55 protein-coding genes, 1 tRNA gene and 1 pseudogene (2 of these 57 cut by a window edge) are annotated in these 57,671 nt (G+C 54.2%); 30 read left to right on the top strand and 27 right to left on the bottom strand.

The genetic code is table 11. From position 1 onward, the window contains the following. From apbE to mgtE, 5 genes are all read left to right on the top strand, one after another. A protein-coding gene (gene apbE / locus QQZ17_RS23080; protein ID WP_152403456.1) for an FAD:protein FMN transferase ApbE crosses the window boundary here: on the top strand, nt 1-171 show its end. The gene continues 885 nt to the left of window position 1, outside the view; 171 of the gene's 1,056 nt are visible here — the last part of the coding sequence; its start codon lies off the left edge, out of view; the stop codon is at nt 169-171. A gap of 83 nt (nt 172-254) precedes the next feature. Continuing rightward, entirely contained in the window at nt 255-1,319 is a 1,065-nt protein-coding gene (gene ada / locus QQZ17_RS23075; protein WP_152403458.1) for a bifunctional DNA-binding transcriptional regulator/O6-methylguanine-DNA methyltransferase Ada, read from the top strand. Continuing rightward, nucleotides 1,319-1,969: a DNA oxidative demethylase AlkB gene (gene alkB, locus QQZ17_RS23070; protein ID WP_152403460.1), complete on the top strand. Its 651-nt coding sequence runs from the start codon at nt 1,319-1,321 to the stop codon at nt 1,967-1,969. The genes ada and alkB overlap by 1 nt, the downstream gene beginning before the upstream one ends. Nucleotides 1,970-2,044: 75 nt before the next feature. Beyond that, nucleotides 2,045-3,688, top strand: coding sequence for a multidrug ABC transporter permease/ATP-binding protein (locus tag QQZ17_RS23065; RefSeq protein WP_152403462.1), 1,644 nt, complete (start codon nt 2,045-2,047; stop codon nt 3,686-3,688). Between the two features lie 140 nt (nt 3,689-3,828). Next, on the top strand, nt 3,829-5,265 hold the full coding sequence (gene mgtE / locus QQZ17_RS23060) for a magnesium transporter (protein ID WP_152403464.1): 1,437 nt from the start codon (nt 3,829-3,831) through the stop codon (nt 5,263-5,265). Here mgtE and QQZ17_RS23055 read toward each other — a convergent pair. Beyond that, nucleotides 5,228-6,475, bottom strand: a complete 1,248-nt coding sequence (locus QQZ17_RS23055; RefSeq protein ID WP_152403466.1) for a SulP family inorganic anion transporter — start codon at nt 6,473-6,475, stop codon at nt 5,228-5,230. The genes mgtE and QQZ17_RS23055 overlap by 38 nt on opposite strands. Nucleotides 6,476-6,752: 277 nt before the next feature. Here QQZ17_RS23055 and mqo point away from each other — a divergent pair, with 277 nt between their 5' ends. Next, nucleotides 6,753-8,408, top strand: a complete 1,656-nt coding sequence (mqo, locus tag QQZ17_RS23050; protein WP_152403467.1) for a malate dehydrogenase (quinone) — start codon at nt 6,753-6,755, stop codon at nt 8,406-8,408. A 94-nt stretch (nt 8,409-8,502) separates the two neighbouring features. Here the strand turns inward: mqo and eco are convergent, their stop codons facing one another. Then, the gene (gene eco, locus QQZ17_RS23045) at nt 8,503-9,000 is read right to left on the bottom strand and encodes a serine protease inhibitor ecotin (protein ID WP_152406288.1); all 498 of its coding nucleotides are present in this window, start codon (nt 8,998-9,000) and stop codon (nt 8,503-8,505) included. Nucleotides 9,001-9,410: 410 nt separating this feature from the next. Here eco and napF point away from each other — a divergent pair, with 410 nt between their 5' ends. The 15 genes from napF to QQZ17_RS22970 all read left to right on the top strand — a co-directional run bounded on the left by napF (nt 9,411) and on the right by QQZ17_RS22970 (nt 21,991). Beyond that, nucleotides 9,411-9,902, top strand: coding sequence for a ferredoxin-type protein NapF (napF, locus tag QQZ17_RS23040; RefSeq protein WP_152403469.1), 492 nt, complete (start codon nt 9,411-9,413; stop codon nt 9,900-9,902). Further along, a complete protein-coding gene (gene napD, locus QQZ17_RS23035; RefSeq protein ID WP_042317904.1) occupies nt 9,892-10,155 on the top strand; it encodes a chaperone NapD in 264 nt (87 codons plus the stop codon). Before napF ends, napD begins: the two co-directional genes overlap by 11 nt. Beyond that, a complete protein-coding gene (napA, locus tag QQZ17_RS23030; RefSeq protein WP_152403471.1) occupies nt 10,152-12,638 on the top strand; it encodes a nitrate reductase catalytic subunit NapA in 2,487 nt (828 codons plus the stop codon). The genes napD and napA overlap by 4 nt, the downstream gene beginning before the upstream one ends. A 6-nt stretch (nt 12,639-12,644) precedes the next feature. Continuing rightward, nucleotides 12,645-13,340 carry a ferredoxin-type protein NapG gene (napG, locus tag QQZ17_RS23025; protein ID WP_152403473.1) on the top strand — a complete coding sequence of 232 codons (696 nt, stop codon included), beginning with the start codon at nt 12,645-12,647 and terminating at the stop codon, nt 13,338-13,340. Then, complete coding sequence (gene napH / locus QQZ17_RS23020) at nt 13,327-14,190, top strand: quinol dehydrogenase ferredoxin subunit NapH (protein WP_152403476.1); 864 nt, start codon at nt 13,327-13,329, stop codon at nt 14,188-14,190. Before napG ends, napH begins: the two co-directional genes overlap by 14 nt. Beyond that, complete coding sequence (gene napB / locus QQZ17_RS23015) at nt 14,187-14,636, top strand: nitrate reductase cytochrome c-type subunit (protein WP_094465596.1); 450 nt, start codon at nt 14,187-14,189, stop codon at nt 14,634-14,636. The genes napH and napB overlap by 4 nt, the downstream gene beginning before the upstream one ends. Nucleotides 14,637-14,645: 9 nt before the next feature. Further along, entirely contained in the window at nt 14,646-15,248 is a 603-nt protein-coding gene (gene napC / locus QQZ17_RS23010; protein ID WP_046481706.1) for a cytochrome c-type protein NapC, read from the top strand. A gap of 23 nt (nt 15,249-15,271) precedes the next feature. Then, on the top strand, nt 15,272-15,892 hold the full coding sequence (gene ccmA, locus QQZ17_RS23005; RefSeq protein ID WP_152403478.1) for a cytochrome c biogenesis heme-transporting ATPase CcmA: 621 nt from the start codon (nt 15,272-15,274) through the stop codon (nt 15,890-15,892). Then, nucleotides 15,889-16,548, top strand: a complete 660-nt coding sequence (ccmB, locus tag QQZ17_RS23000) for a heme exporter protein CcmB (protein WP_042317911.1) — start codon at nt 15,889-15,891, stop codon at nt 16,546-16,548. Before ccmA ends, ccmB begins: the two co-directional genes overlap by 4 nt. A gap of 477 nt (nt 16,549-17,025) precedes the next feature. Continuing rightward, nucleotides 17,026-17,763, top strand: a complete 738-nt coding sequence (locus QQZ17_RS22995) for a heme ABC transporter permease (RefSeq protein ID WP_152403481.1) — start codon at nt 17,026-17,028, stop codon at nt 17,761-17,763. Then, complete coding sequence (gene ccmD, locus QQZ17_RS22990; RefSeq protein ID WP_152403483.1) at nt 17,760-17,972, top strand: heme exporter protein CcmD; 213 nt, start codon at nt 17,760-17,762, stop codon at nt 17,970-17,972. The genes QQZ17_RS22995 and ccmD overlap by 4 nt, the downstream gene beginning before the upstream one ends. Then, entirely contained in the window at nt 17,969-18,448 is a 480-nt protein-coding gene (gene ccmE, locus QQZ17_RS22985; RefSeq protein WP_152403485.1) for a cytochrome c maturation protein CcmE, read from the top strand. The genes ccmD and ccmE overlap by 4 nt, the downstream gene beginning before the upstream one ends. Continuing rightward, nucleotides 18,445-20,388 (top strand): heme lyase CcmF/NrfE family subunit, encoded by a 1,944-nt coding sequence (locus tag QQZ17_RS22980; protein WP_152403487.1) that lies wholly within the window; start codon nt 18,445-18,447, stop codon nt 20,386-20,388. Before ccmE ends, QQZ17_RS22980 begins: the two co-directional genes overlap by 4 nt. Next, nucleotides 20,385-20,942 carry a thiol:disulfide interchange protein DsbE gene (gene dsbE, locus QQZ17_RS22975; protein WP_152403490.1) on the top strand — a complete coding sequence of 186 codons (558 nt, stop codon included), beginning with the start codon at nt 20,385-20,387 and terminating at the stop codon, nt 20,940-20,942. The genes QQZ17_RS22980 and dsbE overlap by 4 nt, the downstream gene beginning before the upstream one ends. Continuing rightward, nucleotides 20,939-21,991, top strand: a complete 1,053-nt coding sequence (locus QQZ17_RS22970) for a cytochrome c-type biogenesis protein CcmH (RefSeq protein WP_152403492.1) — start codon at nt 20,939-20,941, stop codon at nt 21,989-21,991. The genes dsbE and QQZ17_RS22970 overlap by 4 nt, the downstream gene beginning before the upstream one ends. A gap of 41 nt (nt 21,992-22,032) precedes the next feature. Here the strand turns inward: QQZ17_RS22970 and narP are convergent, their stop codons facing one another. The 5 genes from narP to QQZ17_RS22945 all read right to left on the bottom strand — a co-directional run bounded on the left by narP (nt 22,033) and on the right by QQZ17_RS22945 (nt 26,245). Next, nucleotides 22,033-22,680: a nitrate/nitrite response regulator protein NarP gene (gene narP / locus QQZ17_RS22965; protein WP_152403494.1), complete on the bottom strand. Its 648-nt coding sequence runs from the start codon at nt 22,678-22,680 to the stop codon at nt 22,033-22,035. Nucleotides 22,681-22,855: 175 nt separating this feature from the next. Then, nucleotides 22,856-24,400, bottom strand: coding sequence for a DUF6056 family protein (locus tag QQZ17_RS22960; RefSeq protein WP_152403496.1), 1,545 nt, complete (start codon nt 24,398-24,400; stop codon nt 22,856-22,858). Further along, nucleotides 24,400-25,347: a glycosyltransferase family 2 protein gene (locus tag QQZ17_RS22955; protein ID WP_152403498.1), complete on the bottom strand. Its 948-nt coding sequence runs from the start codon at nt 25,345-25,347 to the stop codon at nt 24,400-24,402. Before QQZ17_RS22955 ends, QQZ17_RS22960 begins: the two co-directional genes overlap by 1 nt. Continuing rightward, a complete protein-coding gene (locus QQZ17_RS22950) occupies nt 25,344-25,706 on the bottom strand; it encodes a GtrA family protein (RefSeq protein ID WP_044326632.1) in 363 nt (120 codons plus the stop codon). Before QQZ17_RS22950 ends, QQZ17_RS22955 begins: the two co-directional genes overlap by 4 nt. A 296-nt stretch (nt 25,707-26,002) precedes the next feature. Continuing rightward, nucleotides 26,003-26,245, bottom strand: coding sequence for a hypothetical protein (locus tag QQZ17_RS22945; RefSeq protein ID WP_152403500.1), 243 nt, complete (start codon nt 26,243-26,245; stop codon nt 26,003-26,005). A 356-nt stretch (nt 26,246-26,601) separates the two neighbouring features. Between QQZ17_RS22945 and QQZ17_RS22940 the strand changes: the two genes are divergently transcribed. Beyond that, nucleotides 26,602-27,063, top strand: a complete 462-nt coding sequence (locus QQZ17_RS22940) for an SAM-dependent methyltransferase (RefSeq protein WP_152403502.1) — start codon at nt 26,602-26,604, stop codon at nt 27,061-27,063. Nucleotides 27,064-27,442: 379 nt separating this feature from the next. Here the strand turns inward: QQZ17_RS22940 and fdnI are convergent, their stop codons facing one another. The 7 genes and pseudogenes from fdnI to QQZ17_RS22910 form a co-directional block, all read right to left on the bottom strand. After that, nucleotides 27,443-28,093 carry a formate dehydrogenase-N subunit gamma gene (gene fdnI / locus QQZ17_RS22935; protein WP_152403504.1) on the bottom strand — a complete coding sequence of 217 codons (651 nt, stop codon included), beginning with the start codon at nt 28,091-28,093 and terminating at the stop codon, nt 27,443-27,445. Continuing rightward, the gene (gene fdxH / locus QQZ17_RS22930) at nt 28,086-28,970 is read right to left on the bottom strand and encodes a formate dehydrogenase subunit beta (protein ID WP_152403506.1); all 885 of its coding nucleotides are present in this window, start codon (nt 28,968-28,970) and stop codon (nt 28,086-28,088) included. Before fdxH ends, fdnI begins: the two co-directional genes overlap by 8 nt. An 11-nt stretch (nt 28,971-28,981) precedes the next feature. Continuing rightward, on the bottom strand, nt 28,982-32,032 hold the full coding sequence (gene fdnG, locus QQZ17_RS22925; protein WP_152403508.1) for a formate dehydrogenase-N subunit alpha: 3,051 nt from the start codon (nt 32,030-32,032) through the stop codon (nt 28,982-28,984). A 295-nt stretch (nt 32,033-32,327) separates the two neighbouring features. Next, a pseudogene (locus tag QQZ17_RS26510) lies at nt 32,328-32,434 on the bottom strand (hypothetical protein); the annotation flags it as partial. After that, nucleotides 32,390-32,466, bottom strand: a tRNA-Pro gene (locus QQZ17_RS22920). The pseudogene QQZ17_RS26510 and the gene QQZ17_RS22920, both read right to left, overlap by 45 nt. 73 nt (nt 32,467-32,539) lie before the next feature. Next, on the bottom strand, nt 32,540-34,300 hold the full coding sequence (gene yejM / locus QQZ17_RS22915) for an LPS biosynthesis-modulating metalloenzyme YejM (protein ID WP_152403509.1): 1,761 nt from the start codon (nt 34,298-34,300) through the stop codon (nt 32,540-32,542). A gap of 31 nt (nt 34,301-34,331) precedes the next feature. After that, the gene (locus tag QQZ17_RS22910) at nt 34,332-34,559 is read right to left on the bottom strand and encodes a YejL family protein (RefSeq protein WP_042317936.1); all 228 of its coding nucleotides are present in this window, start codon (nt 34,557-34,559) and stop codon (nt 34,332-34,334) included. Between the two features lie 180 nt (nt 34,560-34,739). Here QQZ17_RS22910 and yejK point away from each other — a divergent pair, with 180 nt between their 5' ends. After that, on the top strand, nt 34,740-35,747 hold the full coding sequence (gene yejK, locus QQZ17_RS22905) for a nucleoid-associated protein YejK (protein ID WP_152403511.1): 1,008 nt from the start codon (nt 34,740-34,742) through the stop codon (nt 35,745-35,747). 52 nt (nt 35,748-35,799) lie between these two features. Here yejK and rplY read toward each other — a convergent pair whose 3' ends face one another. Together rplY and QQZ17_RS22895 are read right to left on the bottom strand one after the other, a co-directional pair. Next, nucleotides 35,800-36,084, bottom strand: a complete 285-nt coding sequence (rplY, locus tag QQZ17_RS22900) for a 50S ribosomal protein L25 (RefSeq protein ID WP_043000095.1) — start codon at nt 36,082-36,084, stop codon at nt 35,800-35,802. Between the two features lie 124 nt (nt 36,085-36,208). Next, on the bottom strand, nt 36,209-37,969 hold the full coding sequence (locus QQZ17_RS22895) for a DEAD/DEAH box helicase (RefSeq protein WP_152403513.1): 1,761 nt from the start codon (nt 37,967-37,969) through the stop codon (nt 36,209-36,211). A 151-nt stretch (nt 37,970-38,120) separates the two neighbouring features. Here QQZ17_RS22895 and rsuA point away from each other — a divergent pair, with 151 nt between their 5' ends. The 3 genes from rsuA (at nt 38,121) to QQZ17_RS22880 (ending at nt 40,745) form a co-directional block, all read left to right on the top strand. Further along, entirely contained in the window at nt 38,121-38,816 is a 696-nt protein-coding gene (rsuA, locus tag QQZ17_RS22890; protein WP_152403515.1) for a 16S rRNA pseudouridine(516) synthase RsuA, read from the top strand. 51 nt (nt 38,817-38,867) lie between these two features. Next, nucleotides 38,868-40,058 (top strand): Bcr/CflA family multidrug efflux MFS transporter, encoded by a 1,191-nt coding sequence (locus QQZ17_RS22885; RefSeq protein ID WP_152403517.1) that lies wholly within the window; start codon nt 38,868-38,870, stop codon nt 40,056-40,058. Nucleotides 40,059-40,400: 342 nt separating this feature from the next. Continuing rightward, nucleotides 40,401-40,745 carry a YejG family protein gene (locus QQZ17_RS22880; RefSeq protein ID WP_043000099.1) on the top strand — a complete coding sequence of 115 codons (345 nt, stop codon included), beginning with the start codon at nt 40,401-40,403 and terminating at the stop codon, nt 40,743-40,745. A gap of 3 nt (nt 40,746-40,748) precedes the next feature. Here QQZ17_RS22880 and yejF read toward each other — a convergent pair whose 3' ends face one another. The 9 genes from yejF to QQZ17_RS22835 all read right to left on the bottom strand — a co-directional run bounded on the left by yejF (nt 40,749) and on the right by QQZ17_RS22835 (nt 52,428). Then, a complete protein-coding gene (gene yejF / locus QQZ17_RS22875; RefSeq protein ID WP_152403519.1) occupies nt 40,749-42,338 on the bottom strand; it encodes a microcin C ABC transporter ATP-binding protein YejF in 1,590 nt (529 codons plus the stop codon). Between the two features lies 1 nt (nt 42,339). Continuing rightward, the gene (locus tag QQZ17_RS22870) at nt 42,340-43,365 is read right to left on the bottom strand and encodes an ABC transporter permease (RefSeq protein ID WP_152403521.1); all 1,026 of its coding nucleotides are present in this window, start codon (nt 43,363-43,365) and stop codon (nt 42,340-42,342) included. After that, nucleotides 43,365-44,459 (bottom strand): microcin C ABC transporter permease YejB, encoded by a 1,095-nt coding sequence (locus QQZ17_RS22865; protein ID WP_152403523.1) that lies wholly within the window; start codon nt 44,457-44,459, stop codon nt 43,365-43,367. Before QQZ17_RS22865 ends, QQZ17_RS22870 begins: the two co-directional genes overlap by 1 nt. Continuing rightward, entirely contained in the window at nt 44,460-46,274 is a 1,815-nt protein-coding gene (locus tag QQZ17_RS22860) for an extracellular solute-binding protein (RefSeq protein ID WP_152406289.1), read from the bottom strand. It lies immediately after the preceding gene. 102 nt (nt 46,275-46,376) lie between these two features. Further along, nucleotides 46,377-47,933, bottom strand: a complete 1,557-nt coding sequence (locus QQZ17_RS22855; RefSeq protein WP_152403525.1) for a cyclic di-GMP phosphodiesterase — start codon at nt 47,931-47,933, stop codon at nt 46,377-46,379. Between the two features lie 189 nt (nt 47,934-48,122). Next, a complete protein-coding gene (gene mepS, locus QQZ17_RS22850; protein ID WP_046481674.1) occupies nt 48,123-48,692 on the bottom strand; it encodes a bifunctional murein DD-endopeptidase/murein LD-carboxypeptidase in 570 nt (189 codons plus the stop codon). 413 nt (nt 48,693-49,105) lie between these two features. Continuing rightward, on the bottom strand, nt 49,106-49,825 hold the full coding sequence (locus tag QQZ17_RS22845; RefSeq protein WP_152403527.1) for a phosphatase PAP2 family protein: 720 nt from the start codon (nt 49,823-49,825) through the stop codon (nt 49,106-49,108). 32 nt (nt 49,826-49,857) lie between these two features. Next, nucleotides 49,858-50,844 (bottom strand): CobW family GTP-binding protein, encoded by a 987-nt coding sequence (locus QQZ17_RS22840; RefSeq protein ID WP_152403529.1) that lies wholly within the window; start codon nt 50,842-50,844, stop codon nt 49,858-49,860. A gap of 117 nt (nt 50,845-50,961) precedes the next feature. Next, nucleotides 50,962-52,428 (bottom strand): mannitol dehydrogenase family protein, encoded by a 1,467-nt coding sequence (locus QQZ17_RS22835; RefSeq protein WP_152403531.1) that lies wholly within the window; start codon nt 52,426-52,428, stop codon nt 50,962-50,964. Between the two features lie 205 nt (nt 52,429-52,633). Here QQZ17_RS22835 and uxuA point away from each other — a divergent pair, with 205 nt between their 5' ends. Beyond that, nucleotides 52,634-53,824, top strand: coding sequence for a mannonate dehydratase (gene uxuA / locus QQZ17_RS22830; RefSeq protein WP_152403533.1), 1,191 nt, complete (start codon nt 52,634-52,636; stop codon nt 53,822-53,824). A 57-nt stretch (nt 53,825-53,881) separates the two neighbouring features. Here uxuA and yeiP read toward each other — a convergent pair whose 3' ends face one another. Next, nucleotides 53,882-54,454 (bottom strand): elongation factor P-like protein YeiP, encoded by a 573-nt coding sequence (gene yeiP / locus QQZ17_RS22825; protein WP_045445067.1) that lies wholly within the window; start codon nt 54,452-54,454, stop codon nt 53,882-53,884. Between the two features lie 150 nt (nt 54,455-54,604). Between yeiP and QQZ17_RS22820 the strand changes: the two genes are divergently transcribed. Continuing rightward, nucleotides 54,605-54,859, top strand: coding sequence for a YkgJ family cysteine cluster protein (locus QQZ17_RS22820; RefSeq protein ID WP_152403535.1), 255 nt, complete (start codon nt 54,605-54,607; stop codon nt 54,857-54,859). Here QQZ17_RS22820 and setB read toward each other — a convergent pair. Beyond that, entirely contained in the window at nt 54,856-56,037 is a 1,182-nt protein-coding gene (setB, locus tag QQZ17_RS22815; RefSeq protein ID WP_152403537.1) for a sugar efflux transporter SetB, read from the bottom strand. The two genes, QQZ17_RS22820 and setB, sit on opposite strands and share 4 nt — an antisense overlap. Before the next feature lie 369 nt (nt 56,038-56,406). On the opposite strand from setB, the gene fruB reads away from it, so the two are divergent. Both fruB and fruK read left to right on the top strand, forming a co-directional pair. Next, a complete protein-coding gene (gene fruB / locus QQZ17_RS22810) occupies nt 56,407-57,537 on the top strand; it encodes a fused PTS fructose transporter subunit IIA/HPr protein (protein ID WP_152403539.1) in 1,131 nt (376 codons plus the stop codon). Then, nucleotides 57,537-57,671 carry the start of a 1-phosphofructokinase gene (fruK, locus tag QQZ17_RS22805; RefSeq protein WP_042317960.1) on the top strand. 804 nt of this gene lie beyond the right edge of the window, so the window shows 135 of its 939 coding nt (coding positions 1-135); it begins with the start codon at nt 57,537-57,539; the stop codon falls past the right edge of the window. Before fruB ends, fruK begins: the two co-directional genes overlap by 1 nt.

Raw genomic sequence — 57,671 nt, 5'->3', positions numbered from 1 at the left:
CTGGAGGCGGATGGCTGGGATACCGGGCTGATGGTGCTCGGCACGGAGAAAGCCAAAGAGGTCGTACGCCAGGAAGGATTGGCGGTGTATATGATCATCAAAGAGGGGGAGGGATTCAAAACCTGGATGTCGCCACAATTTGAAAGCTTCCTCATCCGTGAACAAAATTAAAAAGCAAGATTGCGGGTTTTCGAGTGACGGGTTTCGGACACACTGCAGCTAAGCAGGCACTATGCTTAACGAAGGAGTCCAGAATGAAAAATTATCAACGCGTAAATGACGATCAGCGCTGGCAGTCGGTGTTAGAACGCGATTCTGACGCTGACGGTCAGTTTGTTTTTGCCGTGCAAACGACCGGGATCTTTTGTCGACCATCGTGTACGGCAAAACATGCGCTGCGTAAAAATGTCCGCTTCTTTCCCGACGCGCAGGCCGCGCTGATGGCTGGGTTTCGCCCGTGTAAACGCTGTCAGCCGGATAAAGCCAACGCCCAGCAGCACCGGCTGGATAAAATCACGCATGCCTGTCAGCTTCTGGAGCAGGAGAGCCCAATAACGCTCAATGTTCTGGCTGAGAAGGTGGCGATGAGCCCGTATCATCTGCATCGCTTGTTCAAAGCCACAACCGGGATGACGCCAAAAGCCTGGCAGCAATCGTATCGCGCCCGCCGCCTGCGCGACGCCCTGAGTCACGGCGAAAGCGTGACCCAGGCGATTCTGAATGCCGGTTTTCCAGACAGCAGCAGCTACTATCGTAACGCCGATGCGGCGCTTGGGATGACGGCAAAACAGTTCCGCCGTGGCGGTGACAAACTGGCCGTGCGCTATGCGCTGGCCGATTGCTCACTTGGACGCTGTCTGGTGGCGGAGAGCGAGCGGGGGATTTGCGCCATTTTGTTAGGGGATGACGATGTGGCGCTGATTGCTGAACTGCGGACCTTGTTCCCGGCCGCTCAGGGTCACCCTGCCGACGCCCATTTTCAGCAGCGCATCCACCGCGTTATTGCCAGTATTGACGGGCGCGACGCGGCGCTGACGTTGCCGCTGGATATTCAGGGCACCGCGTTTCAGCAGCAGGTCTGGCAGGCGCTGCGCACGATTCCTTACGGGGCGACCGTCAGCTATCAGCAACTGGCAAAAGCGATCGGCAAGCCGAAAGCGGTTCGTGCGGTCGCCAGCGCCTGTGGCGCGAACAAACTGGCGATCGTGATCCCCTGTCACCGCGTTGTCCGGGGTGATGGTTCGCTTTCCGGTTATCGCTGGGGCGTGTCGCGCAAGGCGCAGATCCTGCGGCGTGAATCGCCTGATGAGGGAGCATAATGCTCGATCTGTTTGCCGATTCGCAGCCCTGGCAGGAACCGCTGGCACCCGGCGCTGTCATTTTGCGCCGCTTTGCCTTCCGCGCGGCGCCGCAACTGGTACAGGAGATTGAGACGGTCGCCCACTGCTCGCCGTTTCGCCAGATGATCACCCCCGGCGGCTACACGATGTCGGTGGCGATGACCAACTGTGGGCGGCTGGGCTGGACGACCGACAGCCGCGGCTACCTCTATTCGCCTGTCGATCCGTTGACGGGACTCGCCTGGCCCGACTTCCCACCGTCCTTCCTGCGTCTGAGTCAGCAGGCGGCGACGGCGGCGGGCTATGCGGATTATCAGCCGGACGCCTGCCTGATCAACCGCTATGTGCCTGGCGCAAAGCTTTCCTTGCATCAGGATAAAGACGAGCCGGATCTGCGCGCGCCAATCGTCTCTGTCTCGCTGGGCTTACCGGCTGTCTTTCAGTTTGGCGGTCTGAAACGTAGCGATCCGCTGACGCGCATTCTGCTGGAACACGGTGACGTGGTGGTCTGGGGAGGAGAATCACGTCTGTTTTACCACGGGATTCAGCCGTTGAAGGCCGGGTTCCATCCGATGACCGCCGATTGTCGTTACAATCTGACTTTTCGCCAGGCGGGTAAAAAAGAATAAAAATAAGAATTATTATTGCTGAACGCGTTGAGACGTTTAAACTGCGGGCTGTTATTCCTTGTCCGGGTTGTATGAATGGAACTACTTCTTCTTGTCTGGCGGCAGTATCGCTGGCCATTTATTAGCGTGATGGCGCTCAGCCTCGTCAGCGCGGCGCTGGGGATTGGTCTTATCGCTTTTATCAACCAGCGTCTTATTGAGACCGCAGATCCCTCTCTGCTGGTTTTACCGGAATTTCTGGGATTGCTGTTGCTGTTGATGGCGGTGACGCTGGGCTCACAGCTGGCGCTCACCACGCTGGGACACCACTTTGTCTTCCGTCTGCGCAGTGAATTCATCAAACGTATTCTCGATACGCACGTTGAACGTATTGAGCAACTGGGCAGCGCCTCTCTGCTGGCCGGGTTGACCAGCGACGTGCGCAACATCACCATTGCCTTTGTCCGTCTGCCTGAACTGGTTCAGGGGATCATCCTGACCGTCGGCTCGGCGGCGTATCTGGCGATGCTGTCGACCAAAATGCTGCTGGTCACGGCTATCTGGATGATCATTACCATCTGGGGCGGTTTTATGCTGGTATCGCGGGTTTATCGGCATATGGCGACGCTGCGCGAAACCGAGGATAAACTGTATAACGATTATCAGACGGTGCTGGAAGGACGCAAAGAGCTGACGCTCAACCGCGAGCGCGCGGAGCATATTTTCACCCACCTCTATATTCCGGATGCCAAAGCGTATCGCCACCATATTATTCGCGCCGATACCTTCCACCTCAGTGCCGTAAACTGGTCGAATATCATGATGCTCGGCGCGATTGGTCTGGTGTTCTGGATGGCAAACAGCCTCGGCTGGGCGGATACCAACGTCGCGGCAACCTACTCGTTAACGCTACTGTTCCTGCGTACACCGCTGCTGTCGGCGGTGGGGGCATTACCCACGCTGCTGACGGCGCAGGTCGCTTTCAACAAGCTGAACAAATTCGCGCTGGCGCCATTTAAGGCTGAGTTCCCGCGCCCGCAGGCCTTCCCGGGATGGAAAACCCTCGAACTGCGTAACGTCATGTTCCACTATCAGGACAACGCGTTCTCCGTAGGACCGGTGAATCTGACGATTAACCGCGGTGAATTGCTGTTTTTAATCGGCGGCAACGGCAGCGGTAAATCGACGTTGGCGATGCTGCTGACGGGGCTATATCAGCCACAGTCCGGGGAGATCCTGCTGGACGGTAAGCCTGTCAGTGCCGAAAAGCCGGAAGATTATCGTAAGCTCTTTTCGGCGGTGTTTACCGACGTCTGGCTGTTTGACCAACTGCTGGGACCGGAAGGTAAACCGGCCGATCCTGCACTGGTTGAAAAGTGGCTTGAGCACCTGAAAATGGCGCACAAGCTGGAACTGAGCGATGGCCGGATCCTGAATCTGAAACTGTCGAAGGGGCAGAAAAAGCGCGTGGCGCTGCTGCTGGCGCTGGCGGAAGATCGCGACATTATTCTGCTCGACGAGTGGGCGGCCGATCAGGATCCGCACTTCCGCCGCGAGTTTTACCAGGTGCTGCTGCCGTTAATGCAGGAGATGGGGAAAACCATTTTTGCCATCAGCCACGACGACCATTATTTTATTCATGCCGACCGTTTGCTGGAAATGCGCAACGGACAGGTGAGTGAACTGGTGGGTGATGAGCGTGACGCTGCATCACGCGATGCGGTCGCGCGCACGGCCTGAGCTATCTGACCATTGTCCCGATGGCGCAACGCTTTTCGGGACAGCGGTTCTTTTTTTATCCATCTGACGCCCCCGTTTATTGTTATTTACATAACCTCGCGCCATGCTTAATGGCATCTCATATCATGGATTTATGATTAATGTTCGCAAAACACAAAAACAGCGCAAGGCTGCGCGATGAAGAGCGTGCGCGGCTGATCTGGCTGCTCACCACCGACAAAGCCATCGTTTCCACCCTGTTAGGCAAGCTCACCCTGGCTGAGCAATATGATGTCGGAACGTTATCCGACGATATTGCTGAGGTAGGCGCGCTGGTCGACCATCTTCCGCCGCCCGATCTCGCGGATACTCTGGAAGCGCTCCCGTCGGAAGAGCGTCACGCCCTCTGGCGGCTGATCGCAAGCGAAAAGCGCGGCTACGTGCTGCTCGAAGCCTCAGAAAACGTCTGGGACGACCTGATCGACGAAATGACCGACCGGGAGTTGCTTGAGGCGCTGCAATACCTCGACATCGACGAACAGATTTACCTGGTTCAACACCTGCCGCGTAACCTCACTGGCCGGTTACTGGCGACGCTGCCACCCGAAGAACGGGCCCGCGTGCGCCAGGTCATGCATTACGAAAAGAATCGCGTCGGTGCGATTATGGAGTTCGAGGTCATTACCGTTCGCCCGGACGTGACGCTGGAAGTCGTACAGCGCTATCTGCGTCGTCTGGGCAAGATGCCGGAAAACACCGATAAACTGTTTGTCACCCGCCGCGACAAAACGCTGGTCGGGGAGCTTACCCTGACCTGTATTTTGCTCAACGACGTGCAGCGCAAAGTCAGCGAGGTGATGGATGACGATCCGCTGACCTTCGCCCCGGAAGACAAAGCGGAAAACGCGGCGCGTACCTTCGAACGTGACAACCTGGTCAGCGCCGCGGTGGTTGATCCTTCCGGCAAACTGATGGGGCGCCTGACGATCGACGAGATAGTCGACGTGGTGTATGAAGAAACGGACACCGATCTACGTCGGATGGGCGGGTTGAGCGCGGAAGAGGACGTTTTTGCGCCCGTGCCTAAAGCGGTGAAAACGCGCTGGGCGTGGCTGGCTATCAACCTGTGTACCGCGTTCATCGCCTCTCGCGTGATTGATGGCTTTGAGCACACCATTTCGCAGCTGGTGGCGCTGGCGTCGCTGATGCCCATTGTCGCCGGGATCGGCGGGAATACCGGTAATCAGACCATCACCATGATTGTCCGGGCGCTGGCGTTACAAAACATTCAGCCGGGTAACCTGACGTTTCTTATTCTGCGCGAGATGGGCGTGGCGTTGGTGAATGGCCTTGTCTGGGGCGGGATCATGGGTGGGATCACCTGGTGGCTGTACGACGACATGGCGCTCGGCGGGGTGATGACCCTGGCAATGATGCTGAATCTGTTAATGGCGGCGCTAATGGGGGTGATCATCCCGATGACGATGGTGAAGCTCGGGCGCGACCCGGCGGTCGGTTCGAGCGTAATGATCACCGCGATTACTGATACCGGCGGGTTCTTTATTTTTCTTGGGCTGGCGACGCTGTTTCTGATGTAGCGCGTCGTTTGCGCGTTACGATGCGGGGCAGTAATCCCATAGCCACCACTCCGGCAACCACGCCAATCGCCAGGTTGCCAGTGGAGACCGTTGCGCCAACGGTAATGACCATCACCAGCGTTTCCACCACGGGCAGTGTCGTCAGGGTAGTGGGCTGGATGCTGTGCCAACTGAACGTTTTCACCGCCACAATCACCATGATCCCGGCCAGAACCGACATCGGGATTTTCGCCATCACGTCGCTCAGCGCGGTCACCAGCAGCAGTAAAACCAGCCCGGCGGCGATTGTCGACACGCGGCTGCGGCCTTTCCCCATCTCCACGTTAACGATGGTCTGCCCGATCATCGCGCAGCCGGCAATGCCGCCGTAAAAACCCGCCAGAATGTTGGCCAATCCCAGACCCGTGCTTTCACGATTTTTATTTGACGGCGTGACCGTCAGGTCATCAACCAGTTTCGCCGTCAACAGCGACTCCATCAGGCCCACGAAGGCGATACTCAGTGCGCAGGGCCAGATAATCGCCAGCGTGTGCAGATTCAGCGGTACCAACAGTTGCGTCAGTGCCGGTAGGCCACCACGCATTGAACCTTCATCGCCGACGGTTGGCAGCAATTGCCCGGTGGTTGCGGTAAACAGCGTCAGCAAGACAATGGCAATCAGCGGCGCAGGAATGCTTTTAATCACCCGCGGCACCCACAGCACAATCAGCAGCGTTAAGGTAAATAGCCCCCAGATGAGTGGGCTTGTGCTCCAGAAATGGGGAACCTGGGCGAAGAAAATCAGAATACCGAGGGCGTTCACAAAACCGGTCATGACGGCGGTGGGAATAAAACGCATCAGCCGCGCCATCCCGGTGACGCCAAACAGAATCTGAATGAGTCCGGCCAGCACCACCGCCGGCAGGATGTACTGTACGCCATGCTGATGCACCATCGGACCAATCACCAGCGCAACGGAACCGGCGGCCGCTGTGACCATCGCGGGGCGACCGCCCATGAAAGACATGGCAAGACAGAGGACCACCGAGGCGATCAGACTGACTTTCGGGTCAACGCCAGCAATCACCGAAAAGGAAATCACTTCAGGGATCAGCGCCAGCGCGGTAATGACTCCCGCCAGCGTTTCGCGTATCAGCAGACGTGGGGCGCGAAGGACGCCACTGACGGTGTGTTCCTCAGCCAGAGCAGGAGACGAAGGGGTTACAGACATATTTACTCTCAGGTCGGAAGGGGCCTGATAACAGTAGACCAGCAGGCGTCCGTGCGGTGAATAATAAAGCGCCGCATAGTACCTTTCTGGAGCGTCTGTTTCCAGAAAATATTGCGAATAACCCCATAAAGATTCAACGTATTTTTAACTTTTATAAAATTTAAATATAATTTATAAACAATATTTAAATATTTTTACTGAAATGTTAACGTTGATGCCGCTCGATTTTCACCTGCAAAAAGCAAAAAAACGATACTAAAAGTAAGGCATTAACCATATGAAAAAAGTGACTGCCATGCTCTTCTCGATGGCCGTAGGGCTGAATGCTGTCTCGATGGCGGCAAAAGCGAAAGCGACGGAAGAGCAGGAGACGGACGTACTGTTGATCGGCGGCGGCATCATGAGCGCTACATTGGGAACGTACTTACAGGAACTGGAACCCGGCTGGTCGATGACCATGGTGGAGCGCCTGGACGGTGTCGCGCAAGAGAGTTCAAACGGCTGGAACAACGCCGGTACAGGGCACTCCGCGCTGATGGAGTTGAACTACACGCCAAAGAAAGCCGACGGGAGTATCAGCACCGAAAAGGCAGTTGAAATTAACGAAGCCTTCCAGATTTCCCGTCAGTTCTGGGCGCATCAGGTCAACAGCGGCGTATTGCACGACCCTCGCGCCTTCATCACCACCGTTCCGCACATGAGCTTCGTCTGGGGGGATGAGAACGTTAACTTCCTGCGCGCCCGTTATGCGGCGCTGCAACAGAGCACGCTGTTCCGCGGCATGCGCTACTCTGAAGACCACGCGCAAATCAAAGAGTGGGCGCCGCTGGTGATGGAAGGGCGCGATCCGAAACAGAAGGTCGCCGCCACGCGAACTGAAATGGGAACGGATGTGAACTACGGCGAAATCACGCGCCAGTTGATTGCCTCGTTACAGAAAAAGCCCAACTTTACGCTGGAGTTAAGCACTGAAGTCCGCGGTTTTAAACGTAACGACGATAACAGCTGGACGGTGACCGTCGCCGATCTGAAAAACGGCGAAGCGGAACATAACATCAAAGCCAAATTCGTCTTTATCGGCGCAGGTGGCGCAGCGCTGAAACTGCTGCAGGAGACCGGTATTCCTGAAGCCAAAGAGTATGCTGGCTTCCCGGTCGGCGGTCAGTTCCTGGTCGCGGAAAACCCGGACGTTGTGAATCGTCATCTGGCGAAAGTGTACGGTCAGGCTTCCGTGGGCGCGCCGCCGATGTCGGTTCCGCATATCGATACCCGTATTCTGGACGGTAAACGCGTGGTGCTGTTTGGGCCGTTCGCTACCTTCTCCACTAAATTCCTGAAAAACGGTTCACTGTGGGATCTGCTGAGTTCAACCACGCCTTCGAACTTCATGCCGATGGTCAATGTGGGACTGGATAACTTCGATCTGGTGAAATACCTGATTAGCCAGGTGATGCTGAGTGATGACGACCGCTTTGACGCGCTGAAAGCGTACTATCCGCAGGCGAAGAAAGCGGACTGGCGTTTGTGGCAGGCGGGTCAGCGCGTACAGATCATCAAGCGTGATGAAGACAAAGGGGGCGTACTGCGTCTGGGAACGGAAGTGGTGAGCGACAAAGAAGGAACCGTTGCCGCGCTGCTGGGCGCGTCACCGGGCGCATCCACTGCGGCACCGATCATGCTCCACCTGATGGAAACGGTCTTCAAAGATAAAGTGAGCACGCCGCAATGGCAGGCGAAGCTGAAAACGATTATTCCGTCTTACGGTACAAAACTGAACGGCAACGTTGAGGCGACGCAGCAGGAACTGCAATATACCAGTGAGGTGCTGGGTCTGAAATATGACAAGCAGCAGGTGGCAGACTCGCTGCCCACACCGCAACTGAAACCTCAGGCTCAGCCGGAGCGTAAAGCCGTCGCGGATATCGCACTGTAACCCGATTGCCGGATGGCGCTGCGCTTTTCCGGCCTACATCACGTTCTTGTAGGCCGGATAAGGCGGTACGTCGCTATCCGGCATCATTAGCTATTTATCGCGTTACCGCGTTCTGCACGTTATCTTCCGCTTTCCAGATGCGGAATTTCACATCGATATTTGCCGGGGTATACACCACGATCGGCAACTTGCTGTTGTAACGCAACATCCCGTTATCACCCAGATACGCGGTGACAAGCTTCTGCTCTTTTTTGCCGTCCGGGCAGGCCATCATGGTCGATACCGGAGAGGTGACTTTGTCAAAGACGTAGTAGTCATAACCCCAACCTTCCAGCGTTTTGCTTTCCAGTGCGCCGCCCAGACGATGCTGGTTGCAGTCGACCTCCAGCGTCTGACCGATCATCAGTTCCACTTTCAGAGTAGATTCATCTTCCTGATGGGGTAACTGGATAACCTGGCGCTTCATCCCTTTTTCCGCCTGCGGATAAGGGGCGATTTTTTCCAGCGGTTGCGGGGTAGTCTCAGCGGATGCCGCCCATGCAGAGGTGCTGGCGAAGGCAGCGAACAAAACGGCAGGGACCATTGTCTTCATTTTAGAGTTCACAGGTTTTCCTTTTTTATCTTATGAACGATTTCACGGCAGGTTAGCATATTCACCAGAGTTATTGATCTGTCTTTACGTATTTTTTAAGTGCATTAACTGAGTTGATGTCTTAGGTATGGTTATTTATTCTGTTAATGACCATTTGGCCCGGGCAATTATCCTGACAGTTATTTCGATATATAAATAATTACATAACCCTTTGATATGTGCGGAGAAGCACATTCTGACAAGCTTCATTAACACTCTTTTGATCCAACCACTGGTTTTACCCCAATTGGGGTATGCACCTGGAACACATCCTTTACTATCTTACCGATCATAATAATGACTTAGTAGTAACGCGGTTTTTATTGTCGTTCACCCAGCCGGGGGAGCGTCGTTTATGGAAGGGCGATGCCATGGTTGATTTATCCCGTCGAGGCATACTGACTGGCAGTTGGCGTAATGCTAACCGTGGGATCCGTCCGCCGTGGAGCATGGAAGCCTCTCAGTTTCTGTCCCAGTGTACCCGTTGCGACGCCTGTATTCAGGCTTGTGAACACGATGTTTTGCAGCGTGGGCCGGGTGGCTATCCAAACGTTAATTTCCAACAAAGCGAATGCACCTTCTGCTACGCCTGCGCGCAGGCTTGCCCCGAATCTCTCTTTTCTCCGCGCCACACCAGGGCATGGGATCTGATTTTTACCATTGGGCAAGCGTGTCTGGCGTATCAGTCCGTAGAGTGCCGCCGCTGTCAGGATAGTTGTGAGCCGCAGGCGATTATGTTTCGCCCAACGCTGTCCGGCATTTATCAACCACAACTCAATAACCAGAACTGTAACGGATGCGGCGCGTGTGTCGCCAGTTGCCCGGTGTCAGCCATTACCGCGGAGTATAACCATGCACATTAACTGGCAGGTCTGCAGCCTGATTGTTCAGGCCAAAGGCGAACATGTACAGGATATCAGCACGCAGTTAAACGCATTGCCGGGCTGCGAAGTGGCGGTAAGCGACCCGCAAAGCGGTCAGATGATTGCCGTGGTTGAAGCAGAACACAGCGAAACGCTGATGCAAACAATTGAGTCGGTACGCAACGTTGCGGGCGTACTGGCGGTGTCGCTGGTTTATCACCAGCAGGAAGAACAAGGTGAGGAAACACCATGAAACTCAGTCGTCGTAGCTTTATGAAAGCTAACGCCGTTGCGGCCGCTGCGGCGGCTGCCGGGCTAAGCGTGCCGGGCGTTGCCCGTGCAGTTGTCGGTCAACAGGAAGCCATCAAGTGGGATAAAGCCCCGTGCCGTTTTTGTGGCACAGGCTGTGGCGTACTGGTCGGGACGCAACAGGGGCGTATTGTCGCCTGTCAGGGCGACCCGGAAGCCCCGGTTAACCGTGGTCTGAACTGCATCAAGGGCTATTTCCTGCCCAAAATTATGTACGGAGAGGACCGTTTAACGCAGCCGCTGCTGCGTATGAAAGACGGTAAGTACAGCAAAGACGGTGAATTTACGCCGATCGGTTGGGAGCAGGCTTTCGACGTGATGGAAGAGAAATTCAAAACCTCACTGAAAGAGAAAGGCCCGGAGTCTGTCGGCATGTTTGGTTCCGGCCAGTGGACCATCTGGGAAGGTTATGCCGCCTCCAAACTGTTTAAAGCCGGTTTCCGCTCGAACAACCTCGACCCAAACGCACGTCACTGCATGGCATCAGCGGTAGTCGGCTTCATGCGAACCTTTGGTATGGACGAACCGATGGGCTGCTACGACGATATCGAGCATACCGATGCGTTTGTTCTGTGGGGTGCCAATATGGCGGAAATGCACCCGATCCTCTGGTCGCGCATCACCAACCGTCGTCTCTCCGATCCGAATGTTAACGTTTCCGTGCTGTCCACTTTCCAGCACCGTAGCTTTGAGCTGGCGGACAACGGGATGGTCTTTACGCCGCAGTCTGACCTGGTGATCCTCAACTACATCGCCAACTACATCATTCAGAATAACGCGATTAACCAGGACTTCTTCAGCAAGCACGTTAACGTCCGCAAAGGGGCAACGGATATCGGCTATGGCCTGCGTCCGACCCATCCGCTGGAAAAAGCAGCGAAAAACCCAGGTTCTGACGCCTCCGAGCCGATGAGCTTTGAAGATTACAAAGCGTTTGTTGCCGAGTACACGCTGGAAAAAACCGCTGAAATGACCAGCGTGCCAAAAGATCAACTGGAACAACTGGCGAAGCTGTATGCCGACCCGAACAAGAAGGTCATCTCCTACTGGACAATGGGCTTCAACCAGCATACGCGCGGCGTGTGGGCCAACAACCTGATCTACAACATCCACCTGCTGACCGGCAAAATTGCGCAACCGGGCTGTGGGCCGTTCTCTTTGACCGGACAGCCTTCTGCCTGTGGTACTGCGCGTGAAGTGGGCACCTTTGCTCACCGTCTGCCAGCGGACATGGTGGTCACCAACGAAAAACACCGTGAGATCTGCGAAAAACACTGGAATATCCCGGCTGGGACTATTCCGGCGAAAATCGGTCTTCACGCGGTTGCCCAGGACCGGGCACTGAAAGACGGCAAGCTGAACGTCTACTGGACGATGTGTACCAACAATATGCAGGCGGGTCCGAACATCAATGAAGATCGTCTGCCGGGCTGGCGCGATCCGCGCAACTTTATCATTGTCTCCGATCCGTACCCGACCGTCAGCGCGCTGGCAGCGGATCTGATCCTGCCAACCGCGATGTGGGTGGAGAAGGAAGGGGCTTACGGTAACGCCGAGCGCCGTACCCAGTTCTGGCGCCAGCAGATTAAAGCACCGGGTGAATCAAAATCTGACCTGTGGCAACTGGTTCAGTTCTCACGTCGTTTCAAAACGGAAGAGGTCTGGCCTGAAGAGCTGCTGGCACAGAAACCGGAACTGCGCGGTAAAACGCTGTATGACGTACTGTTTGCCACGCCTGCGGTGAGCAAGTTCCCGCTGACGGAGTTGAAAGAGGATCAGTTGAACGATGAATCCCGCGATCTGGGCTTCTACCTGCAAAAAGGATTGTTTGAAGAGTACGCCTGGTTTGGTCGCGGACACGGTCACGATCTCGCACCGTTCGATGACTACCACAAGGCGCGCGGTCTGCGCTGGCCAGTCGTTGACGGGAAAGAGACGCAGTGGCGCTACAGCGAAGGTAACGATCCGTACGTCAAAGCGGGCGAAGGCTACAAGTTCTACGGTAAGCCAGACGGTAAAGCGGTGATTTTCGCGCTGCCGTTTGAACCTGCCGCTGAAGTCCCGGATGCAGAGTACGACCTGTGGCTTTCCACGGGACGTGTGCTGGAGCACTGGCACACCGGCAGTATGACGCGCCGCGTGCCTGAACTGCACCGGGCCTTCCCGGAAGGGGTTCTGTTTATTCATCCGCTGGATGCGAAAAAACGGGACCTGCGCCGTGGCGATAAAGTCAAAGTGGTTTCACGTCGTGGCGAGGTGGTTTCCATTGTTGAAACCCGTGGACGTAACCGTCCGCCGCAGGGGCTGGTATACATGGCGTTCTTCGATGCCGCACAGTTGGTGAATAACCTGACGCTGGATGCGACAGATCCGCTCTCTAAAGAGACGGATTTCAAGAAGTGCGCTGTGAAACTGGCGAAGGTGTAACACGCCATGTCCCGGTCAGCGAAACCCCAAAACGGCCGCCGCCGCTTTCTGCGCGATGTTGTACGCACAGTGGGTGGACTGGCTGCCGTTGGCGTGGCGCTGGGGTTACAGCAGCAAACCGCACGAGCTACGGGCGTGCGGTTGCGCCCGCCTGGTGCCGTGAACGAGAACGCCTTTGCCAGCGCCTGTGTGCGCTGCGGGCAGTGCGTTCAGGCATGTCCGTATGACACCTTAAAACTGGCGACGCTCGCGTCGGGCTTGTCGGCCGGTACGCCGTATTTTGTTGCCCGCGATATCCCGTGCGAAATGTGCGAAGACATTCCGTGCGCCAAAGTGTGCCCCAGCGGGGCGCTGGACCGGGAGATTGCCTCCATTGATGATTCGCGGATGGGGCTGGCGGTTCTGTTGGATCAGGAAAACTGCCTGAACTTCCAGGGCTTACGCTGTGACGTCTGCTACCGCGAGTGCCCAAAAATCGATGAGGCCATCACGCTGGAACTGGATCGCAACATGCGAACCGGCAAACATGCGCGATTTATCCCCACCGTTCACAGCGATGCCTGCACGGGTTGCGGTAAATGTGAAAAAGTCTGCGTGCTTGAACAGCCGGCGATAAAAGTGTTGCCGCTGACGCTGGCGAAAGGGGAGTTGGGTCACCATTACCGCTTCGGCTGGCTGGAGGGGAACGATGGCAAATCGTAAGCGTGACGCCGGGCGCGAAGCGCAGGCGAAAAAAGGCATGTGGCGGAGTCACCGCTGGCTGATCTTCCGCCGTCTCAGTCAGTTTATCGTGCTGGGAATGTTTCTGAGCGGTCCGTGGTTTGGCGTATGGATCCTGCACGGGAACTACACCAGTAGCTTGCTACTGGATACGATCCCGCTGACGGATCCGTTGATTACCCTGCAAAGCCTGGCGAGCGGTCATCTGCCCGCCGCGGTGGGACTCACGGGCGCGGCGATTATTACGGCGCTGTATGCCCTGGCAGGAAAGCGATTGTTTTGCAGTTGGGTCTGCCCGCTGAACCCGATTACCGATTTTGCGGCCTGGCTACGTAGAAGGTTTGACCTGAATCAGTCCGCAACCATTCCACGTCATATACGGTACGTACTTCTGGTTATTGTGCTGGTGGGTTCAGCGCTGACCGGGACGCTACTGTGGGAATGGATTAACCCTGTTTCACTGCTGGGGCGTAGCCTGGTGATGGGATTCGGTAGCGGCGCACTGCTGATTATCGCTCTGTTTTTATTTGATTTGCTGGTCGTTGAACACGGCTGGTGCGGGCATCTTTGTCCTTTAGGCGCACTGTATGGCGTGCTGGGTAGCCAGGGCGTGTTAACCGTTGCGGCAAAAGACCGACAGAAATGTAACCGCTGTATGGACTGTTTTCATGTTTGCCCGGAACCGCATGTGTTACGTGCCCCGGTGCTGGATGAGCAAAGCCCGGTGCAGGTCACCAGTCGCGATTGCATGGCCTGCGGTCGCTGCGTGGATGTCTGTTCTGAGGACGTATTTACAATAACTACACGATGGAGTTCGGGAGCGAAATCATGAAAAGCCATGACCTGAAGAAAGCGCTGTGTCAATGGACAGCCCTGCTGGCCCTGGTGGTGAGCGGTGCGGTTTGGGCGGCAAACGGAGTGGATCTTAACCAGTCTCCGGAAGTGTCAGGGACACAGGAAGGGGCGATTCGCATGCACAAAGAGCAGGAGCGTATGCCGCTGAACTACGTGAATCAGCCGCCGATGATTCCCCATAGCGTCGATGGTTACCAGGTGACCACGAATACCAACCGCTGTCTGCAATGCCACGGTGTCGAAAGCTATCGTACCACCGGCGCGCCGCGTATTAGTCCAACTCACTTTATGGACAGCGACGGCAAAGTGCTGGCCGAAGTGGCGCCGCGTCGTTATTTCTGTTTGCAGTGCCATGTGCCGCAGACTGACGCCCCGCCGATTGTGGGTAACACCTTTACCCCATCGAAAGGTTACGGGAAATAAGAGGTCATTATGGAAAATTCTAACCGTAAACCAGGCCGGATTAAGCGCCTCTGGCAATGGTGGCGTCGCCCCAGTCGCCTGGCGCTGGGTACGCTGCTGTTAATCGGGTTCGTCGGCGGGATTATTTTCTGGGGTGGATTTAACACCGGGATGGAAAAAGCCAACACCGAAGAGTTCTGCATTAGCTGCCACGAAATGCGCAACACGGTGTATCAGGAATACATGGAAACCGTGCACTACAACAACCGTAGCGGTGTACGCGCGACCTGTCCTGACTGCCACGTACCGCACGAGTTTGTGCCGAAAATGATCCGTAAGATCAAAGCCAGCAAAGAGTTATATGCCAAAGCGTTGGGGCTTATCGATACACCGCAGAAGTTCGAAGCGCATCGCCTGACGATGGCGCAGAATGAATGGCGAAGAATGAAAGATAACAATTCTCAGGAGTGTCGTAACTGTCACAACTTTGAATTCATGGACTTAACGGCCCAGAAGAGTGTCGCCGCGAAAATGCACGATCAGGCGGTGAAAGACGGGCAAACCTGTATTGATTGCCATAAAGGGATTGCGCATAAGCTCCCCGATATGCGCGAAGTCAAACCGGGCTTCTGACGGGGTGGTAATGAGTGGGTAGCATGCTTGAAGCCAGAAAGCTCCTCTGCGAGCGGGATGAACGAGTCCTGTTTAGCGATTTGTCGTTCCAGGTCAACGCAGGGGAGTGGATACAAGTTACCGGGGGCAATGGCGCGGGGAAAACCACCCTGTTGCGATTGCTGACGGGACTCTCTCGCCCTGATGCCGGGGAGGTATGCTGGCAAGCACAACCGCTGCATCGTGTACGGGACAGCTACCATCAAAATTTGTTGTGGATTGGACATCAGCCGGGGATCAAAACCCGGCTGACGGCGTTGGAGAACCTGCGTTTTTTCCACCAGGACGGTGACAGCGCAAAATGTCTCGCGGCGCTGGCGCAGGCTGGCCTCGCCGGATACGAAGATATCCCTGTCAATCAGCTCTCTGCCGGACAGCAGCGCCGGGTGGCGTTAGCGCGTCTCTGGCTGACTCGCGCTACGCTCTGGATCCTCGACGAACCCTTTACCGCTATTGATGTGAACGGCGTTGAACGCCTGACGCAGCGGATGGCGCAGCATACTGAAGAGGGGGGGATTGTCATCCTCACCACCCACCAGCCGTTGAACGTCGCCACGGACCGCATTCGCCGGATTGCGCTAACTCACGAGAGGGTAGGGCAATGATGTGGCGTATCTTTCGTCTTGAACTGCGCGTGGCTTTTCGCCATAGCGCGGAAATTGCCAATCCGCTGTGGTTCTTCCTGATTGTCATTACGCTGTTCCCGCTGAGTATTGGCCCGGAACCGCAGCTGCTGGCACGCATTGCGCCGGGCATTATCTGGGTCGCTGCGCTGCTGGCTTCGCTGCTGGCGCTGGAGCGACTGTTTCGCGATGACCTGCAGGACGGCAGCCTTGAGCAACTGATGCTGCTGCCGATCCCGTTACCGATGGTGGTGCTGGCAAAAGTTATGGCCCACTGGATGGTCACCGGTTTGCCGCTGTTGATCCTCTCTCCGCTGGTGGCGCTGCTGCTGGGGATGGACATCTACGGCTGGAAAATTATGGCGCTGACCTTGCTGCTGGGGACGCCGACGCTGAGCTTTCTCGGCGCACCGGGGGTGGGCTTAACGGTTGGGCTAAAGCGCGGCGGCGTGTTGCTGAGCGTACTGGTGCTGCCGTTGACTATCCCGTTGTTGATTTTTGCTACCGCCGCGATGGATGCGGCATCCATGCATCTTCCTGTGGATGGATACATGGCGATTTTAGGCGCGTTACTGGCGGGTAGCGCGACGTTGAGTCCTTTTGCGACGGCGGCAGCGTTACGCATTAGTTTGCAGTAATGCGTTGCCTGATGGCGCTGCGCTTATCAGTCCTACAGGGACAGAGTGTGCAGTATGTAGGCCGGATAAGGCGTTAGCCGCTCTCCACCTGTTGCCTGATGGCGCTGCGCTTATCAGGCCTACAGGGACAGAGTGTGCAGTATGTAGACCGGATAAGGCGTTAGCCGCTATCCACCGGTTGCCTGATGGCGCTGCGTATATCAGGTCTACAGGGACAGAGTGTGCAGTATGTAGGCCGGATAAGGCGTTAGCCGCTCTCCACCTGTTGCCTGATGGCGCTGCGCTTATCAGGCCTACAGGGACAGAGTGTGCAGTATGTAGGCCGGATAAGGCGTTAGCCGCTCTCCACCGGTTGCCTGATGGCGCTGCGCTTATCAGGCCTACAGGGGCAGAGTATGCAGTATGTAGGCCGGATAAGGCGTCAGCCGCCATCCGGCATGACGGTAACTTCATTCGTTTGAGTCTGGTGACGGAATTATGTGGAAAACACTTCATCAACTGGCTATGCCCCCACGGCTGTATCAGCTTTGTGGCTATTTCGTGCCGTGGCTGGCCGTCGCCAGTGTACTGGTGCTGGCTACGGGTTGGATCTGGGGATTCGGTTTTGCACCCGCGGATTACCAGCAGGGGCAGAGCTACCGCATTATTTATCTGCATGTCCCGGCAGCAATCTGGTCAATGGGGATTTATGCCTCGATGGCGGTGGCGGCGTTTATCGGCCTGGTCTGGCAGATGAAAATGGCGAACCTGGCGCTGGCCGCGATGGCGCCGATTGGTGCGGTGTTTACATTTATTGCGCTGGTTACCGGCTCTGCCTGGGGCAAACCGATGTGGGGCACCTGGTGGGTATGGGATGCGCGGCTGACTTCGGAACTGGTGCTGCTGTTTCTCTACGTTGGCGCGATTGCCCTGTGGCATGCGTTTGACGACCGTAAAATGGCAGGGCGCGCAGCAGGGATCCTGGTGCTGATTGGCGTGGTGAACCTGCCGATCATTCACTATTCGGTGGAGTGGTGGAACACGCTGCATCAGGGCTCAACCCGCATGCAGCAAAGCATTGACCCGGCTATGCGTACGCCGCTGCGGTTGGCGATTATCGGCTACCTGCTGCTGTTCATCACGCTGTCGCTGATGCGCATGCGTAACCTGATTCTGATGATGGAAAAACGTCGCCCGTGGGTGAGTGAACTGATTTTAAAAAGGGGCCGCCAATGACCACTGCATTTGCATCCTGGAGTGAATTTTTTGCGATGGGCGGCTACGCCTTTTACGTCTGGCTGGCCGTGGCGCTGAGCATCATCCCGCTGGCGGTACTGGTTATTCATACCGTGACGCAGCATCGCGCCATCTTGCGTGATGTTTCCCGACAACGGGCGCGTGAAGCCCGCCTGCGTGCGGCGCAGACAGAACGGGAGGCGGCGTGAATATTCGACGTAAGAACCGTTTATGGATTGCCTGCGGCGTACTCGTTGGATTAGCACTGACGATTACGCTGGTGCTTTACGCGCTGCGCGCCAACATCGACCTGTTCTATACGCCAGGTGAGATTATCTACGGTAAACGCGAGACGCAGCAGATGCCGGAAGTGGGCCAGCGGCTGCGGGTGGGCGGCATGGTTATGCCCGGCAGCGTGAAACGCGATCCGAACTCGCTGAAGGTGAATTTCAGCATCTATGACGCCGAAGGCGTGGTGGATGTCACCTACGAAGGCATCCTGCCGGACCTGTTCCGTGAAGGGCAGGGCGTGGTGGTGCAGGGGGAACTCGGCGAGAAAAATCACATCCTCGCGAAAGAAGTTCTCGCCAAGCATGATGAGAATTACACGCCGCCGGAAGTCGAAAAAGCGATGCAGGAAAACCATCGTCGCCCGGCAAGCGTCAATAAGGATAAGACATCATGATGCCTGAAATTGGCAATGCGCTGTTATGCCTGGCTCTCGGCGTTGCGTTGTTACTCTCAGTCTATCCGCTATGGGGTGTGGCACGCGGCGACGCGCGGATGATGGCATCGGCAAGACCCTTCGCCTGGCTGCTGTTCATCCTGGTGATGGGGGCCTTCATGGTGCTGATCAACGCCTTTGTGGTGAATGATTTTACCGTGCTCTATGTCGCCAGTAACTCCAACACGCAACTGCCCGTCTGGTATCGCGTCGCGGCCACCTGGGGCGCGCATGAAGGCTCGCTGCTGCTCTGGGTGTTGCTGATGAGCGGCTGGACGTTTGCCGTCGCGCTGTTTTCTCAGCGGATGCCGCTGGATATCGTCGCCCGCGTGCTCGCGGTGATGGGGATGGTCAGCGTCGGTTTCCTGTTATTCATTCTGTTTACCTCCAACCCCTTTGCCCGCACGCTGCCGGATTTCCCGATTGAAGGGCGCGATCTGAATCCATTGTTGCAGGATCCGGGACTGATCTTCCATCCGCCGCTGCTGTATATGGGCTATGTGGGTTTCTCAGTCGCCTTCGCGTTCGCTATCGCGGCGTTGATGAGCGGTCGTCTGGACAGCACCTTTGCCCGTTTTTCGCGTCCGTGGACGCTGGCCGCGTGGGTTTTTCTGACGCTAGGGATCGTGCTGGGCTCGGCATGGGCTTACTACGAACTCGGCTGGGGCGGCTGGTGGTTCTGGGACCCGGTGGAAAACGCCTCGTTTATGCCGTGGCTGGTGGGCACCGCGCTGATGCACTCGCTGGCGGTCACTGAACAGCGCGGTAGTTTCAAAGCGTGGACGCTGCTGCTCTCCATCTGTGCGTTCTCGCTCTGTCTGTTGGGGACGTTCCTTGTACGCTCGGGCGTGCTGGTATCGGTGCATGCGTTTGCTTCCGACCCGTCCCGCGGGATGTTCATTTTGGCCTTCATGGTGCTGGTGATCGGCGGCTCGCTGCTGCTGTTTGCCACGCGAGGGCATAAGGTCCGCTCCAGGGTGAATAACGCCCTCTGGTCACGCGAATCGTTGCTGCTTGGTAACAACGTGCTGCTGATTGCCGCCATGCTGGTGGTGCTGCTGGGAACACTGCTCCCACTGGTGCATAAGCAGCTCGGGCTGGGGAGTATTTCCATCGGCGAACCGTTCTTTAATACCATGTTTACCTGGCTGATGGCGCCGTTTGCCCTGCTGCTGGGCATTGGCCCGCTGGTCCGCTGGGGACGCGATCGACCGCGTAAATTGCAACGGTTGCTGGTCATCGCGCTGGTCAGCACTTTTGGGCTCTCTCTGCTGCTGCCGTGGCTGTTTGAGAGCAAGATTGTCGCCATGACGGTTGTCGGGCTGGCAATGGCCTGCTGGGTGTTTGTGCTGGCGATGGCGGAGCTTGCGCAGCGTATATCGCGTGGTACAAAAATGACGCTCAGCTACTGCGGGATGGTGGCCGGGCACGTCGGCCTGGCGGTGACGATTGTCGGGATCGCCTTCAGTCAGAACTACAGCGTCGAGCGCGATGTCCGCATGAAGGCCGGCGATAGCGTCGATATTCATGAATATCGCTTCACCTTCCGTGAAGTGAAGGATATCACTGGCCCCAACTATCGCGGTGGCGTGGCAATTATCGGCGTGACCCGTGATGGCAAAGCAGAAGCGACGCTGCACGCCGAAAAACGGTTCTATAACAGCACCAGTTCGATGATGACGGAAGCGGCGATTGACGGCGGGATCACCCGCGATCTGTACGCGGCGCTCGGCGAAGAACTGGATAACGGCGCGTGGGCCGTTCGTCTGTATTACAAACCGTTTATTCGCTGGATCTGGGCGGGTGGAATATTGATGGCGCTGGGTGGGCTGTTGTGTCTGTTTGACCCACGTTATCGCAAACGCGTACAACCGCAAAAATCGGCGTCGGAGGCGGTATGAAGCGCAACGTACTTTTGATTCCCTTTGTGATTTTCCTCGTGATTGCCGCGGCGTTGCTGTGGCAACTGGCGCGCAACGCAGAAGGCGACACGCCGACGAATCTGGAATCGGCACTGATTGGTAAACCGGTGCCGACCTTTCGACTCGAGTCTCTGGAAAACCCCGGTAAGCATTATGAGGCGGACGTGCTGACCCAGGGCAAACCGGTCTTACTCAACGTCTGGGCGACGTGGTGCCCGACCTGTCGCGCTGAGCATCAGTATCTGAACCAGTTGTCGGCACAGGGGATTCGCGTGGTGGGGCTGAACTATAAGGACGACCGCCAGAAAGCCATCGTCTGGCTGAAAGAGCTGGGTAATCCCTACGCGCTGAGCCTGTTTGACGGCGACGGCATGCTGGGCCTGGATCTGGGGGTCTATGGCGCGCCGGAAACGTTTCTGATCGACGGTAAAGGCATTATTCGCTATCGCCATGCCGGGGATCTGAACGCCCGCGTCTGGGAGAGTGAAATCAAGCCGCTGTGGGAGAAATACAGCAAGGAGGCCGCGCAATGAGAATTCTGCTGAGTGTGCTGATGCTGCTGCTTTCTGCCAACGCGCTGGCCACCATTGATGTGATGCAGTTTAAGGATGAAGCCCAGGAGCAACAGTTCCGCCAGTTAACCGAACAACTGCGCTGTCCGAAATGCCAGAACAACAGCATCGCGGATTCCAATTCAATGATTGCGACCGACCTGCGGCAGAAAGTGTATGAACTGATGCAGGAAGGGAAAAGTCAGAAAGAGATAGTCGACTACATGGTGGCGCGCTATGGCAACTTCGTCACCTATGATCCGCCGCTGACACCGCTGACTATTCTGCTGTGGGTGCTCCCGGTAGCGGCAATTGGTGCCGGTGGCTGGATTATCGTTGCCCGCTCGCGTCGACGGGTACGCCTGAAACAGGAGGTGTTCCCGGACGAGATGACGTTAGCGCAGGGCAAACGCGCCGGGCTGGCGGTTTATCTGCCGGGTATTGTGATTGCCGTCATTGTAAGTGCAGTCAGTTATTACCAGACCGGGAGCTATAAGCAGGTGGTAATCTGGCAGCAGGCGACGGCACAAAGCCCGGCCCTGCTGGAGCGCGCGCTGGATCCAAAAGCGCAGCCGCTGGATGAGGAAGAGATGACGCGTCTGGCGCTGGGGCTGCGTACCCGTCTGCAAAGTGATGCGACGAACGTGGAAGGCTGGATCATGCTGGGGCGGATCGGCATGGTACTCGGCAATGCCAGTACCGCTACCGAGGCATATGCTAACGCCTATCGACTCGATCCGAAGAACAGCGATGCGGCGCTGGGCTATGCTGAAGCGCTAACCCGCTCTTCTGATCCTGATGATAACCGTCGTGGAGGGGAGTTGTTGCGAGAGCTGGTCCGTCGCGATCACGCCAATGTGCGGGTCCTGAGCATGTACGCCTTCAATGCCTACGAGCAGGAACGTTTTGGCGACGCGGTGGCGGCCTGGGAAATGATGCTGAAGATGCTGCCAGCGAACGATACGCGTCGTGCGGTGATTGAGCGCAGTATTGCGCAGGCAATGCAGCACTTATCACCAAAAAGTGAGTAACCACGTGGCCGGACTGAACGCTCCGGCCGCGTGTTGTTGAATTACTGTAGCCCGCGGGTTTGTAAAAACAGAATGGTGGCGGCAACGCGCGAGCGTACGTTGAGCTTGCGCAGCAGGTTGCGGATATGCACCTTCACGGTTTGTTCGGAGATGTTGAGGACCGAGGCAATCTGCTTGTTGGACAGTCCCTGTGCCAGTTCGTGCAGGACATCCAGCTCACGCTCGGTCAGTATGCTGAACGGATCGTCCTCCTCACCAAACATTTCGCGCTCGCGCAGATAATCACTGACGCGTTCACTGAAAACCTGACCGCCGTTGGCACCCGTGCGAATAGCGTCCAGCAGGACTTCCGGATCGCTGTCTTTTAACAGATAGCCGTCTGCACCTGCATCAATCAGGGCATAAATGTCACTGGCCGCATCCGAGACGGTGAGAATGATAATCTGCGCTGTGATCCCATCGCGGCGCAGGGCGTTCAACGTATCCAGACCGCTCAGCCCTTTCATATTCAGATCAAGCAGGATCAAATCCAGATCGAGACGGTTTGCCAGATCAATCGCCGTTGCGCCATCGCCCGCTTCGGCAACCACCTCGAATGTCGGATCCAGTTCCAGTAACTGACGGATACCACGACGCATAAGAGGGTGGTCATCTACTATCAGCACCTGAAAAGGCGTTGCTTCAGGCATAGTTAGCTCCCGATGTTTTATTAGAATCATTATTGTTATTCGATCAGGAATCGTCCAGATTCACCGCATCGATAAGAGGGTGAAATATTACCCCAGATTACGCATGGGTAAGAAGTAAAACCTGCCGGGAAAAGGGGGGAGGGGGAGCCTCTCATCGTCATGAGAGGCGATGTGATTAGGGCAGTAGCGCGACGTGAGCCACGTCTTCCTCGGGTATCGCGCTGAAATACCAGTATTCATCGTTGATTTTTGCGACGCTAAAACGCGCAAGCGAGAGCGACGTGTCGGACAATGCGGTCTTCACCTGTACGGTGCCGGTTAACGGACGTTTGCTCACCAGCATGAAATCGCCGCGGTTATTGAACCAGGCTGTGGTATCGCCGCTGAGCGCTTGTTGCTTGCCGTTTGCCAACACGGAGTAATCGAAGTTAACCTTTTCCTTTTCCACATTCTCTGCGCCAAAATAACGGCCATAAACCTGCGGATCGTGAAAGAAACCGAAATGACCCCCGCTGTTTTGCATCTTCAAAAAGTGGAAATCAGGCACGGTAAAGTCCTTGTGCCCCTGACTGAGTTGGCTCTTAACGATACTCACACGGACAAAATCTTGCTGATAAACGCGCGTATAAGCGGCATACATTAAGGAGTATGACCAGATGAATACCGCAGCCATCAGGCCCGTAACGGCATAGACGCCATTCATGACCCTGGGACCGGCTACCGTAACGACTTCCCTCGCGAGGAAAGAGAGGGCCAGCAGGAAGAATAAAAATGTCGACAGCATGACCCGGTCGGGATACGACGGGGAGGCCACCATGATAAAAGAGGTCCCCAGTCCCACCAGCAGCATTAATCCGGCCATACCGAGATTGGCACTTTTAATGCGATGTCCCTGTCGTTTCGCCGCGAACAAAAGTATCGCCAGTAAAACCAGCACCACATAAGAAATCCATACCAGCGCCAGGTGGTTAAAAAAGCGCTCACTCAGATGAATAGTGATTCTTTCGGCGATCGATTTATTGTACCAGACGGTATGCGCACCCTGGGCGCGAATAAAATTGCCTGGCGAGAAAATCAAAATACTGGCACCCACCAGCGCGGATAAAAAGTAAGCGATCTTATTCGCAATGATGCGTTTCTCTTGCCAGTAATCGTACACAATAGCCAGCAGTGCAAGGCCAACGACAAAAGGCGCGACGCTTTCATTGGAGCAGCCTGCCAGCAGTCCGAGCAACAGCATTCCAACGTGCGTCCGCGCTTCGCGCTGTTGTTGTATGCGGTACAGGTTCCATATCCATGCGGCGACGAACAGATTCGTCCACAGGTAGTTTGCGCTACCAACGATCCAGAAAACCGTTTGTCCAATATTCGGGTTAGCGACCCAAAAGGTCAGAAAAATAAGGGTAAAAATCAATGCATCATGTTTTTTCCATTTCAGCGTGCCCGTAGGGGTTTTCACAATGAAATAGCAGAACGCGACGACGACAAGGCCCGTCATGGTCGAGACAAACCAACGAGACTCGGTGGCGAGTAACAGCGCGCTGACATAATCAGCGACGACGCGCCCGCTCCAGGTCAGGTAGTGATTCAGGTGCGCATCAAATGAGATGCCGAGCAGGGCATAACGGTAATCATCGGAGTGAATAGGGGTGAACCACTCCAGGACAAATACTGCAAAAAAGGCAATTAAAAGAATGCTTTTATTAACATGCTTTAACATCAGTTATCCTTGTCTGAATCATGACCCATCGTTTTACGTTTTTTCAGGATGTATCGAGGCCGCTGCTTGGTTTCGACATAGATTCGCCCGATATACTCACCCAGTACGCCAATACCAATAAGCTGAACGCCTCCCAGAAACAGGATTGACACAATCAGGGAAGAATAGCCACGCACGGGATTTCCCCACAGAAGCGTATCTATTACCATTCCCGCGCCGTAGGTGAAAGAAACCAGGGCGACCGCGAGACCAATGTAGGTCCAGATACGCAGAGGAAAGGTGGAAAAAGAGGTGATCCCTTCCAGTGCGAGGTTCCACAGCTTCCAGCCGTTAAATTTGCTCTTCCCGGCACAGCGAGTGGCGCGCGCGTAGAGGACGATGTCGGTTTTGCCGCCAACCCAGGATAAAATCCCTTTCATGAACAGATTTCGTTCGGGCATTTGTTTAATGTTGTCCACCACTTCACGACTCATCAGCCGAAAATCGCCGACGTTTTCTTCAATATGCGGTGTGCTGATTTTATTGTGCAGCTTGTAGAACCACTCGGCGCTTTTACGCTTCAGGCGACTATTGACAGAGCGATCGGAACGTTTAGCCAGCACAATGTCCGCCCCTTCCTGCCATTTTTTGATCAGGTGAGGAAGGACTTCGACAGGGTCCTGGAGATCGACATCCATCGGAATAACGGCGTCGCCACTGGCATTGTCGAGCCCGGCAAGCAGCGCCGGCTCCTTGCCAAAATTTCGCGTAAACGAAAGCGCGACAACAAGAGGATCGGCAACGGCGAGAGCGTTAATGATGGATTCCGTTGCATCGGTACTGCCATCATTGATGAACACAATTTCGATGTCATGCGCTTTCAGCGCGTCGTATTCGCGCACCGTCTTGTAAAAAAGACCAATGGTTTCTTCTTCGTTGAAGACAGGAACGACCAGTGAAATTTTCATCGTGCGTCCTTGAATACAATGAATCTGGAATAGATAAATCCACAGATAAGGCTAATGGCTGAGAACGCAACCAGCGTCACCAGCGGCGGGAAACCGCACTGTTCTGCCCCCCAGCCCGTCAGGATACTGAGCAGGCCCATAAACCCGACATACAGCAGATAGCGACGTGTTGTAGTCGATTGCTTGAAGGTAAACCGGGCATTGGCATAAAAAGAGAAACTCACAGCAACACTGAACCCCAGGAAATTAGCCAGCGCCTGATGGGTATGAAAAGCGTAGATGCAGATAGCAAAAACTATCCAGTGAATCAATGTGTTGATCACGCCTACGGAAGTGTACTTAATGAAGTGATGCCACATAAGCAATAAGGTCGGCTGTGCAAAAAACGGGATTGTAACATTATTCCTTCCCCTAACTCGAATCGAATTCAACGCTTATGAGTGCGAATAATCAGAAGCCAGCCCATCAGGGCGGGTTTCCAGGGGAATGTTGGTCAACACGAGAGGATTTGAACCTCCGATCTCCGTCCTGCGACAGCCATGATGATGCGCAGCACATATTGAGGGTCGGATTTGTGCCGGGAGAGAACGCTGTCAATGAGAGTGTTATCAAAGAGATGAGTTGCTGTAGGGGCAGTCGAAGCTTCTCCTGGAAACTATTTCAGAATAGCCGTAACGATGCTGCTGAACACGGAACCCGTAGTAAAGGCGTACTCCGTCGTTATCTCCTCTTTGCGCATGTCCGCGAGTCTGGCAAGTGCGCTTTTAGCATCGGTCGCGTGGACTTCCTCAAAGAGCTTCTCCCAGCCGTCTCTGGCAAGTTGCGCAGTTTTTTCCGCATCAGTTCTTTCCAGGGCGGCAATTTGAGCCCCTCTTTTAAAAAAACAGTATTCAGGCATACGTTACTCCAGGACAGGATGACATCAGAAATAACATATCTAATCGCTCTGGGTTCGTACAGCGGAATTTTCAGCAGGCTGATTCAGTATCAATAAGATGTTGTGCTATATCGTCGATATATCGTAAAAGCATGAAAGGATTTATTCCGCTCCTCGCTCAGCGCAGACAGTAAAATGAATGGATTCCAGCGTCAGACGCTCTACATTTCCGCCAGATTAAACAAGGGCGCGACAGAAGGTCGCTTCTTTTTTTGGGTTGTTGCAATAGCTTGAAAGTTAATTCAGGATTGTCAGTGTCGTCGACGGCATATCTGAACATAAAGGTAATTTTAAATGACTTTTGTTAAGGAGACGCTATGAGAACATATATTGATGCTATAGGGAAAGTTGAGGTTATTAATGATGATATAATCATTGCGCTTAATCCTCCCTATCGCGATGGTCTGAAAGGATTAGACGGATTCAGCCACATCAATGTATTGTGGTGGTGCGATGGCTGTGATGATCCCTTATCTCGGCAGAAAATGATAACGTCAGCACCTTATACTGAGGAAACGTTGGGAGTGTTTGCGACTCGCACTCCTCAGAGACCAAACCCCATTGCACTCACGACGGCAGAAATAATGGATATTGATTCAGATAAAGGTATTCTGATTATATCCTGGATTGACGCGAACAATGGAAGTCCGGTTATAGATCTTAAACCTTATACACCGAGTCTTGACAGGGTGGAAAATCCAGTTACGCCATCGTATTTTTCTCACTGGCCTGAATCATTAGAGGCTTCTTCGAATTTTGACTGGTCGTCAATTTTTTAATTGTGATAGCAGTACAACGATGCGCAGAACAATATCATTTCTGATAATCCACTGGATGAGATGATAATAACGAAAGGTGAGGGTATATCTCTCACCTTTAAATACCTTTCAACCAGACGGTGGCACGCGGGTAGCCTGAAAACGGGATCGCTTCGGGCGCTGTATGCGCCACCTTGTCTCTCTTGCGGAATATCTCGTTCAAGCGATTACTCTTCCTGTTGTCAGGGATACACATCCCGTTGAGAAAAAATGAGAAAAAATGAGAAAAAAATAGCGCCAGAGTAATAACTGACGCTACGGTGTTAATCACATTTTTCTGCTCAGGGTTGGGTTTACTTTTACCGTTCTGTCGGATATGAGAACCTGAGATTCATGGATGTCATTTGCTTTCTTCTTGTACTGCTTTTTCAGCAGCCTCAACTTCACGATACCAGCGAGGATGATGTTTCTTTGCCCACCGTCGACTGACTTTTCCTTCGATCATGCCGGTGATGGAGCCTTTCACCCAGAACGCCATATACATATGAATCAAAATGGCGTGGATCAGCACGATAGCTGCAGTTGCATGAATCAATAAACTCCAGCGAACGACGACGATGGGGAAATAGTGAGTAAAGTAAGGCCGCCAGATAATGACACCGGTCACCAGTAGTACAAAGATCAGACTCATGATGCTCCAGAACATCATTTTCTGTCCGGCATTATATTTCCCAACATCCGCGACTTTATGTTCATTTCCTTTCAGTACCTCGACAATGCCTTTAATCCAGGGAAGATCCTGTTTATTAGGGATATTGTGATGGACAAAACGGACGAACATAAACATCAGTACGACGAAGATCAGCACGCCGAAGAAGGGATGCAATATCCTTCCCATCTGCGGTGTCCCAAAGGTTTCGGTCAACCATTTCAGGGTAGGGAAGAACAGAGCGATACCGGAAAGCGCGACCAGAAAGAAGCTGATGACGACCGTCCAGTGACAGGCACGATCAATGAACGTCGTTCTCAGGATCATTTTGCTTTTACTCATGGGTGTTTTCCTCATCATCATCTGTCTCTTTGTTGGGCCCAATCCCTACATAGTGGTAAATCAGCCCAGCAAAGGTGGCGATAAATCCGGCAGCAGAGAGCGGTTTGAGGATCCCTTTCCATAAATTCACCGGGGTAGCAATATGCGGATCGTTCGGTAGGTTATGGTAAAGCTCCGGCCGATCGGCATGGTGCAAAACATACATCACATGAGTACCGCCCACCCCTTGCGGGTTGTACACACCCGCGTTGGTATATCCGCGTTTTTTAAGTTGTGCCACACGGGTTTCCGCTACGTTCAGCATCTCTTTTTTGGTGCCAAACTGGATGGCACCCGTCGGGCAGGTTTTCACACAGGCGGGTTCCTGGCCGACGCTGATCCTGTCCACACAGAGCGTACATTTGTAGACACGATTATCTTCAGGGTTCAGTCGCGGGACATTAAACGGGCAACCGGCAATACAGTAACCACAACCGATGCAGTGCTCAGACTGGAAATCGACGATGCCGTTGGCGTACTGGATGATTGCGCCTGCAGACGGACAGGCTTTAAGACAGCCCGGATCTGCGCAATGCATACAGCCATCTTTGCGGATCAACCATTCCAGCTTGTCATTCTGGGTGGTTTCGCTAAAACGCATCACAGTCCAGGATTTAGCGCTGAGATCGGTCGGGTTGTCATATACACCGTTGCAATATCCGACGTCATCGCGGATGTCGTTCCATTCGGAGCAGGCTACCTGACAGCCTTTGCAGCCAATACAGGTCGTGACATCAATGAGTTTTGCCACTTCGGCACGAAAATCCCGGGCATGCGGCGGTGGAGTAAGAGTGTTGGTCGCGGAGCGTTTGATAATATCTTGTGATTGCATAGCCATAAGTTCCTCTCCTACGCTCGCTCGATGTTAACCAGGAATGCTTTGTATTCTGGTGTTTGTGAGTTGGCGTCGCCGACGGATGGCGTCAGCGTGTTAGCGAGGAACCCTTTGCGTGTTGCCCCTTCAAATCCCCAGTGGCATGGGATCCCAATTGTGTCCACCTGCCTGCCGTCAATTGTCAGCGTTTGCAGGCGTTTGGTTACAACGGCTTTCGCTTTGATAAAACCACGTTTGGACATGACCTTCACCGTGTCGCCTGCCGTAATCCCCTTTTTGCTAGCCAGCGCTTCGCCAATTTCGACGAACTGGTCGGGTTGGGCGATGGCGTTCAGAAGAGCGTGTTTCGTCCAGTGGCGGAATAATTCGGTAATTGAATACGTGGTCGCGACGTACGGGAAAATGTCGGCTTTGCCCATATTAGCGATATCGCCAGGGTAGATGCGCGCAACCGGGCTGGACACAACATCCGGATGAAGCGGGTTGGTGCCAATAGGTGATTCAATGGGTTCGTAATGTTCGGGGAATGGCCCGTCGTTCATTTTGTCGAGAGAGAACAGACGTGCGACACCTTCCGGATTCATGATGAAGGGCCCGACGTTACTGCCCGGAGCGGCCTGGCCGTAGTCTGCCACATCCATTCCGGTCCATTTTTTACCGTCCCAATGCAGAAGAGGACGTCTGGCATCCCATGGCTTTCCGGCAGGGTCGGCAGAGGCGCGGTTGTAGAGAATTCGGCGATTTGCCGGCCAGGACCATGCCCAACCAGGCGTACAGCCCAGGCCATACGGATCGCTGTTATCGCGATTGGCCATTTGGTTACCTTGCTCGGTCCAGCTTCCGCAGTAGACCCAACAGAAGCTGCTGGTCGACCCGTCATTACGAAGCTGAGCAAAGCTGCTCAATTGCTGACCTTTCTTCGCGATCAATTGTCCTTTGTCATCGTAGAGGTCTGCCAGCGCTATTCCGTTGGCTTCGCGGGCAATTTCTTCCGGATGCGGGTCATACGGATCTTTATAGTTCCAGTTGATGTTCATAAGCGGTTCGGGATTCGCACCGCCTTCCTGTTGGTATAATTCGCGCAGACGCATAAACAGACGGCCGAGAATTTTGCCATCATGCAACGCTTCACCCGGCGGCTCCGCCGCTGCCCAGTGCCACTGTAACCACCGTCCAGAGTTGGCAATTGAACCGTTCTCCTCTGCAAAACAGGATGACGGCAGGCGGAACACTTCTGTCTGAATCTCTTCCGGTTTAACCTCGTTCATTTCGCCATGGTGCTGCCAGAAGTTAGAGGATTCGGTAACCAGGGGATCGATAACCACCATATACTTCAGCTTCGAAAGCGCGCGGGACGATTTGTTTTTATCGGGAAATGCAGCCAGTGGATTGAATCCCTGGACGATGTAGCCGTTTATTTTGCCTTCCAGCATCAGCTCGGCTTGCGTCATTACGTCATAAAGACGATCCCATTTAGGCAGCCAGTCATAGCCCCAGTTATTTTCCGCAGTGGCATGATCGCCCCAGAAGCTTTTCATCATGCTGACAAAGAACTTCGGCGTATTCTGCCAATAGTTCACTTCATTTACGCCCAATGCTGGTGGGGTAATTTGCGAGATATAGGTCTGATAGTCTGGTTGTTTTTCGGAGGGTAGCGGCATATATCCGGGGAGGTTGGTCGACAGCAGACCAAGGTCAGTATAGCCCTGAATATTTGAGTGGCCACGCAGGGCGTTGACGCCACCGCCAGCCATACCGATATTGCCCAACAGCAGTTGCAGCATTCCGGCTGCACGAATGATCTGCGCCCCGGCGGAGTGGTGTGTCCAGCCCAGCGCATACAGGATAGTCGCGGTGCGGTCGGGTACGCAGGTGCTGGCGAGAATGTCGCAAATGCGGTTGAAGTCCTCCAGCGATGTCCCGCACAGGCGATTCACCATTTCCGGGGTGTAACGATCGACGTGAGTTTTGAGTAAATTCCAGACACAGCGAGGATGACTCAGGGTTTCATCACGCAGGGCATTTCCCTGTTCATCAAGCTGATAGAACCAACTCGATTTATCATATTGCCGTTTTTTAGGGTCATAGCCGCTGAATAATCCGTCATTGAACTGATAGTCTTCGCGGATCAGTAGCGCAGCGTTGGTGTAATGGAGAACGTATTCGTGCTGTACGCGCTCGTGTTTCAGCAGATACCGAATGACTCCCAGCAGGAACGCGGTGTCTGAACCCGCACGGATCGGCGCATAGAGATCGGCAACAGCGGCGCTTCGGTTAAAACGTGGGTCGACCACCACAACGGTGGCGTCATTTTTGGTCTGTGCTTCAACCACCCATTTAAAACCAACCGGGTGAGCCTCTGCGGCATTGCCGCCCATAATCAGCACGATGTTGGCGTTTTTAATATCCACCCAGTTGTTGGTCATTGCGCCACGACCAAACGTTGGTGCCAGCGCAGAAACGGTTGGACCATGGCACAGACGAGCCTGGCAGTCGATGGCAACCATCCCCAGGCTACGGGTAAATTTGCCGTCGAGGATACCGGTTTCATTGCTGGCTGCGGAAGAGCACAGCATGCCGGTGGTCGTCCAGCGATTGACGGTCACACCCTGCGCGTTTTTCTCGATGAAATTAGCATCGCGATCGTCCTTCATTAACCGCGCGATGCGGTTAATGGCATCATCCCAACTGATACGTTCCCATTTATCAGAACCTGGGGCGCGATATTCGGGATACTGTAGGCGTGTTTCACTGTGAATATAATCCAACACGCCAGCACCTTTCGGACACAAAGAGCCGCGACTGACCGGATGATCAGGGTCACCTTCAATGTGGTAGATGCTCTCTTTGACGTTTTTAGCGGTATCGCCAAGACTGTACATCAGCATGCCGCAGCCTACTGAGCAATAAGTACAGTTATTACGCGTTTCTTTGGCTTTTAAGAGTTTGTACTGACGTGTTTCCGCGTGAACGGAAAAAGATGATAAGAATCCGAGAGATGCAACAGTTGTTCCTGCCATACCACCCGCGCAGATTCGAAAGAACTGCCTCCGGCTGAGCTCCATTTTTTCTCCAGCTTAAACTTAAGACATGAAAAAGTTCAGTTATTGTAAGGTTAAATCGAATGATAAACCATTAGCTTTTAGTGGTTATTGACATGCTGAAATATTGATATTTTTGATCTAAGAAGGGATTGCCAGATAAAGGACCGGCTTCGTCGGTCAGACAGGTCAGGTATTCTTTGCGGGTCTGTACTTGTGTAAATCGTTCACACAGAGGAAACCTCCAGTCAGTCTGACTGAAGGTATAGGATAGCGACGGAATTTCAGGTGGTTACAGGTTAGCTTATGTCGGAGTTATTCCCCGTACAAATTTCAGGCATAAAAAACCAGCCGTAAAAGGCTGGTTCTTAAGGGGAATTTTGGTCGGCACGAGAGGATTTGAACCTCCGACCCCCGACACCCCATGACGGTGCGCTACCAGGCTGCGCTACGTGCCGACTTGTGGGAGGTAATACTACCGCTTTCCGCACCGAATGCAAGGGGACATCCGGCTAACTGATTAATAATAAATCAGTTAGCGATAAAACGCTTCTCGTCCGTCAACACCTGCAACAGCAGACTCAACTGTGGCTTCTGATCTTTAATCTTCTCGCCGCGTAAATCGTAAGTCTGGTACTTGCCGTTGTTGTTCAGCACCAGCGTCATTTCAGGCGTAGTGATCGCCAGCGTACTGAGATCGGCCGCCGTCACCCAGTAGTGGCGACGATTGGCGTTAAACAGATCCTGTCCCTGCGAATACTCATTGGCAGGCGTGCTGACGTGGAGCAGACGCTGCATTAGCGTGGTCATGACATCAGTATGATCGGTCAGGCTGTTGATCCGCTGCGCGGGGGTTCCCGGCCAGTGAATGATAAGCGGAACCTGCAGGTGACCGCGTGACCAGGCGAAGTTTCTTTCTTCATCGTTCAGCGCGACGCCGCGACCGGCAGTGATAATCACAACGGTGTTATCCAGTTTGCCGGATTCACGCAGCGCGCCGAGCACGCGGTTGATCTGTTTATCCACATCCCCTGCCGCGCGGGCGTAACGGCGGATGAAAGTCGCCTGGTTGCTGTCGTCAACGTTGGTGCCGTTAAACGAAACCCACGAGAACCAGCGGTTATCTTCCTGTGCGTAACGGCCCAGCCAGTTGATCCACTGGCTGGCGGTCTGCTCGTCGGACTGCGTTTGTACGCTGGGCATTGAGAAGTCAGACAGCAATGCCTGGCGGTACAGCGGGCTGGTAAAGCCGTCAGAGGAGAACAGCCCCAGCTGATATCCTTGTTGATTCAACGCCGAAATCAGGGCAGCAGGCGTACGGGTGGACAGAATACCGTCCATGTAGCTCGGTGACACGCCGTAGAACAGGCCAAAAATGCCGTTATCGGTGGTGTTGCCGGAACTCATGTGGCGCGTAAAGGCGATGTTCTGTTCGGCAAATCCGGCGAGGGCAGGCATCTGCTTTTCATAGCGAGAATAGTTCAGGCCATCGACGGTGATCAGCAGGACGTTTTGCCCTGTGCCCATATCGCGATAACGTAACTCGCTCAGCGGATACTGTACGGACACGGCTTCAGGATTTCCCTGCTCAACCAGACGGCGCTGATACTCCTGCGCATCCAGCAGGCCATGTTTTTCCAGAAACCGGCGCGCGGTCATCGGATAGGAGAGCGGCAGATTGGCGCGCTGCATGGTGATCGGGCGATAGAAATTGGCATCCGCCCAGATATAGACCACATGCGAGGTAATAAATGACACAAAGAAGAAGGCGGCCAGCGGCTTGGCGAAGTGGCGACGACGCGTCAGGCTGCGCAGTTTTTGCCAACTCCAGGTCGCAAACAGCATTTCAATCAGCAGGATAACCGGCACGCTGATAAACATCAGCTGCCAGTCGCGCGCCATTTCATTCTGGTCGGGGTTAATCACCAGTTCCCAGACGATGGGATTAAGATGCAGGTGGAAACGGGTAAACACTTCGCTGTCGATCAGCAGAAGCGTCATTCCGGCCGTCGCCAGAATGGCTGACAGGAAACGCATCAGCCTCTGGGACATCACAATGAACGTCAGCGGGAACAGAATCAGCAGATAAGTGGCAAACACCAGAAAGCTGAAATGACCGACGATACTCAGATACGAGTAAACACGACCCGCCAGCGTTGTCGGCCAGTCGGCGACAAACAGGTAACGGCTGCCGAGCACAATGGCCAGCAGAATGTTGAACAGTGCAAACCAGTGCCCCCAGCTAACCATCTGGGAGACTTTTTCACGGTAGCGCTGACGGTGAGTTACCATAACTTGTCGTTCGTTTCCCCGAAGTCGGCTTTTAGTGCGCTTTGTCGTCGTTTACCGAGGACTGTAACGCGCGGGCAAAAGAGTTCGCAATCGCCTGGCGCTGAGCCGGGGCAATGCTGGTATTTATAAGGTTGGTGACCATGTTTCCCAGCACCATCAGGGAAAGGTCAGTCGGTGCCTTATGTTTTTCCAGTACGTTGAGCATCTCGGTGAGCAGTTGTTCAACGTGTTCGTCACTATAGCGGGAGATTTGTGGCATAAATCGAAATCAGTTTATTCATGAAAGGGCAACATATTACCGTAGCAACAGTTTTTTTTCCGCTTTTTTATCCTCAATAATTCGCGTTACCGTGCGACAGGCAAAATGGCGCTGCATCTTCTGTTGCGTCGCCTCGCCGGTGGTGGTTGAATACCGCCCGGTCTTTAAGGAGAGTTTATCATGAGTCTGGATATCAACCAGATTGCCCTGCACCAGCTTATCAAGCGTGAAGAGCAAAACCTTGAGCTGGTCCTGCGCGATTCATTACTGGAACCGACAAACACCGTTGTCGATATGATGGCTGAGTTGCATCGGGTCTATAGCGCGAAAAACAAAGCGTATGGCCTGTTCAGCGAAGAGAGCGAACTGGCGCAGGCACTGCGCTTGCAGCGTCAGGGGGAGGAAGATTTTCTCGCCTTTAGCCGCGCGGCAACCGGACGCTTGCGTGACGAGCTCGCCAAATACCCGTTCGCTGACGGCGGCATTGTGCTGTTCTGTCATTATCGCTATCTGGCGGTAGAGTATTTACTGGTGGCGGTGCTGAACAACTTAAGCAGCATGCGCGTTAATGAGAATCTGGATATCAACCCAACGCACTATCTGGATATCAACCATGCCGATATTGTCGCGCGTATCGATCTGACCGAGTGGGAAACCAATCCGGAATCCACCCGCTACCTGACCTTCCTGAAAGGACGGGTAGGGCGCAAAGTGGCGGACTTCTTTATGGATTTTCTCGGGGCCAGCGAAGGTCTCAATGCCAAAGCGCAAAACCGTGGACTGCTGCAGGCGGTCGATGACTTCACCGCCGAAGCGCAACTGGATAAGGCTGAGCGTCAGAACGTGCGTCAGCAGGTGTACAGCTACTGCAACGAGCAGCTCCAGGCCGGTGAAGAGATTGAACTGGAGTCGCTGTCAAAAGAGCTTTCTGGCGTCAGTGAAGTGAGCTTTAGCGAGTTTACGGCAGAGAAAGGCTATGAACTGGAAGAGAGCTTCCCGGCCGATCGCAGCACGCTGCGTCAACTGACTAAATATGCCGGTAGCGGTGGTGGGTTAACCATTAACTTTGACGCGATGCTGTTGGGCGAACGCATCTTCTGGGATCCGGCCACCGATACGTTGACCATTAAAGGCACGCCGCCGAACCTGCGCGATCAGCTTCAGCGTCGTACTTCAGGCGGTAACTAAGCGCCATAAAAAAACCCCGCCGGAGCGGGGTTTTTCTTCAACTTGTTGGCGATTACGCGCGAACGAAGTCGATGTGAGTCAGCTTCGGCTTGAACGCGTGACGCTGTACAGCCTGAGCTTTAACTTTAACTTCTTTACCGTCAACAACGATAGTCAGAACGTCGCTATAAAAACCTTCTTTAGCTTGCATGTTCATGATGGAATCGTGGTCCAGTTCGATAGCAATCGGGGCTTCTTTGCCACCGTAGATGATTGCCGGGAACTTGTTAGCGGCACGCAGGCGGCGGCTCGCACCCTTACCCTGCTCTTTACGTACTTCAGCGTTGATAGTAAACATTTAAATCTCTCTTTAATAATTCCTGTTACAGGCGACCCAGCAACAGGTAAGTGATCTGCTTTGCGTATGCAAAAGCGGGCGAGATTCTATACTTAAACGCCCATTACATCAATCAAAAGTACGATTAACCGCGTAATTCATGTGCCCGACGGAAACGTCCCTCGTAATCGAACACTTTTTCCCGTACTTGCCAGTATTGACCTTTCATTCGCGCCACCACAAAGTCGGGATGACGTAACAACGTCTGCTGCGCGAGGATATCCGCCGCCGTGATCCAGCGTAGCGGCACGCCTGGCGTGCGGGTATGCGGGCGGATAAACAGTTGTTCAAACGCTGTACGCTGGGCTGGAGTTTGTAAGCGAAAACGTTCGCTGACATCCGCGCCGTCTTCGTCGTAGTAGGTGATTTTCAACCATTCGCCTTTCTCGTCATGACCGTGCTGCAACGTCATGCCGCTACAGCGGAGCACCAGCGCGTCTTTCAGCTTCAGCGCCGCTTTCAGCATGTCGTCCGGATCGACGAGGATCGTATCGCATTCCCGGCAGCGACGGGCGGCAATGTCGTTTTCGGCATTACACTGTGGGCAATTTTTAAAGCGAAAGCGAAAATCGCACTGCTCACGGTGTCCCTCATCATCTTCAAACCAGCCCTGACAGCGGCGTCCGAAATGTTCTATCAGGGTACCGTCAGCGGTGGTTTTGCCCCAGAAGGTGTTGGCGAAGCCGCAGGCCGGACAAAAGACCTGTACCGGCACGTTGTCACTTTTGCCTTTCGGGCTGCCCACTTCCGGGGAATAGAGGTCGTGTGGATTACCGGCGTAATCGAGAATCAAACAGTCCGTCTTTCCCGGCGCGAGGCGCAGACCGCGACCCACAATTTGTTGGTACAGACTGACCGACTCGGTGGGGCGCAGGATGGCGATAAGATCGACGTGCGGGGCATCAAAGCCGGTGGTTAAGACGGAGACATTGACCAGATAGCGAAAACCCTGGGCTTTGAACGCATCGATCAGTGCGTCGCGTTCAGGGCCGGGGGTGTCGCCTGTAATCAGCGCAGAATCCTCTTTGGGCAGCAATCCGGCTATCTCTCTGGCGTGTTCGACGGTGGCGGCAAATATCATCACCCCTTTGCGGGTCTGGGCAAATTCAACAATCTGGCTGATGATGTGCGGCGTGATGCGCTGCTGCTTTTTCAGCTCCCGGTTCAGATCGACGTCGCTAAACAGACCATTGCTCTGCGCCTGCAGGCGGCTGAAATCGTACTGTACCACCGGCATATCAAGTCGTTCCGGCGGTGTGAGATAGCCGTGCTTAATCATATAACGCAGCGGCAGTTCATAAATGCAGTCGCGAAACAGCGCCTGGTCGTCGCCGCGCACCATACCGTGGTAGTGGAAATGATAGATCCAGCCTTTACCCAGACGAAAAGGGGTGGCGGTCAGCCCCAGCAGGCGAATATGGGGATTAGCATTGCTCAGATGAGTAAGGATCTGCTGATACTGGCTCTCTTCGTCATCGCCGATGCGATGGCACTCATCAACAATTAGCAGCGAAAATTCGCTCTGGAAGGCGTCCAGGTTACGGGCCACGGACTGAACGCTGCCGAACACCACTTTGCCGTGGCTCTCTTTGCGTTTGAGTCCGGCCGCAAAAATATCGGCTTCCAGTCCCAGCGCGCAGTATTTGGCATGGTTTTGCGCCACCAGCTCTTTCACATGTGCCAGCACCAGCACACGCCCTCTGGCGACGCGCGCCAGTTCGGCAATCACCAGGCTTTTACCGGCACCGGTGGGGAGGACAATCACCGCTGGCGTTTGATGGCGGCGGAAATGGTTGAGCGTGGCATCCACTGCTTCTTGCTGATAGGGGCGAAGTGTAAAAATCATGGTCTCACAATACGTAACGAACTCGGGTATAGTATGCCACGAATCGTTTTCCCTTGAGGGATGTTGTTAGCCCGCTATACTGGGCAGATAACGGCTCCACTTTTCGGGCAGCGCGCCCGATTCCCGTATTGTTACAGGCAAAATCACACTCATGCGACTTGATAAATTTATCGCTCAGCAACTCGGCGTCAGCCGCGCTATTGCCGGGCGTGAGATCCGCGGTAGCCGTGTTACCGTGGATGGTGAAATCATCCGAAATACCGCGTTCAAACTGTTGCCAGAACACGACGTAGAATATGATGGCAACACGCTGGTTCAGCAAAATGGCCCACGTTACTTTATGCTTAATAAACCCCAGGGTTACGTGTGCTCAACCGATGACCCGGATCATCCGACGATCCTTTACTTCCTGGATGAGCCGGTCGCGCATAAATTACACGCTGCGGGTCGCCTGGATATCGACACCACCGGTCTGGTGCTGATGACCGACGATGGGCAGTGGTCGCATCGTATCACTTCGCCACGCCATCACTGCGAGAAAACCTATCTGGTCACGCTGGAGTCGCCGGTAACCGGTGATACCGCAGAGCAGTTTGCGAAGGGCGTGCAACTCCATAATGAGAAAGATCTCACGAAGCCGGCTGTGCTTGAGGTTATTACTCCCACGCAGGTGCGTCTGACCATTAGCGAAGGGCGCTATCATCAGGTGAAACGGATGTTTGCCGCCGTGGGCAACCACGTCGTCGGGCTGCACCGCGAGCGGATCGGCGCCATTATCCTCGATGCTGACCTTGAACCGGGTGAGTATCGTCCATTGACTGACGCGGAAATTGCCAGCGTTGTCTAAGCCAGACAGGCTAGGTTTTTAACCTGCCTCTGACAAATTCAGGAGTTTTTTGTGACCACCCGGCAGCACTCGTCTTTTGCCATTGTTTTTATCCTCGGTCTGCTGGCTATGCTGATGCCGCTGTCGATCGATATGTATCTTCCGGCGCTACCGGTGATCTCCGAGCAGTTTGGCGTGCCGGCGGGCAGTGCGCAGATGACGCTCAGCACCTATATCCTGGGCTTCGCCGTCGGGCAGTTGCTGTATGGTCCAATGGCGGATAGCCTCGGGCGAAAACCGGTGATCCTCGGCGGCACGCTGGTGTTCGCCGCGGCTGCTGTGGCCTGCGCGCTGGCGCAAACCATCGATCAACTGATTGTCATGCGATTCTTTCACGGCCTGGCGGCAGCCGCTGCCAGCGTGGTGATCAATGCGCTGATGCGCGATATGTATCCGAAAGAAGAGTTCTCCCGCATGATGTCATTCGTCATGCTGGTGACCACGATTGCGCCGCTGATGGCGCCGATTATCGGCGGCTGGGTGCTGGTATGGCTGAGCTGGCACTACATCTTCTGGATCCTGGCGATCGCAGCGGTGCTGGCCTCTGTCATGATCGCGACGCTCATTAAAGAGACGCTGCCGGTTGAAAAGCGCCAGCCGTTCCATATTCGCACGACGATAGGTAACTTCGCCTCGTTGTTTCGCCATAAGCGGGTGCTGAGCTATATGCTGGCCAGTGGCTTTAGCTTTGCCGGGATGTTCTCATTCCTTAGCGCCGGGCCTTTCGTGTATATCGAAATCAACCATGTATCACCGCAGGATTTTGGTTATTACTTCGCCCTGAACATCGTCTTCTTGTTCATTATGACGATTTTTAACAGTCGCTTTGTGCGGCGGATCGGTGCGCTGAACATGTTCCGTACCGGATTGTGGATCCAACTGGCGATGGCGGTGTGGATGGTGCTCAGCGCGCTGTTTGGCGTCGGTTTCTGGGCGCTGGTGCTGGGTGTGGCGGTCTTTGTCGGCTGCGTGTCGATGATCTCCTCCAATGCGATGGCGGTGATCCTCGATGAGTTCCCACATATGGCGGGAACGGCCTCGTCGCTGGCGGGTACCTTCCGCTTTGGCATTGGCGCGCTCGTCGGCGCATTGCTCTCTCTGGCGACGTTTAACTCGGCCTGGCCGATGATTTGGTCCATTGCTTTCTGTGCAAGTTGTTCAATTTTGTTCTATCTCTATGCGAGCCGCCCGAAAAAACGGTGATCAAATACACAACATGGAAGCCGTTCGGCTTCCTTTGTTGATGTATGTCAACGACAATTCCATCATTTCCCCGATATATGTTTATTTTATGTAAAATCAATTTATGTAAAAAGTCACATCATTGTAGTTAAAAAGGTTGAGTTAGATCGCAGAAACGGGTACATATAGCCCGCGCTCCCATCCCGACTGGAAACATCTATTTTAATAAAGGCCATACCGACCATACTGGCCACGCGGGATAAGGATCGTCACGTTATGCAACCGTTTAAGGACGGATTGTCAATGATGTGTTAATATAGATGTAAATAAATTGTGAAGTTATTGTGCTTCCGGGGAAAGAAAGTGACAACATTACAGCTCTCAATCGTTCATCGCTTACCACAGAACTATCGTTGGTCAGCGGGTTTCGCAGGTTCGAAAGTTGAACCGATTCCGCAAAATGGCCAAAGCGTAGAAAACAGTCTGGTGGCGCTTAAACTGCTGAGTCCGGATGGCGATAGCGCCTGGCCGGTGATGCATAAACTCAGCCAGGCGCTCAGCGATATTGAAGTGCCATGTTCAGTACTGGAGTGTGAAGGTGAACCGTGCCTGTTTGTGAATCGCCAGGACGAGTTTGCCGCGACCTGTCGTCTGAAGAACTTTGGCGTGGCCATTGCCGAACCGTTTTCTAACAACAATCCGTTTTGAGCGTCAGCTTAGCGTGAGAAGCTGACGCGTATACGCCTGCTGCGGTGCGCTAAAGACGTGCTGGCATTGCCCCTGCTCGATTACCTCTCCCTGTCTTAGCACAATCACCTGATGGCATAACGCGCGTACCACGTGCAGATCGTGGCTTATGAAGATATAGGCCAGACGATGCTTCTGCTGCAACGATTTCAACAGCGCGAGAATTTGCGCCTGCACGGTCCGATCGAGAGACGACGTGGGTTCATCAAGAATAATCAATGACGGTTTCAGGATCAGCGCTCTGGCAATTGCGATACGCTGGCGCTGACCGCCGGAAAACTCCGCCGGATAGCGATGACGCGTGTCGGCATCCAGTCCCACTTCCGCCATCACAGCCACGACCTGCTGCTCACGCTGTTCGGCTGAGAGCGCTGGCTGGTGAACGCGCAGTCCTTCTTCAATGATTTGCAGTACGCTCAGTCGCGGATTCAGCGAGGAGTTGGGATCCTGGAAGACCACCTGGATACGATGACGAACGGGCAACAGCTGTCGGCGCTTAAGATGTTGTAACTGCTGACCGTCAAATACTATGCTGCCCTGAGAGGTAATAAGCCGCAGGAGCGCCAGCCCGGTAGTGCTTTTTCCCGAACCTGATTCCCCCACCAGCCCCAGCGTTTCACCCGGTTGCAGACTGAAACTGATGCCTTTCACCACCTCATTGTTCGCCACCACGCGCTTAAGGATGCCCTTGCGAATGGGGAACGCGACGCGTAAATCCTCAACACTGAGAAGGGGGGACAGCCCCTGCGGCAATGGTACCGGATCGCCTGCCGGTTCGCTGTTGAGCAACTTCTGCGTGTAGGGATGGGTGGGCGCATGGAGAAGGGGAGCGGCACGGTTTTGCTCAACGCATTGCCCGTTTTGCATCACCGCCACGCTGTCGGCGAGCTTCCTGACAATACTGAGGTTATGGGTGATGAACAACATCCCCATATTCAGCTCGCGCTGGAGTTCGCGCAGCAGTTGCAGGATCTGCGCCTGTACCGAGACATCCAGCGCGGTGGTTGGCTCATCAGCGATGAGCAATTCGGGTCGCGTTAATAGCGCCATTGCAATCATCACCCGCTGACGTTCGCCGCCGGAAAGTTGGTGCGGGTAATCACCCAGTCGTGTTGCCGCCTGACGAATGCCGACCCGGTCGAGACAGCTTAATATCTCCGCGCGTGCCGCTTCCCGGCGCATTCCCCGGTGCAGGGAAAGCACTTCATAGAGCTGTTTTTCGAGATTGTGGAGCGGGTTTAGCGACACCATCGGCTCCTGGAAAATCATGGCAATCTTGTTGCCGCGTACGCCGTGCAGGGTCTGCTCACTGGCGTGCAGTAAGGACTCACCGTGAAAACGGATATCGCCGCCGAGATACACTGCGGGCGGGGTAGGCAACAGGCGCAGAATCGACAGCGCGGTAACGCTCTTGCCGGAGCCGGATTCTCCCACCAGCGCCAGCGTTTCGCCAGCCTCCACGCGCAACGAAATCGCGTTAACCACCGTGCGGACCGTCTCCTGCTTGCGAAATCCCAGCGTCAGATTGTCAATGGCGAGCAAAGGTTGCGTCATATTACACCGCCTTGTTGGGATCGAATGCGTCACGGACGGCCTCGCCGATAAAGATCAGCAGCGAGAGTAAAATGGCTACGGACAGGAAGGCGGTGATGCCCAGCCACGGCGCTTGCAGGTTATTTTTACCTTGCAGGAGCAACTCGCCCAGCGAAGGAGAGCCTAGCGGCAAACCAAAGCCGAGGAAGTCCAGCGACGTCAGGGTCGTAATGGAACTGCATAAAATGAACGGTAAGAAGGTCAGGGTGGCAACCATTGCGTTGGGTAGCATGTGGCGAAAGATGATACTGCGGTCGCTAACGCCGAGCGCCTGGGCGGCCCGGATATAGTCAAAATTACGCGTGCGTAAGAACTCTGCGCGCACCACGCCCACCAGACTCATCCAGCCAAACAGCACCGTAATCGCCAGCAGCCACCAGAAGTTGGGTTGCACGACGCTGGAGAGCAAAATGATCAGGAACAGCGTCGGCATACCCGACCAGACTTCAATGAACCGCTGGCCCCATAGATCCACTTTACCCCCGTAATAGCCCTGCAACGCCCCGGCCAGCACGCCCATGACGCTTGAACACAGGGTAAGCATCAGGCCGAAAAGAATGGAAATACGCGTGCCGTAAAGCACTCGCGCCAGCACGTCGCCGCCGTTGGCATCGGTACCCAGCCAGTTTTGCGCAGAAGGGGGCGAGGGAAAGGGGGTGTCGGTTGCAAAGTTGATGCTGTTCGCCCCAAAACGCACCGGTGCCCAGAGAACCCAACCGCGCTTTTCCAGTTGTTGCTTTAACCACGGGTCCTGGTAATCCGCCCTCGTTGCCAGAGGGCCGCCAAAATCGCTCTCACTGTAGTTTTTGACCAGCGGGAAATACCAGCTTCCGTCGTAGCGCACCAGTAACGGTTTGTCGTTAGCAATCAGCTCAGAACACAGGCTCAGACCAAACAGGACAAGAAAAATCCACAGCGACCAGAAACCACGACGATTATGGCGAAAACGTGCCCAACGGGCCTGATTGACGGGGCTTAAATGGGCCATTAACGTCCCTCAAAATCAATACGCGGATCGACCAGCGTATAGCTGATATCACTGAGAATATTCAGCAGCAGGCCAATCAGGGTGAAGATGTACAGCGTGCCAAACATCACCGGGTAGTCTCGTGAAACCGTCGCCTCATAGCCCAACAGCCCCAGACCATTGAGTGAGAACATCACTTCAATCAGCAGTGAACCGGTGAAAAACATACTGATGAAGGTGGCGGGAAAACCGGCGATCACCAGCAGCATGGCGTTGCGAAAAACGTGCTTCCACAGGATATTCCCTTCACTCACCCCTTTGGCACGGGCGGTGACGACGTACTGCTTACGGACCTCATCGAGAAAGGAGTTTTTGGTCAGCATGGTCAACGCGGCAAACCCGCCAATCACTGTCGCCAGGACAGGTAAGGTGATGTGCCACAGATAGTCGGTTATCTTCTGATACCAGGGCAGGGAGTCAAAATTCGCCGAAACCAGGCCACGCAGCGGGAAGAGATCGTAATAGCTGCCGCCGGCAAAAAAGACAATCAACAGTATTGCGAACAGAAACGCCGGGATAGCGTAGCCAATGATAATAAACGCGCTGCTCCAGACGTCGAATCGGCTGCCGTTATGCACGGCCTTGCGGATCCCTAACGGAATCGACACCAGATAGATGATGAGCGTACTCCACAGCCCCAGGGTAATAGACACCGGCAGACTCTCTTTGATGAGCGCCAGCACCGAGGCGCTACGAAACAGGCTGTCGCCGAAATCGAAGCGAATGTAATTCCACAGCATGGTGAAATAGCGCTCGTGCAGTGGCTTATCAAAACCGTAGCGTTGGGTGATTTCGGCAATCACTTCAGGGTCAAGGCCGCGTCCTCCGCGATAGTTGCTGTCGCTGATATTACCCACCCCGGTCCGGGCGTGGCTGGCGCGGATGCCTTCGCTTCCGGCACCGGGCAGTGCGCTCGTCTGACCAAACTCAATGGCGGCAATCGCTTGGTCGACCGGGCCGCCAGGGGCAATTTGCACGATGAAAAAGTTGATGGTGATGATCGCCCAGAGCGTCGGGATAACCAGCAACAAACGGCGAATCAGGTACGCGCCCATTTATTCTCCCTGTCGTCTGGCGGCTGGCAACTTCGCCGCCCGGTTTACGTCATACCACCAGTTATCCAGGCCGATGGTATAAATCGGACGAATGGCCGGACGGGAGAATTTATCCCACCAGGCCAGTCGGTCTTCAGCCATGTACCACATCGGCAGCATGTAGTAATTCCAGGTAAGTACTCTGTCCAGCACGCGCCCAAGCGGCAGCAGTTTGTTTTTATCACCTTGCGCCGCGATGATTTGATCGATCAGTTTGTCAACCACCGGACTTTTCACACCGGGGGCATTATAGCTTGAGTCGATGTATTCAGACGCCCAGGAGATTTGCAGATCGGAACTGGGCCACGGCATCGCGCGCCACAGGGTCGGCATCATGTCGTAGTCCCGGTTGCGCAAGCGATTGGTGAGTTGCGAGTTATCTACCTGGCGAATATTCATCGTAATACCCAGCCGCTGGAGATTGTGCTGGAAGGGCAGAACCCACTGGCTGTTACTGGCGGCGGAAATGAGCAGTTCAAAGCTCAACGGTTTACCGGTGGCCGTGTTAATGCGCTGCTGGCCTTTCAGTTCCCAACCCGCGTCTTTCAGTAAGTTATCGGCTTTTAACAGGTTTTCCCGATCGTAACCGTCTCCTTTAGATTCGGGAGGCTGGTAAATCTGGCTGAAGACCTCAGGCGGCAGATCCTTTTTCATCGGCGCCAGCAGTACCAGTTCCGCCGCGTCAGGGTAGTTTCTGGCGGCATACTCGGTGTTCTGGAAATAGCTGTTTGCCCGGCTCCAGGCGTTGTAGAACAGCGCTTTATTCATCCACTCAAAATCGAACGCCAGCGTAATGGCTTCACGGACGCGTCGGTCGCTGAAAACGGGGCGCTGAGTGTTGAACGCCAGCCAGCGCGTATCCTGCGCCGATTCATTTTTCTGCTCATCTTTGATGATGTACTGATTATCAAAGTTTTTACCGACATAACGTGTCGCCCAGTTTTTGGCGTCGCTTTCCAGACGCAAATCGAACGCGCCAGCCTTAAAGGCCTCAAAAGCCACGTTGTCGTCGAGGTAATAGTCGTAGCGAATGACATCGAAATTCCAGCGGCCACGATTGACCGGCAGATTGGCGGCCCAGTAATCCTTCACGCGTGAATAGACAATATACTGGCCCATCTTCCACTGACTGATGCGGTAAGGCCCACCGCCCAGCGGAGGTCTGGACAGCGGGTCGCTGAGTTTGTGATCTTTCCAGTACGCTTGTGGCATCACGGGCAACGAGAACAGGCTGAGCATGTCCTCTTTACCCGGCTTCGCGAGTTCCATACGTACGGTCAGCGGCGCAATGGCTTTGACCGTTGTGCCTTTGTAGACCAGACGAAACTGCGGCACACCTTCGGTCATAAATTTGTTGAAGGTGAAGGCGACATCCTTTGCCATGACGGGCGAGCCATCATGAAAACGGGCGCGAGGGTTGATCGTGATTTCAACCCACGAATAATCCTCCGCATAGCGTGCGCTCTCGGCGATCAGCGGATAATAGCTGCCGGGCTCGTCATCAGAGGTGGTAAACAGGGTGTCGTAGAGTTGTTCAGTCCGGGCTGCGGGATTACCGCGCAGGGCATAGCGGTTGAAATTGTCGAATGTGCCGAGGGCGGAAAGCGTGATCTGACCGCCTTTGGGGGCCGCGGGGTTGGCGTAATCGAAATGATCAAAATTGAACGCGTATTTAGGTTCTCCCAGCACCGCAAAGGCATAGCTCTCTTTGATCGCCTGCGCCTGGGCGCCCGCGCTCATCAATATGACAAACAGCAGCAATATGCGAATGATTATCTGCAAAGGGATTCCTTCTCTTGCTTACTTGCCGGCACAGGTCACACTTATGCCTGAATAATAGGGCAGGTGGCGTCTGTTGTGAATCCACGCGTTGGCGCTTTACCATTTCAGCGTGTGTGGCTGCGAAACCCACTGGACAAATTTGTCGAGCGGCATGGGGCGGCTGACCCAATAGCCCTGAAGGAAGCGAACCCCGTGTTCATGCAGCCATTTCGCCTGCTCCGGCGTTTCCACTCCTTCGGCCACCGTCATCATATTGAGGCGCTTAGCGAGCGTCAGCACCGCATCGAGCACCGGTGAGGTGACGGTTTCTGTACCAATGGCGTGTATAAAACCGCGATCGATTTTCAGATAATCCAGGGTATAACGCTCCAGATAAATCAGCGCGCTGTGGCCGGTACCGAAGTCGTCTATTGCAATTTCGAAGCCTGCGGCATGCAACCATTCAAATAACTGTGAGGCTTCATGTTGCTGGATCATGTCGCGTTCGGTAATTTCCAGCACAATCTGGAAGTGGTTGGGAGGCATTGCGGCGACTAACTGGCGAACGTCGTCTTTAAAACTGCTGCTGTGCAGGTGGTCAGGTGCAATATTGATACCGTACTTTGCGCCAACAGGAAGGACTTTCTGCAACGTAGGGGCATCTCGCGCCAGCAGTTTAAACAGATGCTGGGTCAATGGCACAATCATGTGCTGGGCTTCGGCGTAATGAATAAACGCATCCGGCGGGATTTCTCCCGCCGTTGGATGTTTCCAGCGCAGCAACACCTCCAGCCCGGTGACCTTCAGCGACTGCGTATCCACGACGGGTTGATAGACCACGTAGAATTGATCGCGTTTGATCCCTGTGAGGATCTCTTTCCCGGGACGCAAGCGAATGCACATGATGTAGTAGCAAAGTAAACCAGCAATGATGCCCCCCATCCCGCCAAGAAGCAGGGCATACCATAAGTCGGGCCAGGTCCAGTTGGTTGCGTACAGCCGGATCGTCACCGGAACACCGCTTATTTTTGCTTCGCGCTCCGGTGAACTGTCGAGATCGTTAACGGTGAGCAGATGGTCCGAAAAGGTCGACAACGCGGTGTTGCCAACGATAATGGCGATCCCATCAAAGTCTTCTTGTCGGGCGGTATACAGCAGATACGGCGTAAGGTTGATATTCAGGGAGGTGAAAACACCGCTGTTCACCAGCAGGGGATTGCGATACCAAATCACCATCGCAGGTTTATTGGGCATCATCGGTGTTCCCGGGATAATCGCCATGTCGATATCTTTACTAATATCGAGGCTGGGAACCAGTTCGGTCAGCAGCGCATCCATTCCACCGGTTGCCGATGAGCAAAATGCTTTCTTATCCTTAACCAGCAAAAACGCGCGAACGTTCAGGCTAAACGCGGCACGAGAAGTGAGATCCGCGCTGACTTGTTTGCAGGTATTTAAGGTCAACGGCTGGAGGATATCGGTGGTGTTTTTGAGATCGGCAAAATAGCTGACCAGGTAATGTTGAATGTCGGAAACCAGCGTGTCGTATTTGACTTCCCGCTTATGCCACGCCATCACGAACTGTAGGCTACTGATAACAATAGCAATGACAATCCCAGTGATCAGGCAGGTAAGCACGATTTTTCGACCAGTCGTTAAGGCGCGTGTGAACATGATGCCTGGTTTTACCCTGAGATTGTCGATGATGACAAATGTGATGGAATAACAAGACTATAGCCTGGATTGATTCGGCGAGTCATGCTTTTCCACAGAGAGAAAAGGGGAACCAAAAAAAAAAAACACCGCCGAAGCGATGCTTTTCGTTTGTCTCGTCAGGGTCGCCAAGGGATAGCAACCAAACGATTAACTGCGGCTCAGAACCCGACGCGCTTCGTTGTAGCGCTTTTTCCAGTATGGCTCGTTCATGCTGGAGATAATAACACCGCTGCTGGTAGAGGCATGAACAAACTGGTTGTTGCCAATATAGATACCAACATGACGGCCCGTTGAACCTGCGCGGAACAGAACCAGATCGCCAGTACGCAAATTCGTGCGTGACACGGACTTACCGGTTTCCTGCTGTTCGTAGGTGGAACGTGGGAGTTCTAAACCAAATTGTTCACGGAATGTACGTTGTACAAAGCTGGAACAATCAATACCTTTTTTGGAGTTGCCGCCGAGACGATAGCGCACGCCTTTCCAGTCAGCATATTGATCCATAATCCGCGACTTCACATCGAGGTTACGCACCATACTCTCAAATTCATCCTGAGAAGCTTGCAGTGAAGAAGCTTCTTGACCCACACCAAGCGTCTCAGAATGCGTGTTCTTTGCGGTGTTACTGGTAGTGCTACATGCAGAAAGCAGTACCGCGACTGCTATCGCGGGAATCCCGCGCAAGATATATCTCAAGATCGGTTGAGATTTGACCATTTTGTTTGTTTTCCCTTGAAGTCCTTAACGATAAATATCGTTATAAAAAATGCCAAACGTGACGAGACTAATTACCTACGCACAATGAGACAATTCTTTAAGCGCAAAACTGTGGCAGAACGCACAAATTTATTCGCGAAGAGAATAATAACCCAGCGAGGCAAAACGAGTTCGAGGTTACCCGATCGTTACAGGCTTGGCGAGTGATTTTATCTGAATTTTAATAAGAAAATGTGATACAGAAAGTGAATAAACGGGATTGGTCAATTTAAGTGCAGAATGGCGAAAAAACAGGCAACTCATTCATTCACAAAGATAATGCTATGACTAAATAATGACGGTGAGATGAATAATTTATCTTAATGCATCATCAGGGCTTAAGAATAAACCCTGATGATGTTAATAACTGTGGGTTATTTGTTTAAGATTTGTTTGTTTTTGCCGGGGAGATAATTGTCGAAAAGCGCGATGAGGCGATCGCTTAACGGGGTCAGGAGACACCAGGGCAGACCAATTAAGACCACGGTTAATGAACCTACGGCGATATCAGTGAACCAGTGGGCACCGATCATGACGCGCGGGAAAGCAAAAACCACAACGATAATAAGGCCGATAATCCCTGCGGCTTTTCCGAAATAGCGCAACATAAATGCGGCGAAAATAAGCAGCATCATTCCGTGATCGCCAGGGAAACTGTCTCTGGACGCATCCTTCGTCGAAATATGCAGCAATTCACTGACGCGATAAATATTGTCAAAACTGAGCGTGGGACTTGCGCGTTTTACGGGCAGCAGCGCCTGACCCGCCTGGTTCAGAACCACGGCGGTGAGCAACATCACCAGGCCGATGATGACAATACGACGGCGGCCTGCAGGCGTCTCCTTCAGCCAGAAACTCAGCATCAGACCGCCCATCGCCAACAGGGAACAGGCGTCAAACGCCCGATTATTGGTGATGGCGACCAGCCACAGGAAGGCCTGGCTCTCCACCAGTTTCTGGTTGAAAAAGTGAAAAATGCCGGCGTCAACCGGGAACCAGAATCCATGATTGGCAGGTATATACCAGCTCATGAACAAAGCCAGACCGGCAAGATTCAGCAGAAGTATCAGTGGTAACCTGATTTTCATATTCAAAGAGTTCACTGTTCAATAAATCGCAGGCAACCTTACGCGTGTTCAGCTAAACGAAGCTTCAACAATGCGCTCTGCAACGTATTCCAGTCTGCCTCGGTACTGGAAATCAGTTCAATACGGCTGTCCGGCGGCGCGACGTTCTGCGTTTCAATGTGCAGATCTTCACCCTGGCGGTTAATGCGCACGAGACCTTCCGCAATACGCATGACCCCTTTCACCCGACCAACTGGCGCCAGACGCGCCCATTCCAGCAGCCCAATGGTGTCAAAAACGGTATCGGCATCGAAAATCCAGCCGCAGGCCTGATGCCCCTGGCCACTGTTCAGGCTACGACGCCAGCGCTGTTGTGCCGGCAGGCTCATCGCCGCGAGTCCTCGTGTTACAGGCTGGCTGTGCGAATGCGCCGCGCTGGCGGGTAATTCAGCCAGGTTCAGACGCGGTAAGTCCAGCAACTGTCCGTCAATCTGACCGTGATCGGCTTGCACTAACTGACGGTTGCCGCCGAACTGCTGCCACCAGGTCTGCAAAGCGCGTTCACTCTCCGCCGTCGCGTGATCGGTTTTATTCGCCACGATGATATCTGCCGCAGCCAGTTGGTCACGAAAGTTCTCATTGGCGACGCTTTTTTCATCCAGCAACCCGCGTGGGTCAAGAATACACAGCGTGGCGCGAAGGTCTATCCAGGGTTCATACACCGGCGCGGTGAGGAGAGAGAGGATCTGTTTCGGGTGCCCCAGTCCCGTCGGTTCGATCAGCAGACGGTCTGGTTTTCCCTGACGCAACAGCGTGTTCAGGCCAACCTGCATGGGCAGGCCGTTCACGCAGCACATACAGCCGCCGGGGATCTCTTTGAGCAACGCGCCGCTATCTGCCAGCAGGGCGCCGTCGATACCGACCTCGCCGAACTCATTGACCAGTACCGCCCATTTTTCGGCAGGATCTTTGTGCGCTAACAGATGAAGAATTGAAGTGGTTTTTCCGCTGCCGAGGAAACCGGTGATGAGGTTAGTTTTGGTCACGCCTGCTCCAGAATGATGTGCCGTAACGGGTTAGCTTTAATCCTGGCGAAAAAAAGTGAAAAAGAGAAGGGCGGGACGAACGAAGACAGGCTCCGTTCGCCTTAATGGCAGAAATTGTTAATTTTTTAACGTATCAATCACCGCCTGATGCGCGCCGCGTTGCGCGATACGCTGCCAGGCCGTTTCAATCGCCTGAACAAAAGCAGGATTGTGCGGGAGGTCGTTGCCAAAGACTTCCTGTAAAGAGAGCAGCGCTACGACGCGTTGGTCCTCATGACTGGCGGCGACGATTGAGCTGATTTTATCGCTCAGTGGGTCGCGAACGTCGATGGTCGAGCCGGCATCATCGATACCACTGACGTAGCGCATCCATCCCGCCACACCCAGTGCCAGTAATGGCCATGCGCTTTCGCGCGCCAGATGGAGGCGGATACCTGCCAGCATCCGCTGCGGTAGTTTCTGACTGCCGTCCATCGCGATTTGCCAGGTCTTGTGCTTCAGCGCTGGATTCGCAAAGCGTTCAATCAGGCTTTGTGCGTACCCGGTTAAATCCACGCCGGTAATACTGAGCGTCGGTGCCTGTTCATTCATCATCAGTCGGTACGCGGCTTCGCGGAACGCGCTGTCCTGCATACACTCATTAATATGCTGAAATCCGGAAAGATAACCGAGATAAGCGAGAAACGAGTGGCTGCCATTAAGCATTCGCAGCTTCATCTCTTCCCAGGGGCGAACATCGCTAACCATCTGCACGCCTGCGGCTTCCCATGCGGGACGACCAGCGACAAAATTGTCTTCAATCACCCATTGAATGAACGGTTCACAACTGATGGCGCAGGGGTCGGCAACGCCCAGTTCGCGGGTGATTTCCGCCAGAGATTCCTCTGTAGCGGCCGGAACAATGCGGTCGACCATGGTGGCGGGAAAACTGACGTATTCACGGATCCAGCTTGCCAGCGCGGGAGAGCGTTTTTCCGCCATCCCCAGTACGGCATTCTTCACTACGTGACCGTTATCAGGAATGTTGTCGCAGGAGAGCACAGAAAAAGGCGCCAGCCCGCGCGCCTGTCGACGTGACAGCGCTTCCACCAGAATGCCGGGCGCTGAAAGGGGTTCGTCAGGCGCCTGCAGGTCGTGAATAATACGCGGGTTTGTCAGGTCCAGCGTACCGGTAGCCGGATCGATGCAATAGCCTTTTTCGGTGATGGTCAGTGAGACAATCGCGACCTGGGGCTCGCAGAATTTTTCAATAATAGTGGCGAGCGAATCGAGTTTTGCGTTCAGACATTCGTTGACGGCACCGACGATAATTGCCTGATTGCCGTGCGCACCTTTTTCCAGCACGGTATAGAGATTATCCTGTGCTCGGAGTTGGCTCATCAACGTGTCGCCGCTGAACAGGCTGATCTCACAAATTCCCCAATCCCCGCCCTGGGCGTTCAGCACCCGGTCGGTCAGTAATGCCTGGTGCGCACGATGAAAGGCGCCAAAGCCGAAATGCACCATGCGCGTTTTGAGCTGCTGGCGGTCATAGTGCGGCGTTTGTACGCCATCCGGCAGTATTGCTGAGGCAATTGTAGTCATGAATTACACACCTGATTAACCATAAATTAACAACGTCAGTGTAAAGTTATATGACAACAAATTGAATTGGTAAGCCGAATTTATCCGGGTAATGTGAGCTAGATCAATCAATCATGCCCCTTTTATTGATCACCTCACAGAAGCCTGTATGGTAGTCGTCATTCAGGTAAGCTAATTTGGTATAACAACTTTGTGAGGTAAAGCAATGGAACAAACCTGGCGTTGGTACGGGCCTAACGATCCGGTATCGCTTGATGATGTGCGTCAGGCTGGCGCAACGGGCGTTGTGACGGCATTGCACCACATTCCGAACGGCGACGTGTGGCCGGTCGAAGAGATTAAAAAGCGTCAGGCAATTCTGGCGGAAAAAGGGTTAACCTGGTCGGTTGTCGAAAGTATTCCGGTTCACGAAGAGATCAAGACTCGCTCCGGTCAGTATCAGGCATGGATAGCGAATTATCAGCAGAGCATCCGCAATCTGGCGGCCTGCGGCATCGACACCGTCTGCTACAACTTCATGCCGATTCTGGACTGGACGCGTACCGACCTCGAGTACGAATTGCCGGACGGCTCGAAAGCGCTACGTTTCGATCAAATAGCCTTTGCTGCTTTTGAGTTGCATATCCTCAAGCGTGCGGGAGCTGAAGCGGACTATAGCGAAGAAGAACAGCGTCAGGCTCAGGCGTATTTCACTGCCATGAGCGATGCGGATATCGAAAAACTGACCCGCAATATCATTGCCGGTTTGCCCGGCGCAGAAGAGGGTTATACCCTCGATCGGTTCCGTGCGCGTCTGGCCGAGTATGACGGCATCAGCAAAGACGATCTGCGTGACAATATGGCAGTGTTCCTGCGCGCGATTGTCCCGGTGGCTGAAGAAGTGGGCGTACGCCTGGCGGTGCATCCTGACGATCCACCGCGTCCGATTCTCGGATTGCCGCGCATTGTCTCTACCATTGAAGATATGCAGTGGCTGAAAGAGACGGTCGATAGCATCTACAACGGCTTCACTATGTGCACGGGATCATACGGTGTTCGCGCGGATAACGATCTGGTAAAAATGATCGAAACCTTTGGCGATCGTATCCACTTTACCCACTTGCGCTCGACGTGCCGCGAAGAGAACCCGAAAACCTTCCATGAAGGCGCGCACCTGCAAGGGGATGTGAACATGGTGGCGGTGGTAACGGCGATTCTGACCGAAGAGCAGCGCCGTAAGAAGGCGGGTGATTTACGTCCAATACCGATGCGTCCCGATCACGGTCATCAGATGCTGGACGATCTGCATAAGAAAACCAATCCGGGCTACTCTGCGATTGGGCGTCTGAAAGGGCTGGCGGAAGTGCGCGGTGTTGAACTGGCGCTGAAAATGACCCAGTTCCGCGACCTGCTGTAAGAGCGAAAATGACAAAAAGGACAGCTCAGGCTGTCCTTCTTTACATACATGCAAAACTTAATCCGCGCGACCCATATAACGGCGCTCTTCAATATGAATGCGGATTTTTTCACCGGCGCTCAGGTATTCAGGAACCAGAATGACCAGACCGGTACTCAGCGTCGCTGGCTTGTTGCGCGCACTGGCGGAAGCACCTTTAATACCAGGAGCGGTTTCCACGATTTCCAGATCAACCGTCTGTGGCAGTTCGAGCGCCAGCAGCTGACCGTCCCAGGTTAATACCTGCATATCCGGCATCCCGCCTTCCGGAATAAACAGCAGCTCTTCTTCGATCTGATCTTTAGTGAAGGTATAGGGCGTGTAATCTTCTTTATCCATGAACACGTATTCGTTGCCATCGACATAGGAGAAGTCAACGCCACGGCGGCTCAGGGTGACGGTATCTACAATGTCATCGCCCTTGAAACGTTCTTCCACTTTCAGACCGGTACGGACATCGGAGAAACGCATTTTGTACAGCGTTGCTGCGCCACGGGCGGTCGGGGACTGAATATCGATATCTTTCACAATCAGCAGCTTGCCGTTGTAATTCAGTACCATACCTTTTTTGATTTCGTTCGCTCTTGGCATCGAAAAGATCCTGTTATAGAGATTAGCTAAATTATCGCGTCAAACTACTCGCGCCGGGTCATTCAGGCAAGCGGAATTCACCTTTTGCTGGTGCAAAAAAGGTGGTACTGTGCGCGCCTGTCCGGTGGTCATAATAAAGAGAGTCAGACTATGGAATGCCGTCCGGATTGTGGGGCGTGTTGCACCGCACCATCGATTTCCAGTCCCATCCCCGGCATGCCTGAGGGCAAGCCCGCCAATACGCCGTGTATCCAGCTTGATGAACACATGCGATGTAAAATTTTCGCGTCTCCACTGCGGCCAAAAGTGTGCTCCGGACTGCAGCCAAGTGCGGAAATGTGCGGCGAATCGACTCGCCAGGCGATGACTTGGCTTATTGAACTGGAGGCGCTGACGGCGCCTTAAACATCCTTAATACGCGTCAGGCAAACCATCGTGGCGATAATCATCACCAGCGCAAACCAGAAGACGGCATGGTAGTTCCAGATTTCTGCGGCAATGCCCGCCAGTGACCCGGCGATAATCCAGCCGACGCGGATGGTATTAGTGTAGAGCGTTGTCGCTGACCCCGCCTGACCCGGCATCAGATCCTGAAAATAGAGCATGCCGATCCCGCCGAGAATACCGATGTAGATGGCGTTCAGCAGTTGTAAACCCAACAGCACCACAGGGGAGTGCGCGACCAGCATTCCTGCGTAAAAGCAAAAACCGGCGGCGACCGCAATGCACATTAGCAGGCGTTTGCCCAGCCGTTTTGCGAAGTAGCCGGCAATCAGCATCGTCGGGATTTCCAGTCCGGCCGCCGTACCCATCATCACGCCCGCCAGTTTTTCCGGCAGATGCAGCTCATTAATAATAAACAGCGGCATATTAATGATATACAGGCTGTTGGTGCCCCACATTAAGGTGCAAATCGCAAACAGTAACAGGGTATCCCGACGGTTTCGACGCGGCGCTTCCAGCGTACCGGTGGCCAGTGTGGTTTCTTTACGCATAGACGGTAAGAAAAACCACACCATCGCGCCGCAAACCACAAACGCCACTGCGGCGCTGAGGTACATCACCGTAAAGCTGAAACCCATCGCCAGCGCGTAAGCCAACGGCGGACCTATCACCCACGCAAGTGAAACCTGGGCGCGCAGTATGGAACTGAACATTACCGCTTCACGACCTGTGCGGTCAGCATGTTCGCGGGCGAGAGCAAACATTTGCGGGTTGGCGGTCGAGCCAAAGCTGCTGAGAAACACGCCGACAAACAGCAGGATAAAGTAGTTACGATTCCAGGCAAATAACACGCACGCCAGCATGCCCAGTGCACAGCAGAAGACGATCAGCTGTTTGCGATCGCCTTTTCTGTCTGAACGTCCTGCCAGAAACTGGCTGACCAGAATGCCGATCACCGCACTGCCGGTAAAAAAGAAACCGACCATCCCCGGGCGCGCATGGACTTCATCGGTCAGAAAGAGGCTCAGCGTGGGGGTTTGTAGCGCACCTGCAATACCGGTGAGAAAGGCGACAATAAGGAAAGCCGTAGACGTCAGGTCAAACGTTTTTGGCGTGGCGGCAGCGGGGGTGTTGTGCATGTTCTGGTATCAGTAGTGTGATGAGACGCGGAGTTTACGCCGCTTAGCTGAAAATAAACAGATGACTAAATCAAAATCGCCACGAAAAATCAAAATGGCATTTCACTCTGGCAATGCGGTTAGCTGACGCTGCTGAACCTTAAACGAAATAGCGCTGTATTTGCTTCAGCACCTTTTCGATAATGAGGCAAAAATGTGCATTGCTTCTAAATTTTGCGATCAAAAATGCAACTTTTCTTGCGTGCTGAAGCAGAAAGAGCAAGACTTCTTGAAACGTTTCAGCGCTGTCGAGTTTCAGTTGAGGAAACCGTATAGCGTCTTTTTTCTCATGTAAGCTGAATCGTTTCAATTCAGCAGGAGAGGAGAACCATGTTTCAGTTATCCGTTCAGGACATTCATCCGGGCGAGCAGGCCGGAGACAAACAAGAAGCTATCCGTCAGGTCGCCGCTGCGTTAGTGCAGGCCGGTAACGTAGCGGACGGCTACGTAGACGGCATGCTCGCTCGCGAGCAGCAGACTTCCACTTTTCTCGGCAACGGGATTGCGATTCCACACGGCACCACCGATACCCGCGATCAAGTGCTGAAAACCGGCGTTCAGGTTTTTCAGTTCCCGCAGGGCGTGACCTGGGGTGACGGTCAGGTGGCTTACGTGGCGATTGGTATTGCCGCCAGCTCCGATGAGCACCTTGGTTTACTGCGTCAACTGACGCACGTGCTGAGTGACGACTCCGTGGCTGAACAGCTTAAGTCAGCGACCACGGCGGAAGAACTGCGTGCGTTGCTGATGGGCGAAAAGCAGAGTGAGCCGTTGAAGCTCGACAACGAGACGCTGATGCTGGATGTCGCTGCGACCGACTTAGTGACGTTGCAGGCGCTGAACGCGGCGCGTCTGAAAGAGGCGGGCGCGGTAGATGCGGCGTTTGTCGCGAAAGTGATTAACGATCGGCCGATGAACCTGGGGCAAGGGATCTGGCTGAGCGACAGTGCTGAAGGCAACTTGCGCAGCGCTGTGGCGGTGAGCCGTGCGGCGAATGCCTTTGACGTCGAGGGCGAAAAGGCGGCACTGCTGGTGACCGTCGCCATGGCTGACGATCGGCCTGTTGAGGTGCTGAAGCGTCTGGGCGATCTGCTGCTGGACACGAAAGCTGACCGTCTGCTGAACGCTGATGCGGCCACCGTACTGGCGCTGCTGACCAGCGATGACGCGCTGACGGATGATGTGCTGAACGCCGAGTTCGTCGTTCGTAATGAGCACGGCCTGCATGCCCGTCCGGGGACCATGCTGGTCAATACGATTAAACAATTTAACAGTGAAATTACCGTGGCAAACCTTGATGGAACCGGCAAACCGGCAAATGGACGTAGTCTGATGAAAGTGGTGGCTCTGGGCGTGAAGAAAGGGCATCGCCTGCGCTTTACGGCGCAGGGGGCTGATGCTGAGCAGGCGCTGAAAGCAATTGGCGAGGCCATCGCTGCCGGTCTCGGGGAGGGCGCATAATGAGCAGACGTGTTGCTACGATCACGCTAAACCCGGCCTACGATCTGGTGGGGTTCTGTCCTGAAATCGAACGCGGTGAAGTTAACCTGGTGAAAACCACCGGTCTGCACGCGGCGGGTAAAGGGATCAACGTG

The organism is Citrobacter sp. T1.2D-1, assembly GCF_950098555.1.
GTDB lineage: Bacteria > Pseudomonadota > Gammaproteobacteria > Enterobacterales > Enterobacteriaceae > Citrobacter_A > Citrobacter_A telavivensis.
This window is presented reverse-complemented; position numbering and strand designations above follow the sequence as displayed.

Coding starts and splice junctions, on each gene's coding strand:
- napG (WP_152403473.1), top strand. CDS start 12,645: ATGTCCCGGTCAGCGAAACCCCAAAACGGCCGCCGCCGCTTTCTGCGC.
- yejF (WP_152403519.1), bottom strand. CDS start 42,338: ATGACGCAACCTTTGCTCGCCATTGACAATCTGACGCTGGGATTTCGC.
- rplY (WP_043000095.1), bottom strand. CDS start 36,084: ATGTTTACTATCAACGCTGAAGTACGTAAAGAGCAGGGTAAGGGTGCG.
- ccmD (WP_152403483.1), top strand. CDS start 17,760: ATGACCACTGCATTTGCATCCTGGAGTGAATTTTTTGCGATGGGCGGC.
- yejM (WP_152403509.1), bottom strand. CDS start 34,300: ATGGTAACTCACCGTCAGCGCTACCGTGAAAAAGTCTCCCAGATGGTT.
- napA (WP_152403471.1), top strand. CDS start 10,152: ATGAAACTCAGTCGTCGTAGCTTTATGAAAGCTAACGCCGTTGCGGCC.
- QQZ17_RS22940 (WP_152403502.1), top strand. CDS start 26,602: ATGAGAACATATATTGATGCTATAGGGAAAGTTGAGGTTATTAATGAT.
- narP (WP_152403494.1), bottom strand. CDS start 22,680: ATGCCTGAAGCAACGCCTTTTCAGGTGCTGATAGTAGATGACCACCCT.
- alkB (WP_152403460.1), top strand. CDS start 1,319: ATGCTCGATCTGTTTGCCGATTCGCAGCCCTGGCAGGAACCGCTGGCA.
- setB (WP_152403537.1), bottom strand. CDS start 56,037: ATGCACAACACCCCCGCTGCCGCCACGCCAAAAACGTTTGACCTGACG.
- eco (WP_152406288.1), bottom strand. CDS start 9,000: ATGAAGACAATGGTCCCTGCCGTTTTGTTCGCTGCCTTCGCCAGCACC.
- QQZ17_RS22980 (WP_152403487.1), top strand. CDS start 18,445: ATGATGCCTGAAATTGGCAATGCGCTGTTATGCCTGGCTCTCGGCGTT.
- fruB (WP_152403539.1), top strand. CDS start 56,407: ATGTTTCAGTTATCCGTTCAGGACATTCATCCGGGCGAGCAGGCCGGA.
- rsuA (WP_152403515.1), top strand. CDS start 38,121: ATGCGACTTGATAAATTTATCGCTCAGCAACTCGGCGTCAGCCGCGCT.
- ccmB (WP_042317911.1), top strand. CDS start 15,889: ATGATGTGGCGTATCTTTCGTCTTGAACTGCGCGTGGCTTTTCGCCAT.
- yejK (WP_152403511.1), top strand. CDS start 34,740: ATGAGTCTGGATATCAACCAGATTGCCCTGCACCAGCTTATCAAGCGT.
- QQZ17_RS22865 (WP_152403523.1), bottom strand. CDS start 44,459: ATGGGCGCGTACCTGATTCGCCGTTTGTTGCTGGTTATCCCGACGCTC.
- QQZ17_RS22910 (WP_042317936.1), bottom strand. CDS start 34,559: ATGCCACAAATCTCCCGCTATAGTGACGAACACGTTGAACAACTGCTC.
- QQZ17_RS22820 (WP_152403535.1), top strand. CDS start 54,605: ATGGAATGCCGTCCGGATTGTGGGGCGTGTTGCACCGCACCATCGATT.
- QQZ17_RS22945 (WP_152403500.1), bottom strand. CDS start 26,245: ATGCCTGAATACTGTTTTTTTAAAAGAGGGGCTCAAATTGCCGCCCTG.
- napB (WP_094465596.1), top strand. CDS start 14,187: ATGAAAAGCCATGACCTGAAGAAAGCGCTGTGTCAATGGACAGCCCTG.
- mepS (WP_046481674.1), bottom strand. CDS start 48,692: ATGGTCAAATCTCAACCGATCTTGAGATATATCTTGCGCGGGATTCCC.
- QQZ17_RS22950 (WP_044326632.1), bottom strand. CDS start 25,706: ATGTGGCATCACTTCATTAAGTACACTTCCGTAGGCGTGATCAACACA.
- mqo (WP_152403467.1), top strand. CDS start 6,753: ATGAAAAAAGTGACTGCCATGCTCTTCTCGATGGCCGTAGGGCTGAAT.
- ada (WP_152403458.1), top strand. CDS start 255: ATGAAAAATTATCAACGCGTAAATGACGATCAGCGCTGGCAGTCGGTG.
- mgtE (WP_152403464.1), top strand. CDS start 3,829: ATGTTCGCAAAACACAAAAACAGCGCAAGGCTGCGCGATGAAGAGCGT.
- QQZ17_RS22835 (WP_152403531.1), bottom strand. CDS start 52,428: ATGACTACAATTGCCTCAGCAATACTGCCGGATGGCGTACAAACGCCG.
- fdnG (WP_152403508.1), bottom strand. CDS start 32,032: ATGGAGCTCAGCCGGAGGCAGTTCTTTCGAATCTGCGCGGGTGGTATG.
- uxuA (WP_152403533.1), top strand. CDS start 52,634: ATGGAACAAACCTGGCGTTGGTACGGGCCTAACGATCCGGTATCGCTT.
- yeiP (WP_045445067.1), bottom strand. CDS start 54,454: ATGCCAAGAGCGAACGAAATCAAAAAAGGTATGGTACTGAATTACAAC.
- fdnI (WP_152403504.1), bottom strand. CDS start 28,093: ATGAGTAAAAGCAAAATGATCCTGAGAACGACGTTCATTGATCGTGCC.
- QQZ17_RS22955 (WP_152403498.1), bottom strand. CDS start 25,347: ATGAAAATTTCACTGGTCGTTCCTGTCTTCAACGAAGAAGAAACCATT.
- QQZ17_RS22960 (WP_152403496.1), bottom strand. CDS start 24,400: ATGTTAAAGCATGTTAATAAAAGCATTCTTTTAATTGCCTTTTTTGCA.
- QQZ17_RS23065 (WP_152403462.1), top strand. CDS start 2,045: ATGGAACTACTTCTTCTTGTCTGGCGGCAGTATCGCTGGCCATTTATT.
- QQZ17_RS23055 (WP_152403466.1), bottom strand. CDS start 6,475: ATGTCTGTAACCCCTTCGTCTCCTGCTCTGGCTGAGGAACACACCGTC.
- napF (WP_152403469.1), top strand. CDS start 9,411: ATGGTTGATTTATCCCGTCGAGGCATACTGACTGGCAGTTGGCGTAAT.
- dsbE (WP_152403490.1), top strand. CDS start 20,385: ATGAAGCGCAACGTACTTTTGATTCCCTTTGTGATTTTCCTCGTGATT.
- QQZ17_RS22855 (WP_152403525.1), bottom strand. CDS start 47,933: ATGTTCACACGCGCCTTAACGACTGGTCGAAAAATCGTGCTTACCTGC.
- napD (WP_042317904.1), top strand. CDS start 9,892: ATGCACATTAACTGGCAGGTCTGCAGCCTGATTGTTCAGGCCAAAGGC.
- napH (WP_152403476.1), top strand. CDS start 13,327: ATGGCAAATCGTAAGCGTGACGCCGGGCGCGAAGCGCAGGCGAAAAAA.
- ccmA (WP_152403478.1), top strand. CDS start 15,272: ATGCTTGAAGCCAGAAAGCTCCTCTGCGAGCGGGATGAACGAGTCCTG.
- QQZ17_RS22995 (WP_152403481.1), top strand. CDS start 17,026: ATGTGGAAAACACTTCATCAACTGGCTATGCCCCCACGGCTGTATCAG.
- QQZ17_RS22970 (WP_152403492.1), top strand. CDS start 20,939: ATGAGAATTCTGCTGAGTGTGCTGATGCTGCTGCTTTCTGCCAACGCG.
- QQZ17_RS22895 (WP_152403513.1), bottom strand. CDS start 37,969: ATGATTTTTACACTTCGCCCCTATCAGCAAGAAGCAGTGGATGCCACG.
- QQZ17_RS22870 (WP_152403521.1), bottom strand. CDS start 43,365: ATGGCCCATTTAAGCCCCGTCAATCAGGCCCGTTGGGCACGTTTTCGC.
- napC (WP_046481706.1), top strand. CDS start 14,646: ATGGAAAATTCTAACCGTAAACCAGGCCGGATTAAGCGCCTCTGGCAA.
- fdxH (WP_152403506.1), bottom strand. CDS start 28,970: ATGGCTATGCAATCACAAGATATTATCAAACGCTCCGCGACCAACACT.